The sequence below is a fragment of the Sphingobacterium sp. WOUb80 genome (assembly GCF_050058145.1).
GTDB lineage: Bacteria > Bacteroidota > Bacteroidia > Sphingobacteriales > Sphingobacteriaceae > Sphingobacterium.
Genome location: NZ_CP165617.1, coordinates 4,325,365 through 4,383,035, shown reverse-complemented (window position 1 = coordinate 4,383,035; position 57,671 = coordinate 4,325,365). Strand labels below are relative to the sequence as shown.

33 protein-coding genes (2 of these 33 only partly in view) are annotated in these 57,671 nt (G+C 40.8%); 30 read left to right on the top strand and 3 right to left on the bottom strand.

All coding sequences use genetic code 11. From position 1 onward, the window contains the following. Positions 1 to 728, top strand: partial view of a family 43 glycosylhydrolase gene (locus AB1Z56_RS18285; RefSeq protein ID WP_309365765.1) — the end only. It extends 1,192 nt beyond the left edge of the window; 728 of the gene's 1,920 nt are visible here — the last part of the coding sequence; its start codon lies off the left edge, out of view; its stop codon occupies positions 726 to 728. A gap of 9 nt (positions 729 to 737) precedes the next feature. Here the strand turns inward: AB1Z56_RS18285 and AB1Z56_RS18280 are convergent, their stop codons facing one another. Next, positions 738 to 2,651, bottom strand: a complete 1,914-nt coding sequence (locus AB1Z56_RS18280) for a DUF294 nucleotidyltransferase-like domain-containing protein (RefSeq protein ID WP_309365766.1) — start codon at positions 2,649 to 2,651, stop codon at positions 738 to 740. A 10-nt stretch (positions 2,652 to 2,661) separates the two neighbouring features. Then, a complete protein-coding gene (locus tag AB1Z56_RS18275) occupies positions 2,662 to 3,282 on the bottom strand; it encodes an exonuclease domain-containing protein (RefSeq protein ID WP_426789841.1) in 621 nt (206 codons plus the stop codon). 424 nt (positions 3,283 to 3,706) lie between these two features. Here AB1Z56_RS18275 and AB1Z56_RS18270 point away from each other — a divergent pair, with 424 nt between their 5' ends. The 19 genes from AB1Z56_RS18270 (at position 3,707) to AB1Z56_RS18180 (ending at position 40,520) form a co-directional block, all read left to right on the top strand. Continuing rightward, the gene (locus AB1Z56_RS18270; protein WP_309365768.1) at positions 3,707 to 4,744 is read left to right on the top strand and encodes a glycosyl hydrolase; all 1,038 of its coding nucleotides are present in this window, start codon (positions 3,707 to 3,709) and stop codon (positions 4,742 to 4,744) included. Positions 4,745 to 4,846: 102 nt separating this feature from the next. Beyond that, positions 4,847 to 5,848 carry a family 43 glycosylhydrolase gene (locus tag AB1Z56_RS18265; protein WP_309365769.1) on the top strand — a complete coding sequence of 334 codons (1,002 nt, stop codon included), beginning with the start codon at positions 4,847 to 4,849 and terminating at the stop codon, positions 5,846 to 5,848. 509 nt (positions 5,849 to 6,357) lie between these two features. Next, positions 6,358 to 7,434 (top strand): L-rhamnose/proton symporter RhaT, encoded by a 1,077-nt coding sequence (rhaT, locus tag AB1Z56_RS18260; protein ID WP_309365770.1) that lies wholly within the window; start codon positions 6,358 to 6,360, stop codon positions 7,432 to 7,434. A 22-nt stretch (positions 7,435 to 7,456) separates the two neighbouring features. Continuing rightward, positions 7,457 to 9,565, top strand: a complete 2,109-nt coding sequence (locus tag AB1Z56_RS18255; protein ID WP_426789840.1) for a bifunctional aldolase/short-chain dehydrogenase — start codon at positions 7,457 to 7,459, stop codon at positions 9,563 to 9,565. Positions 9,566 to 9,645: 80 nt separating this feature from the next. Further along, entirely contained in the window at positions 9,646 to 10,920 is a 1,275-nt protein-coding gene (locus tag AB1Z56_RS18250; protein WP_426789839.1) for a TIM barrel protein, read from the top strand. Between the two features lie 14 nt (positions 10,921 to 10,934). Next, a complete protein-coding gene (locus tag AB1Z56_RS18245; RefSeq protein WP_426789838.1) occupies positions 10,935 to 12,305 on the top strand; it encodes an FGGY-family carbohydrate kinase in 1,371 nt (456 codons plus the stop codon). Between the two features lie 357 nt (positions 12,306 to 12,662). After that, entirely contained in the window at positions 12,663 to 13,970 is a 1,308-nt protein-coding gene (locus AB1Z56_RS18240) for a rhamnogalacturonan acetylesterase (RefSeq protein WP_426789837.1), read from the top strand. Positions 13,971 to 14,211: 241 nt separating this feature from the next. Further along, on the top strand, positions 14,212 to 16,425 hold the full coding sequence (locus AB1Z56_RS18235; RefSeq protein ID WP_309365775.1) for a fasciclin domain-containing protein: 2,214 nt from the start codon (positions 14,212 to 14,214) through the stop codon (positions 16,423 to 16,425). A gap of 13 nt (positions 16,426 to 16,438) precedes the next feature. Next, on the top strand, positions 16,439 to 19,699 hold the full coding sequence (locus tag AB1Z56_RS18230; RefSeq protein WP_426789836.1) for a SusC/RagA family TonB-linked outer membrane protein: 3,261 nt from the start codon (positions 16,439 to 16,441) through the stop codon (positions 19,697 to 19,699). Between the two features lie 9 nt (positions 19,700 to 19,708). Next, positions 19,709 to 21,166: a RagB/SusD family nutrient uptake outer membrane protein gene (locus AB1Z56_RS18225; RefSeq protein WP_426789835.1), complete on the top strand. Its 1,458-nt coding sequence runs from the start codon at positions 19,709 to 19,711 to the stop codon at positions 21,164 to 21,166. Positions 21,167 to 21,172: 6 nt separating this feature from the next. After that, a complete protein-coding gene (locus AB1Z56_RS18220; RefSeq protein ID WP_426789834.1) occupies positions 21,173 to 22,978 on the top strand; it encodes a fasciclin domain-containing protein in 1,806 nt (601 codons plus the stop codon). A gap of 14 nt (positions 22,979 to 22,992) precedes the next feature. After that, the gene (locus AB1Z56_RS18215; protein ID WP_426789833.1) at positions 22,993 to 24,459 is read left to right on the top strand and encodes a fasciclin domain-containing protein; all 1,467 of its coding nucleotides are present in this window, start codon (positions 22,993 to 22,995) and stop codon (positions 24,457 to 24,459) included. A gap of 14 nt (positions 24,460 to 24,473) precedes the next feature. Continuing rightward, positions 24,474 to 27,653 carry a SusC/RagA family TonB-linked outer membrane protein gene (locus AB1Z56_RS18210; protein ID WP_426789832.1) on the top strand — a complete coding sequence of 1,060 codons (3,180 nt, stop codon included), beginning with the start codon at positions 24,474 to 24,476 and terminating at the stop codon, positions 27,651 to 27,653. 14 nt (positions 27,654 to 27,667) lie between these two features. After that, on the top strand, positions 27,668 to 29,503 hold the full coding sequence (locus AB1Z56_RS18205) for a RagB/SusD family nutrient uptake outer membrane protein (protein WP_426789831.1): 1,836 nt from the start codon (positions 27,668 to 27,670) through the stop codon (positions 29,501 to 29,503). A gap of 319 nt (positions 29,504 to 29,822) precedes the next feature. Then, positions 29,823 to 32,351 (top strand): alpha-L-arabinofuranosidase C-terminal domain-containing protein, encoded by a 2,529-nt coding sequence (locus tag AB1Z56_RS18200; protein WP_426789830.1) that lies wholly within the window; start codon positions 29,823 to 29,825, stop codon positions 32,349 to 32,351. Positions 32,352 to 32,366: 15 nt separating this feature from the next. Then, a complete protein-coding gene (locus AB1Z56_RS18195; protein WP_426789829.1) occupies positions 32,367 to 34,781 on the top strand; it encodes a glycosyl hydrolase 115 family protein in 2,415 nt (804 codons plus the stop codon). Positions 34,782 to 34,842: 61 nt separating this feature from the next. Then, positions 34,843 to 35,781, top strand: a complete 939-nt coding sequence (locus AB1Z56_RS18190; RefSeq protein WP_426789828.1) for a glycoside hydrolase family 43 protein — start codon at positions 34,843 to 34,845, stop codon at positions 35,779 to 35,781. 13 nt (positions 35,782 to 35,794) lie between these two features. Further along, a complete protein-coding gene (locus AB1Z56_RS18185) occupies positions 35,795 to 37,219 on the top strand; it encodes a sialate O-acetylesterase (protein ID WP_426789827.1) in 1,425 nt (474 codons plus the stop codon). A gap of 484 nt (positions 37,220 to 37,703) precedes the next feature. After that, positions 37,704 to 40,520 (top strand): glycoside hydrolase family 2 protein, encoded by a 2,817-nt coding sequence (locus tag AB1Z56_RS18180; protein ID WP_309365786.1) that lies wholly within the window; start codon positions 37,704 to 37,706, stop codon positions 40,518 to 40,520. 163 nt (positions 40,521 to 40,683) lie between these two features. Here the strand turns inward: AB1Z56_RS18180 and AB1Z56_RS18175 are convergent, their stop codons facing one another. Then, complete coding sequence (locus AB1Z56_RS18175) at positions 40,684 to 42,024, bottom strand: glycoside hydrolase family 28 protein (RefSeq protein WP_426789826.1); 1,341 nt, start codon at positions 42,022 to 42,024, stop codon at positions 40,684 to 40,686. 708 nt (positions 42,025 to 42,732) lie between these two features. Between AB1Z56_RS18175 and AB1Z56_RS18170 the strand changes: the two genes are divergently transcribed. The 10 genes from AB1Z56_RS18170 to AB1Z56_RS18125 all read left to right on the top strand — a co-directional run. After that, positions 42,733 to 44,055, top strand: a complete 1,323-nt coding sequence (locus AB1Z56_RS18170) for a rhamnogalacturonidase (protein WP_309365788.1) — start codon at positions 42,733 to 42,735, stop codon at positions 44,053 to 44,055. A gap of 41 nt (positions 44,056 to 44,096) precedes the next feature. Further along, positions 44,097 to 45,944, top strand: coding sequence for a rhamnogalacturonan lyase (locus AB1Z56_RS18165; protein ID WP_309365789.1), 1,848 nt, complete (start codon positions 44,097 to 44,099; stop codon positions 45,942 to 45,944). Between the two features lie 57 nt (positions 45,945 to 46,001). Beyond that, positions 46,002 to 46,772, top strand: a complete 771-nt coding sequence (locus AB1Z56_RS18160) for a rhamnogalacturonan acetylesterase (protein ID WP_309365790.1) — start codon at positions 46,002 to 46,004, stop codon at positions 46,770 to 46,772. 8 nt (positions 46,773 to 46,780) lie between these two features. Continuing rightward, positions 46,781 to 47,560, top strand: coding sequence for a rhamnogalacturonan acetylesterase (locus AB1Z56_RS18155; protein WP_309365791.1), 780 nt, complete (start codon positions 46,781 to 46,783; stop codon positions 47,558 to 47,560). Position 47,561: 1 nt separating this feature from the next. Further along, positions 47,562 to 49,172 carry an arylsulfatase gene (locus tag AB1Z56_RS18150; protein WP_309365792.1) on the top strand — a complete coding sequence of 537 codons (1,611 nt, stop codon included), beginning with the start codon at positions 47,562 to 47,564 and terminating at the stop codon, positions 49,170 to 49,172. Between the two features lie 16 nt (positions 49,173 to 49,188). Next, complete coding sequence (locus tag AB1Z56_RS18145) at positions 49,189 to 50,343, top strand: glycoside hydrolase family 88/105 protein (RefSeq protein WP_309365793.1); 1,155 nt, start codon at positions 49,189 to 49,191, stop codon at positions 50,341 to 50,343. A gap of 1 nt (position 50,344) precedes the next feature. Next, positions 50,345 to 53,302: a sugar-binding domain-containing protein gene (locus tag AB1Z56_RS18140; RefSeq protein ID WP_426789825.1), complete on the top strand. Its 2,958-nt coding sequence runs from the start codon at positions 50,345 to 50,347 to the stop codon at positions 53,300 to 53,302. A 41-nt stretch (positions 53,303 to 53,343) separates the two neighbouring features. After that, on the top strand, positions 53,344 to 53,655 hold the full coding sequence (rhaM, locus tag AB1Z56_RS18135) for an L-rhamnose mutarotase (RefSeq protein ID WP_209578238.1): 312 nt from the start codon (positions 53,344 to 53,346) through the stop codon (positions 53,653 to 53,655). A 12-nt stretch (positions 53,656 to 53,667) separates the two neighbouring features. Continuing rightward, entirely contained in the window at positions 53,668 to 56,409 is a 2,742-nt protein-coding gene (locus AB1Z56_RS18130) for a glycosyl hydrolase (RefSeq protein ID WP_426789824.1), read from the top strand. A 230-nt stretch (positions 56,410 to 56,639) separates the two neighbouring features. Next, positions 56,640 to 57,671, top strand: the beginning of a protein-coding gene (locus AB1Z56_RS18125) for a SusC/RagA family TonB-linked outer membrane protein (RefSeq protein ID WP_426789823.1). The gene runs 2,142 nt beyond the window's last position; the window shows 1,032 of its 3,174 coding nt (coding positions 1–1,032); it begins with the start codon at positions 56,640 to 56,642; its stop codon lies beyond the right edge, outside the window.

Sequence of the window (57,671 nt, the reverse complement as noted above, 5' to 3'; positions counted from 1 at the left end):
TATTAGATTTAAAAAGAGATGTATCGTGGGGCAACCACCATGCTTGGGCGCCTACCATTGCAGAAAAGAAAGTCAAGGGTGGGTATAAATATTATTATTATTTTACAGCAGCTCAGAAAATCGGTGTTGCGGTAGCGGACTCGCCAACGGGACCTTTTAAGGATTCCGGGAAACCGTTGATAGATTTCAAACCAAATGGTGTAAAGGGGGGGCAAGAGATCGATCCGGCTATTTTCACTGATCCCAAAACCGGTAAAAGTTATCTTTATTGGGGAAATGGTCATCTTGCTGTAGCCGAACTCAATAAGGATATGGTCACAATCAAGGAAAATACGATCAAATTATTGACACCTGATCGAACATTTCGTGAAGGAACCTATGTCTTCTTCCGGAAAGGGATTTATTATTTCCTATGGTCGGAAAATGATACGCGCAGCGAAAATTATCGAGTTCGTTATGGTACTTCAACCTCTCCTATGGGACCAATTCAAATCCCCGAAGATAACCTTATTTTGCAGAAAGATGTTGCTCTTGGAATTTATGGCACGGGACATAATTCGGTCTTACAGCTACCAGGAAAAGACGAATGGTACATTGTTTATCATCGATTTAGCTATCCTAAGGGAATTACGATGGGAGACGCTGCTGGGTATAACAGAGAAGTGTGTATGGACAAATTGCAGTTTGGCCTGGGTGGGAAGATTCTTCCAGTCGTACCGAGCCATTAAAATGGCCTATTACCCAAAGAGGTTACTGGTGAATTTTAATTTAATCCCCAGCTGGAAGTTATTGATCGTTTTAAATATTTCTTTAATGGTTGCCTTTTCAATATTTGTCAGACTGTCCATCGGTACATAATTGTTTGGGCTTAGTTTGGCTATCCGAATCTGATTCGCTTGATTTTTCAGGCGAATCGACATCAGGTAGTAGTAAGATTGATGCAATTCTTCATATTGTTCCTGCCTGAAAATCCCCAATTCGAGTAGCTGTTTGAGTCTTCCACCGGTATTTTCCTCATAAATTCGGTTTTTCAGGGCATATACACGAACCAAATCAACAATAGGTGTCATTGCTTTTTTTATGTTGAAGACTTCGGAAGATCCGATAGTTTGCGTTTTTATCGCCTTAAAAAATGTTAGCGGAGGTTCATACTGTAGGGCATTTTTTGCGATAAATGTAAAAAAGCGCTCGTTGGGTTTTTGTAATTCGATATTGAGAAACTCTTTAAGCTGGTCTATAATGTGTTGGTCACCATACAGTCGGCGACAGTCAAAGAATGTTGAAAACTTAATTGCATTCTCGGGAATACTTTCTTCGATCCATTTTTTGTAGTTGTTTTTCCAATGTGAAAGTGAATGTGTCCATTCAGGATTGCTAGCCATATATCCTCCTGTACAATAGCTGAAACCTATTGTATTTAAATGATCAGATACACGACTTGCAAAGTCCAGGAAATAATCGCGGACGAGCTCACGCTGTTCATTGGCTTTATCTTCATAAATAATCGCATTATCCTGATCTGTCATCAAAGTTTGTTCTTTTCTCCCTTCACTACCAGTCACCATGAAGACAAATTTTGCCGGCGGTTCGCCGATCTCTTCGATTACTTTTTCGATTACTTTTAATGCAATACTGTCCGCTACAGTTGTAATCACTTGATTGGCAATTTCAGCATTTACTCCCCTTCCGAGCAATTGATGGATAATTTCTGGAACGTTGTTCCACTTTTCACGCAATTCGTCTAAAGTTTCTGCTAGTTTGACCGATTGAATAAATACGAGTGGAGATTGTCCTTGCTCACTCAATAATCTATTTCGACTTAGGAATCCAACGTAATTCCCTCCTTTTTCAACGAGAAGGTATCTTGATTTTGTCCGGAACATTTTTAGCACAGCTTCATAGAGATAAGCTTGATCGGGAATACTGACAATGGGATTGTCCATTGCTTCGCTAATCGGACGGTCAGCAGCTATCTGTAGAGCAAGGACATTATCCCGCAAGGTCATATCTGTAGCATAGCCGATAATGCCATTTTCGTCTTTGATAAAGACACAACTTACCTTTTGCTTGGCCATCGTCTTCGCAACCTCAAAAATGGGGGTTTCAGCGGCACAGGCAACAATATCTTTGTAGGTGATATGTTCTATCTTTCGTGAATACAATTGATCCGCAGCAAAGTAGCTCTCCTCAAAAGACGCTGGGGATTTGACAAAGTGTGAAAACTCCTCATCTAACATCCTTTTTCCAAAAGAATTGGTGAAGAAATGAAAGAACTCTTCGTTAGCATTACAAAGCTCAATAAAATTTTTCCTTGGTAATCGATAGATGATTGTACCTTTCTTGGCGATGACAGATTTTAACGCTTTTGTCCGATTCAATAAGACCGAAATACCGCCAAAACAATAAGGCATATGATGGATTTCTACTAATCGTTTATTATCTGAAGCATCTAAGAAAAATGTTTCGTATTCTCCTTCGAAGATTAAGTCTACTCCATCCATATCGGTAATATTCTGTCGATAGACCAGGGTGTCTTTGGAGAAACGATGTTCATAAAGTATATCGACGATACTTTGCTGAAGGGTTTCGGGCAATGCCTGAAATGGTTGGGTTGATTTCAGCAAGGATAGGAGGGATTCGTTTTTTTTCATGAATACGGCATTAAAATAGATTATTGAACTCGGTTTGTTGGTTTAGGATCTCTTGATCGGACAGATCTTTTCGTTGGATCATTTCAAAATAGCATTTCGCTGTGATCTCAGCATCTTTCTCGGCATTGTGTATATTTTCGGGCAGAGCCAGGAAAAGTGATTCATGTAATAATGAAAGCGGAAGATGGACCATATGTGGGTTTCTAACATACCTTTTGCTATGCAGCAAAGTGCAAAAGTACTTTAAGTCGCCAAATGGTAGCGGGAGATTGGAACGATAGAATTCAGCCGATAATACTTGCATGTCAAACGAAAGAAAATGTCCGACGATTTGCGGTTTATATTTTTTGATGTCATGACTGAGTTTACGCAGTACCTCTTTTTTCTTTTCGCCGTGCTTCATTAAAAAAGGTGGAGTCAATCCGTGTATTTGCTCTGAGGCAGGACTGATCGGTATTAGCGGTTCATAAATATATTTACTCGTACGTTTAACTTCATTTTGTTCTTCGTCAAAAATAATCCAAGCTAATTGCAATACATGCGGCCAGTTGTCGCTGTCGGTGTACTTTTTATTCCATTTTTTCGGCAGTCCGGATGTTTCGGTATCTATGAATAACAAATATTTTTTCAAGGAAGTATTTATAATAAGTAGTTAAAAGTAATCAAAATTTACTGCAGGATAAGCAGCCATAGCGATGTTGTGGTTATAAGACGATTTAGAATGAAAAATTTACTAGCAAGTTACGGAAGAATATTGGAAGTTTTAAGAAAAATATCGATCGTGATAATGCCCTACTAGCATGCTGCCTCGTATGATATTTGCCGAAGCGATCACTGAGCATCTTACTCTTTTGAGAATACATTCGGTATTAATTTCTGTCGACCTGGAATAACAACTATCCCATTTGTGTGTGGGATAGTTAAGTAATCAAAGAAAAGAAAATAACGATAAAATGTTTTTGAGACAATATGAATAAAAATTGAAACGATTTTATGATTTTACATCTAATGGGAATCAGTAACTTGGAATTACGATTAACCAAAAATAAAGCATAATGAAAGACGACCAAAGCCAGAACCAAGTAAAGAGCAGTGTTATGCTATTGTTTTTTCTCGTTATGGTATTTTTTGCACAAGCTCAGGAGAAGGAAAAAATTCATAAAGCACCTGCCCCCTTATTTCGCGATCCTATTACCGATGGAGCGGCAGATCCAGCAATGTTTTATAATCCGATTGACAAAGAATGGTGGATGCTGTATACTCAACGTAGGGCGAATTTGGAACTTCCAGAAGTGGCATTCTGTTATGGAAATAGTATTGCTATAGCTTCGTCCAACGATCATGGTAAATCATGGATATATCGAGGTACCCTCGATCTTGAGTTTGAACATGGACAGAATACTTTTTGGGCACCTGATATTGTATTTGATCGCGGCGAATTTCATCTTTTCGTCTCCTATATCCAAGGGGTAAGAAGTCAATGGGGTGGGGAGGCAAAGTTAGCGCATTATACCAGTAAAGATTTATGGAATTGGAAATTTCATGATTTTTCGGACGTAGGAGTGCAGAATGTGATTGATGGTTCGCTCATTAAAATGCGAGATGGTAATTGGCGCATGTTCTTTAAAGGGCCGCAGAGCCTGACGATGATGACCGATAGTAAGGATTTGGTAACTTGGAAAGCACATCCTGAACCCGTAATTAAAGGAGAGGCGCATGAAGGCCCTAATGTATTTGAATTTGCCGGATTTTACTGGATGTTGACTGACGAATGGCATGGTATGCGCGTGTATAGATCGAAGGATCTAACCCATTGGGAGAAACAAGGGATGATTTTGGATGATATAGGTATACGTCCCGACGACAGTCCGACAGGTGCACATGGTGATGCGGTAGTTACGGGAGGTAAGGCTTATGTGTTTTATTTTACGCATCCGGGCCGGAAAACACACGTTGATGCCACATTGAATGCCGCGGGAGTATATCCTTATCAGGAAAGACGTTCATCCATCCAGGTTGCAGAATTGGTTTACAAAGATGGAACACTAAAATGTAAGCGTAACGAAGACTTTGATTTTCTTATGGCTGATTAGAATTCAGCAGAAGGCTAATGTGACCTTTTTATTGGTCAAAAGTCAGTTTGCTCGTGGTTTATCCGTTACAAGATGTTAAATATGAAGACAAAAAGCTATAAAATGTATCACTTAGTATCTCTAAGCAGTCTATGGATTGCATTGGTAATTATGGGAGCTTTGCAGGCTCTTCCTGCATACGCACAGGAAAAGCCTGCCATGTATTTTACTGACACCTCTTCGGGTAAGCCGATCGCCAAGGATCCTAAGATAATCCATTTTAAAGCCACATATTGGATGTATTACTCTATTCCTGGTAAAGATAGGGCCGGTTGGCACATTGGGATCGCGCAGAGCACAAACTTAAAAGACTGGCATAAGGTCGGTGAGCTGAATAGCGAAGCACCTTATGAGCGTCAGGGTTTATGTGCTCCAGGAGCACTGGTAAGAGGCGATACTGTACACCTTTTTTATCAGACTTATGGCAATGGGGCCAGAGATGCTATCTGCCACGCTTATTCTATAGACGGTATCCATTTTGTTCGTAATAGGAGCAATCCTATTTTCAGACCTCATGGGGATTGGACGAATGGACGGGCGATTGATGCTGAAGTGCAGCTCTATAAAGAGCATTATTTTCTCTATTTCGCTACTCGCGATCCTACAGGAGAAGTGCAGTTACAAGGAGTGGCTACAGCACCTATCGGCACCGATTTTAGTCGTAAAGATTGGAAGCAAGCTTCAGACAGTTCTATTCTCAAACCTATATTGCCTTGGGAGGGAAAATGTATTGAAGCGGCATCAGTAATTGAACATCAGGGCGTACTCTATATGTTTTATGCAGGTAGTTATAACAATGAGCCGCAGCAAATTGGATTGGCTAGTAGTCGGGATGGTATCCATTGGAATCGAGTGCAGCAAACACCTTTTTTAGCCAGTGGTAAGATAGGGGATTGGAATGTGAGCGAATCTGGACACCCAGATATTTTTCGGGCAGTAGATGGTCAATATTATCTTTTCTTTCAAGGAAATTGTACTGGTGATGGACAATCTTGGTATTTGTCTAACCGTCGGTTACGATGGAAAGAGACTTTGCCCAGTTTGATAAAGGAGGAACCAAAATGACAACTTATATTAAACCTTTTTTAATATATGATGTATCTGATTCTAAATCCAAACTCTTATAGATTCGACCGAACTAGACAATTACTTATCTGGAGTTAGCTTGATATTGGCTGTACCTGCAGGTTAACTGAAAGAAAATACCCAATGATTTGCGGTTTATATTTTTTGATGTCATGACTGAGTTTATGCAGCACCTCTTTTTTCTTTTCGCCGTGCTTCATTAAAAAAGGAGGGAGTCATGTGGGCAGTTGTCGCTGTCTGTGTACTTTTTATCCCATCTTTTCGGCAACCCGGACATTTCGGTATCTATGAATAACAAATATTTTTTCAAGGAAGTATTTATAATAAGTAACTAAAAGTAATCAAAATTTACTGCAGGCTGCGGATACGGTCAAAATAAATTATCTTGCTATAGGGTAACTGTTGTACTGATGTGGCATAACAGTGCATAACAGTTGCTCTCATTAAATCGATTAATTTAGTTTTTGTAATACCTAAAAAGATACATAATGAATGCTGTTTTCGGAGTTATATTTCATTTTATAGGCGGTTTTGCGTCTGGAAGTTTTTATGTGCCGTATAAGAAGGTGAAAGGCTGGTCCTGGGAATCCATGTGGATATTAGGAGGACTTTTTTCATGGATTATCGTTCCGCCGATAGCGGCAATGATGACGATTCCAAATTTTGTGGAAATTATCAAAGATACAAATAGCTCCATTTTAGGGTATACTTTTTTATTTGGATTACTCTGGGGTATTGGGGGACTGACCTATGGACTTGGCGTACGTTACCTCGGAGTATCTTTGGGAAGTAGTATCATTTTGGGGCTCAGTATGGTTTTTGGGTCGTTGATGCCAAGTATTTATTATTTTTTTAATAAGACTGCAGGTAAGCATGGTATAGACTATTTTTTTACGACACATTCCGGTATTTGTATTCTCATTGGACTTTTGGTGTGTGTACTTGGCGTGTTTTTATGTGGGAAGGCGGGTGTTTCAAAGGAGAAACATTTGTCGGCATTATCAGCTGAAAGCAAGTCCGATTACAATTTTGGATTGGGTATCGTTGTGGCTATTATATCGGGGATATTAAGTGCTTGTTTCAATTTTGGCATTGAGGCTGGAAAACCGATGGCCGATGTGGCCAACACGTTATGGAAAGCTGCTAATCCAGCTCAAGGGGAATTCCTTTATCAAAATAACGTCACTTATATTGTAATCCTTTGGGGTGGCTTTGTGACGAACTTTCTTTGGTGCCTTTACTTGCTGTTTAAGAATAGGACTTTTGGAGATTATACGAAGTCCGATGTGCCAAAGGGCAAAAACTTCCTTTTATGTGCGATAGCGGGAACAACTTGGTATCTGCAGTTTTTCTTTTATGGAATGGGCGAAAGCCGTTTAGGAAATGGGGCTAGTTCATGGATACTGCATATGGCATTTATCATTCTTATTTCAAATGCTTGGGGTGTTGCACTCAAGGAATGGAAAGGTGTGGATCGTGCAACTTATCGTTCTATAATCGGAGGGATTATAACCATTATTATCTCTATTTGCATTGTAGGGTTTGCGAAGACATTAGAAAATTAATATTTAAATAAATATAGAAGAAGTGAAAACGTACAAACATGTCAATTACTTATGGAACGATGAGAAAGCTCAGGCACTAAGCGGTGATGAAGTAGCTTTACTGTTATATCGTTCGAATATTTTAGGCGCAGATTTAAGGATCACAAATTATGGCGGGGGAAATACCTCGTGCAAAGTTTCTGAAAAAGATCCTTTGACAGGCGAAGAAGTGGAGGTGATGTGGATTAAAGGCTCCGGAGGTGATATCGGAACTTTGAAAAAGTCAGGTTTGGCAGCTTTGTATCTCCAACGTTTACGTAATTTGGAAAATGTCTATCGTGGATTAGAGCATGAAGATGAAATGGTTGAATTATTTAATCACTGTATCTATGATCTAGCGTCTAAAGCCCCATCTATTGATACACCATTGCATGGATTCTTGCCATTCAAACATATTGACCATTTACACCCTGATGCGGCGATTGCAATTGCCGCGGCTAAAGATGGAAAGACAATCACACAAGAGCTTTTCAATGGATCCATCGGTTGGGTGGACTGGCAACGTCCAGGCTTTGATTTAGGCTTGCAGTTGAGAGCTTGTTTGGAAGAAAATCCAGGAATTCGGGGAATTATGCTTGGTTCGCATGGTCTTTTTACATGGGGAGATACCGCTCACGAATGTTATGTTAATTCGTTGGATGTCATTGAAGCCTGTGCAGCATATCTTGAGCAGAATTATGGTAAGAAAGCACCTGTCTTTGGTGGACAAAAAGTGACTAGTTTGGATAAAAGTGGACGTATTGAACAAGCTGCCAAACTAGCGCCGATCTTACGAGGTTTTTGTTCGAGTGAGCGCCACATGATCGGACATTTTACAGATGATGATCGTGTATTGGAATTTATTAATTCGCATGACTTAGCGCGTTTGGCTCCATTGGGTACGAGTTGCCCCGACCACTTTTTGAGAACTAAAATCCAGCCATTGGTATTGAATCTTGACAAGTCTGATAATTTAGATAACGTTGAAGAGCTCAAAATAAAACTGACGCCTTTGTTTGAAGATTATCGCGACATGTATGCACAGTATTATGAAAACTGCAAACACGATAATAGTCCGGCTATCCGAGATAAAAACCCTGTTATCGTGCTCTATCCTGGAGTAGGGATGTTTTCATTTGCGAAGGATAAGCAAACGGCACGGGTGGCTGCGGAATTCTATATCAATGCAATTAATGTCATGAAAGGTGCTGAGGCTGTAAGCGAATATACCGCATTACCTCGTCAAGAGGCATTTGATATTGAATATTGGTTGCTGGAGGAAGCAAAATTGCAGCGTATGCCAAAACCCAAGGCACTTTCTGGAAAAATAGCATTAGTCACTGGTAGTGGTGGCGGTATTGGAAAAGCGATTGCAAAGAAAATGGCTCAAGAAGGGGCGGTTGTCGTCCTCAACGATATCAATACAGAGCGTTTAGAGTCGAGTAAGGCCGAATTTGTGACCGAATTTGGAAAAGATTCAGTTATCTCCACAACCCTTGATGTAACCAATGCGGATTCTATCAAAGGCGCTTTGAAAGATGCTGCGCTAGCATTCGGCGGCATTGATATCGTCGTGAATAATGCTGGACTATCGATTTCAAAAACAATCGAAGACCACACGGAGAAAGATTGGGATTTATTGTACGATGTATTGGTAAAGGGGCAGTTCTTGGTTACTCAGGGAGCGACTTCAATATTAAAAGGGCAGGCAATCGGTGGCGATATCATAAATATTGTCAGCAAAAATGCTTTGGTTAGCGGTCCCAACAATACAGGGTACGGAAGTGCAAAAGGTGCCCAGTTGCATTTGAGCCGTTTATGTGCAGCAGAATTAGGCCCTGCAGGAGTGCGTGTAAATGTTGTCAATCCAGATGCGGTTATTTCAGACAGTAATATCTGGGCCGGAGGATGGGCTGAAGGTCGAGCGAAAGCCTATGGCATCACTGTCGCTGAATTACCCGCTTACTATGCAAAACGCACGCTATTGAATCAGATTATTCTTCCAGAAGACATCGCAAATGCATGTTTTGCTTTTGTTGGTGGGCTACTGAGCAAATCTACAGGGAACGTGTTAAACGTTGACGGAGGTGTTGCAATGGCGTTTGTACGCTAATTTTTATATCTTAGGTGTCGCGTTCGGAAAGGGAAAAATGTACGCGACACCTAGCATTTTTACACGATAACCATTAAATCATGATTCTAGATAAGAAAATTATAGATCAGCACAATAACCAATTAAAAGATAAGCATAAACGGGCATTTGACTATGTGTCGGCAGATATTCCACAGGTAGATGAAATTCTGGATAAACTTCAAAAATTTCAAATCGCTATACCAAGTTGGGCATTAGGTACGGGCGGAACTCGCTTTGGACGTTTTTCAGGTGCTGGTGAACCCGGAACCTTAGAACAAAAGCTGGAGGACGTAGGTTTATTGCATGCACTCAACAAATCAAGTGGCGCCATTTCTTTGCATATACCTTGGGATATTCCTTCGGATGCAGAAAAAATCAAGTCATTGGCCTCTAAACTCGGTATTGCATTTGATGCCGTAAACTCCAACACTTTTCAAGATCAAGTAGGACAAGAACACAGCTATAAGTTTGGTTCATTGCATCATGTTGACCCAAAAGTTCGTCAGCAAGCTGTAGATCATAATATCGAAGTCATCAACTATGGCAAAGCCGTTGGTTCTAAAGCTTTGACCGTTTGGTTAGCTGATGGATCATCCTTTCCTGGACAATTAAATTTCAGAGAAGCGTTTCAAAATACCTTATCGAGTCTACAAGAAATCTATAAACATTTGCCGGAAGATTGGAAACTTTTTGTCGAGTACAAAGCATTTGAACCATACTTCTATTCTATGACAATTGGTGATTGGGGACAGTCCCTATTGTTGGCAAACAAATTAGGTCCAAAAGCCTATACATTGGTTGATTTGGGACACCATTTGCCCAATGCCAACATTGAACAAATTGTTTCATTATTGTTGATGGAGGGTAAGCTTGGTGGATTTCATTTTAACGATAGTAAGTACGCTGACGACGATCTTACGGCAGGAAGTATTAAGCCATATCAGTTATTTTTGATATTCAACGAATTGATCGATGGGATGGATGAAAAGGGTATCGACCACGCGAGCGGCTTGGGATGGATGATTGATGCTTCGCATAACCTGAAAGATCCCTTAGTCGATTTGTTGCAATCAGTTGAGGCTATTAAGATCGCCTATGCACAAGCCTTGTTGGTTGATCGGAAAGCGTTGAAACAGGCACAGCAATCAAACGATATCGTGAAAGCACAGGAAATCCTGCAAGGAGCATTTCGTACCGATGTCAGACCACTTGTTGCAGAATCAAGACTAAGACGTGGAGCGGCGTTGAATCCTGTTCAATTGTTTAATGAAGAAGATTTACGGGCTAAACTTATCGAAGAACGCGGAATTAATTCCGTCGCTACCGGTTTGTAACGAGGGGAAAAGGAATGAGGGGAAAACCAATACCAGTAGTCGCCATATTCGACGTTGGAAAGACTAACAAGAAGTTATTTCTCTTTAATGAGCAGTATCAGATCGTTTTTGAAAGGTCTGCCCGCTTTTTAGAAACTACGGACGAGGATGGCGATAGCTGTGAAAATTTGGAAAGTTTACGTTTGTCCGTTTTTGACTCATTACATGAAGTCTTTCGGAAAGGCGAGTTTGAAATTAAGGCAATTAATTTTACTTCATATGGTGCGAGTTTTGTCTACATTGATAAAGATGGTCGGCCTTTAACGCCATTGTATAACTATCTGAAGGAATACCCAAAGAAACTGCTGGAGTCATTCTATGCACAATATGGCGGAAAAGATAGATTCGCATTGGAAACGTCCTCTCCGAGTTTGGGAAGTCTTAATTCTGGGCTACAGATCTATCGTTTGTTTAAACTAAAACCGGCGTTGTTTAAGGAGGTCAAATGGGCGCTACATCTTCCGCAATATTTGAGTTATCTAATTTCAGGACAACCTTATGCCGATATGACAAGTATAGGCTGCCATACAGCATTGTGGGATTTTAAGAAAAATAACTACCATCAGTGGGTCTTTGATACAGGTATTTTACAAAAAATGGCACCTATCGTCCAAGGAGATCAACTTTTTAGGGCAACTTTTCCGGGAAGTGGTTATCTGGTAGGGAGCGGTTTGCATGATAGCTCTTCGGCTTTGATCCCCTATCTGTTGAACTTTCATGAACCTTTTGTGTTGATTTCAACAGGAACTTGGTGTATTTCCTTCAATCCATTCAATGATAAACCGTTGACCAAAGAAGAACTAAACGAAGATTGCTTGCAGTACATGACTTACACTGGAAAACCGATTAAAGCGTCACGCCTGTTTGCAGGCTATGAACATGAAGAACAAGTGAAGCGTATTGCAGATTTTTTCCAAGTTTCAACTGGTAAGTTCAAACAAATTGGACTGCAATGGAATATTATCGAAAAATATCAAGCGTTGGATATTTCGGATGAGCTGTCGGCTTTTTCATCGATAGATTTGAGTCATTTTAATGATTATACAGAAGCTTATCATGTTTTTATGATGCATTTGGTAAAAGCACAGATCAAAGCAACCTCCTTGGTCTTACAGAAAAAAGGTGTTCAACGCATATTTGTAGATGGTGGATTTAGCCGTAATGTCATCTACATGACATTATTGGCGCAAGCTTTTCCAAATAGCGAAGTTTTTGGAGCATCAATGGCGCAAGCAACGGCGCTTGGGGCTGCATTAGTCATTCATGATCATTGGAATACGCAAGCTATGCCAAATGACATTATTGAATTGCGCTATTTTAGGGCTAAACAACAACCGCATATATAAAAATAGTTTGCGAAAATAAGAATCTAGTTTTTTTATTAGTTATCGTGAGAGGTCAGGCAATTCATTGTCTGGCCTATTTTTTATTGCCTAGCGTATTAAGAACAAGTTGGCAGGAGTATCTTTATCGCATCAAGACGTTAAAAATTAAAGGTTTCCAAACAGGTGTAAGGAAACCTTTGATTAAAAACCTAAAATTATGAATAATTATACCAATTATTATATGATGATTAAAGATGCTAACAATTAATAAATTAGCTGTCCTGAGCTGTTGGCAAAAGATAAGCACAGGTAAGCACAGGGTGGTCTGATGAACAGGAAAAATTATATTTGAGGCTCCTAAATTAATAAAGCTTAAAGATGAAGAGAATAATCTTAACGATTGGTTTTTTTATACTGTCCTATCATGTTTTGATCGCTGAACAGATTGTTAGGGAATTTAGCTTTGGTGATGCTAAAAAAGATAAGGCTGTAATTTCTTTAATGGAATCCCAATCTTATACGGATGCCAAAGGGTATGGTTTTGATTTTTTAACAGAACAAAATGTCAGAATTGATCTAAAGAATAAAAGCCTTTTTAGCGATAAGCCATTCTACTTTTCAATAAAAGTCCCTGAAGGAAATTATAAAATTACGATCACTTATCATGGCTTAAGAGATAAACCCTATTATAGTACAGTACGGTCAGAATCAAGGAGGTTACAGGTAGAAAATCAGGAAGTTGTACCAAATAGATCCGTAAACAGAACTTTTGTTGTACATATTAAGGATCCAAAGATTGCTTCCGGGGGAAGGGTTGGGCTGAAGAAACCGCGGGAGCTGCAAAAGTTGGACTGGGATGATAAGCTGACTTTGGAGTTTCAACAAACAAATTGTATTTCGGCGATTCGTATTGAATCGATAAGCAATGTCCCTACTGTATTCTTAGCGGGAAATTCCACAGTAGTGAATCAAGAAGATGAGCCCTGGGCGTCCTGGGGACAAATGATTCCTCGTTTTTTTGATGCAGGTGTAGCCATTGCTAATCATGCTGAATCTGGCTTAGCATTAAGTTCGTTTTTGTCCTCAAAAAGATTGGAAAAAATTCTCTCTGTCACCAAACCAGGAGACTATTTATTTATCGAATTTGGGCACAATGATCAAAAAGAAAAGGGAGAAAATGCAGGTGCATATAAAGGATACAGTGAGCGATTGCGTTATTTTGTTCGTGAATTTCGAGCGAAAGGTGGTATTCCGGTAATTCTAACTTCGACAGCACGACGTTCATTTGATGAACAAGGACATTTGGTTCATACTTTAGGTGACTTTCCTGATGCAGCTCGTAAAGTTGCGGCAGAACTTCAAGTCCCTTTGATAGATCTCAATAAGAAAACAAGTCTATTTTATATGGCACTAGGAGTTGAGGGATCCAAACAGGCATTTGTCCACTATCCTGCGCATACTTTCCCAAATCAAGAAAATGCACTGGCTGATAATACCCATTTTAATCCTTACGGTGCTTATGAAATTGCAAAGATGGTACTAACTGGAATTAAAGAAAATCAATTGGCGATTGCGGGACATATCGTCGATTTTCAAGGCTTTGATCCACAGCAGCCAGACGATTTTAAATCTTGGTATTGGCCACCAAGTCTAATTAATAGCGTTGTAAAACCAGATGGCAATTAGTTTTGTATTGATATAACGTTAAGGTCGGGCAGTAGGTGTCCGACCTTTTTTTATGTCCTATTTGCTCATTTAGACAGGATAGTGCAGGTTGGTGCAAATGTCTTTTAGACATATATTTGTTACACCAATTATGAACCGCAAAAGCACAAACTTTCGCTTCATAAACGTATTATTTGAAGTATCTCGTAAAGAAATTGCCGTAATTCATTATTAATCAAATTATTGACCTAATACATTTACTATGTTATCATCCAAATTTAACCTATTTTGGATTGCACTATTGATTACGGTAGTGTCATGTAGGAAAGAAGCCTTTGACGCCTACTATGGTAGACCCGATTGGCTGGCAAGTCCAATTTACCAGCAGCTCGATTCAATGGGTGACTTTAAGAAGTACCTGAGCTGCATTGAATTGTCCGGCTATAAGAATACACTTGGAACTGCGGGTTCTTGGACTGTATTTGCCCCCACTGATCAGGCCTTTGATCAATTTATGAAGGAAAATGGTATTAGTGATGTATCAAAGATTGATGCAAAACTGGCCGAAAAAATTGTACGTTCTTCGATGATTTATGATGGTGAGCGGCTTGAAAAGTTGAACGATTATTTTTCAGCAAAAGGCTGGCAGCAGGGCTTTGCTTTCCGGCGTCGATCTGTATACTATGACTTTGTTGAAAAAGAGGATTTGGGGACTGGCAAAATTAGAAGATTTGTCTCGACAAACCGTGGTCCTAATGTGACTTATGCAGCTACGGATAACAATAATAAACACATTAGCTATTTTTTTGATGCTTACATGAGCCAGCGTGGTTTAGGGGCTATAGACTATCAGTCATTTTATCCTAACAGTAGCTATACGGGATTGAACGTTGGGCCAGCTGAAATTGATCCTGCACGAAGCAATATCTCCGCAGAGAATGGCTATATCCATGTTGTGAATAAAGTTTTGGTTGCAGAGAAGAGTATAGATCAATACCTTCGCGATAATACAAGTTATTCCGCATTTAAATCGATTCTGGATTTCTTTGCTTCTTATACATATAATGCAGAAATAACACGGAAGAATGAGGTGCTCACCGGAGAAAAGGACTCTGTATTTGTTAAGGGCTATGCGGGGATTGGTTTGGCGCTCAACAATGAAAATTATGCAAAGGAAGATCCCAACGATGCCCAAACCAATAATTTTTCGATCACGGTACCTACCAATGAGGCTGTAAGTAATTACGCTAAACGTGTATTGTTAAAATATTACCCCCAAGGTACCACGTTAAAAGATCTTTTTTATACAAATCCTACTGTCTTAACAGAATTTGTAAATTCTCATCTATACAATACACAGGTGTGGCCATCACAGTTCACTCAAGCGCAAAACTTTGTTGGTGAACTGCCCAAGGTGACAAAGGCTAATATCAAAGAGACAAAATTGTTGAGCAATGGCGCATTTTATGGTATAGATGCTTGTCAACAGGCCAATGTTTTCCATTCCGTCTATGGTAACGTTTTATTGGATCCTAAATATAGCTTCATGCGTCGCGCATTGGAACGCATGAGTATGAATTTGACATTAAAGATTCCAACCATTCGTTATATGCTGATCCTTGTATCGGATCAAAAGTTATATGAAATGGGCTTTGATTATGATGCTTATAATACCTCTGACCCGATCCGTTTTAATGGCGGAAACGGTACACCGGAAATGCGAGAGGTGCTTATGGCTCATATTATTCCATTAGGAAATGATCCCTTGCCTGATTTATCGGGAAAAGGAATATTGGAAAGCTATGCAGGTGAGTATGTAAAGTTTAGCCAGATGAAAATGTCTTCTAGTGGAACTTTGGATGGCCCAACAGAAACACAGCAAATCCGCATTGATTCGATCAGTATTGGAAATAACCTTTCAGGTCCGTTAAATGGAGTTGCTGTCTATCTGAATGGGGGGTTGACTTCATCGAATACCAATATTGGATTCTTCCTCAAAAATATTGGAGCGGATCAGGCCTCCTCTCCATTCAATTCATTTTATAAATATTTAATTGCAAGCACAGTCTATTCGGCTACAGATGGAGTCGTCAAAGGAATAGAACTCGGATTGAACTATACCCTACTTATTCCTAACAATGACGCTATAGCCAATGCGGTTGCAAACAACGATTTGCCTGCATCAACCGCTCCAGCAGATCAAGCGTCAATAGATAAAATAACCCGGTTTATTCAATATCATATTGCGCGCAATTCATTTGCAATCGATGGAAAGAAGACAGGGTTCTTTCAGTCGCTTTGTAAAAATGTAGACGGGGATGCCCAATCAATACAGGTTGCTGTCAACCAGGTTAATAAGTTGCAGGTAATGGATAACCTCAACCGAACCGTTGAAGCAGATGTGGTGCAGAGTAATCAACTTGGACAGCGCGTATTGATACATTCTCTCAAAGGATATTTAAAGCATGGCCTGTAATCTAACCGAAAACATGATGAAACAGATAAACTATTTGATTTTAATAGGGTGCATAGTATGGATGACTTTCTGGGGGGGAGGAGTTTACGCGCAAAATAATGCGGCTTTGCTCACCGGAAAGGTGACCGAAAAAGGAACAAAACAGCCTATCGTTGGTGCAACGGTTGTCTTAAAAGATAATGATAACCGCACAATTGTGGGAACGACCACAGACGTTGAGGGCAACTATAGTCTCAGAGCTAGGATGCAAGGCTTGAAACTAGCGGTCTCCTACACGGGGTATAAATCTTCGGGTGCGATTGCAGTAGGAGATCGGAAAACGATCAATGTGCAGATTGAATCAACAAATAATGTGATTGATGAGGTTGTTATCTCAAAGTCTAAACCTATCAATGACGGAACAGGCATGGGGATTTCGAAAGAACGTAATACAGCAGCGATTTCAACGATTAGCATGGATGAGCTTTCCGAAATGCAATCTGTATCTGTCGATCAAGCGTTGCAGGGAAGGCTGCCAGGAGTTGATATCACGACAGTATCAGGCGATCCCGGGGCTGGGATGCAGATCCGGATTCGCGGTACATCTTCTTTAAATGGAGCAACCGACCCATTAATTGTGGTTGATGGAATGCCTTATGATATTACTATTCCGGACGATTTCAACTTCGCGACTTCTGATGATAATGCCTATGGGCAATTGTTAAATATCGCACCATCTGATATACAGGATATCTCGGTATTGAAAGATGCTGCTGCGACTGCTGTTTGGGGATCTCGTGGAGCAAATGGGGTCTTAGTTATTACGACGAAGCGTGGAACCGTAAGCGCCCCTACATTGGGATATACCTTCAAAGGATCTATTTCAAGGCAACCTGAATCTATTCCATTATTGAATGGTGATCAGTACTCGACCTTATTGTCCGAAGAATTCTACAATGCAGGAAAGGTTTTTTCTACGACAGACAATGCTCAGCAGTTCCAGTACGATCCAAACAATACCTATATTTACCACAATTATAGTAATAATTCCAACTGGGTAGATGCCATTACGCAATTGGGCTATTTTCAAGATCATAATTTGCAGGTGCGTGGTGGCGGTGAAAAAGCACGTTATTTAGCTTCAATCGGTTACTTTAATCAAGAAGGAACAACTATTGGAACAGGTCTAAACCGTCTATCTGCCCGGATCAATTTGGATTATGTGGTTTCAGAGCGCATTGGTTTCCAATCTGACGTCTCTTATACCCACGTTGACAATGATAATCTTTATCATTCCAATGTACGGGATATTGCCTATCGCAAGATGCCAAATCAAGCCATTTGGGAATATGATGAATATGGTAACCTAACTGGAAATCTATTTAACCCTTCTTCTTCAGCGCAGGGATACTATCCGGGAACATACAATCCCTTATCCATGGTTAAAAATTCGATTGCGAAGCAATTGGGAGACATTCTACAGACTCGGTTTAATGTTGATTATAAATTGATACCTAATACCTTGCGATTTGTAAGTACGCTGGCGTTAAATATTAAAAACAACAAGACCAAACTCTTTCTGCCTCAGTTGGCAACAGGCCGGCCCTTTACCGAAAATACAGTGAATACGGCAGCAGACTCAGATTTGGACGAATTTTCACTGAGTACAAATACCCGACTTTTGTTTACACCTGCATTGGGAGACAACCACCTGCTGACTGCCAATTTATCTTTCTTGACTTCGGATTATCGTTATACGATCCAAGGACTTCTTTCAACTAATACCGCATCGTCTTATCTGCAGGATCCAAGTGTGCCGTCGCGGACCTTGACTGGATATGCACAATCAGTTGCATCGCAATCTCGTTCAATCGGAGCCTTAATCCAAGCGAATTATATGCTCAACAAGAAATATGTTTTTGCCGCAAGTCTGCGTGGTGATGGCAACTCAAAATTTGGTCCTGATAATCGATATGGACTATTTCCTGCTTTTTCTGCCGCTTGGCAGATCGGAAGGGAAAATTTCTTGAAAAATGTTAAAGCTATAAAAGATATCAAGCTAAGAGCAAGCTGGGGACGCAGCGGCAATGCTCCTCGACGTGATTATACCTATATCAATGTATATAGCACCAATGATTATGCTTATTTGGATGAGAACGGGGTCTATTCAAAAAATATAGAGTTGTCAGACTTAAAATGGGAAACGGTGACACAACAGAATTTGGGTATGGATGTCGAGATGTTCGACTACCGTTTGATGTTTGGTGGAGAGATTTATAAAAATAGAACAACAGATCTGATGATGGACAATATTCAGATTCCAACCTATACTGGATACAGTGGACTGGCTATGAATGTTGGTACAATGGATAATGATGGCTGGGAAGCAAATTTTACCGTGGTGCCCATTCGTAATAAAAAATGGGATGTTAGTTTTACTTTCAATATTGCGCACAATCAAAATGTGATCCGCGAGATATCACCACTTTATCCCCGCGAAAATGCCAGATCATCTTTAAAGAATAAAACATTTTTCACCTATTTCCAGGAGAATAATCCTTATGGATCTTTCTATGGATTTCGTTACTTGGGCGTTTACAAAGATCAGGAAGCCACAATTGCAAAAGACGCACAGGGGAATGCCATTGTGAGTCCCGATGGTGAGACAATCTATATGCGTTTTAATTATCCTACAGTCGATTATGTTTTCCAAGCGGGCGATGCGATGTACGAAGATATCAACCACGATGGTGTGATTGATCAAAAGGATATTGTGTATTTGGGCAATAGCAATCCGAAGCTTACGGGCGGGTTTGGATTTAATGTGGGATATAATAAACGTTTGAAATTAAGTGCCTTCTTTAACTATAGACAAGGGTCTCAAATTATTAATGGAACCAAAATGAATACGACTGATATGCTTGGGTATAACAATCAAAGCACGGCGGTATTGCGTAGATGGCGTAAAGATGGCGATGTGACAGATATTCCACGTGCCTTATATGGAACCGGGTATAATTCTTTGGGATCAAGCCGCTATGTCGAGGATGCATCCTTTTTACGTTTGCGTACAGTCACCCTAAAGTATGATTTTGCAAAAGAATTCTTGCAACGGTTTCATATAGATGGACTTGGCGCTTATCTGACCGTAGAAAATATTTTTACGCTGACAAAGTATACCGGTCAAGACCCTGATGTGGCCGTAAAGTTAAAGGATGCATTTACTGTGTTAATGGATAATTCAATGACACCGCCATTAAAAACAGTTACACTAGGTATTACAGCACGTTTTTAAAACAAGGTTATGAAAAGAACAATCTTATGGAGTTTAGTTGCTGCGGGAAGCATTTTACTCAATTCTTGTAATAAATGGCTGGATTTACAGCCGCAGGATGGAATAACCCGTGCAGAATTTTGGAAAACAAAGGAGGATGTCCATGCTGCCTTAATTGGTATCTATTCTTCCCTTAATTCGGGACCTGTAGAACAACAATTGTTTACTTGGGGCGAACTTAGGGCCGATCTAGTTGGGTTGACCAGTTATGCAAGTGACGACAACCGCTTGGTAAAGAATTATAATATCTTAAGCACAAATGTAATTGCGGACTGGAGTGCTATTTATACTGCGATAAATAATTGTAATCTGCTGATTGATTATGCAGGTCAGGCAAAACAGGCCGATCCTACTTTTACGGAGGCCGAATACAATACAGATTTGGGGGAAGCCTTAGCTGTCCGCAGCTTTTTGTATTTCTATTTAGTACGCACGTTTAGGGATATCCCTTTAAAATTAAAAGGGACCTCAAAAGACACCGATATTGTTTCCGTAGGGCAGTCCACTGGCGATGCAGTGCTCAAGCAAATCGAGAAAGATCTCTTGAAGGCTTTGGATTGGATACCCGAGTACCATGTCAATACCTCGGGTTACAATGCGACAAATGCCGGTCGGGTGACAAGACCCGCGGTACGGGCGATGTTGGCTGACGTATATCTATGGCTGGAACAATATGATAAAGTGGAAGAGCAGACCGCAAAAATTTTAGAAACTGGACGATATAGTCTAATTGGCGCAGCATTGCCTGAAATTTTTGATGGTGGCACGATGGAAACGATTTGGGAGTTGAGCCATAAAAACTCCAGTGAAAATCCGATGTATAATATTGGTGTGATTGCCCGTAGACCATTCACAGCCAATGTGGATATCTTGAATAATGAGATCTTTCCATCGAACGAAGGAACAGATATAGATTTATTCGATAGTCGTGGAGAAGGAAACCTGTATGGTATGTCGGGAGATCTGAGAAAATACGGTACCGAATCCCCCGACTACTACAATTTTCAGCTCTATCGCGTATCTGACGTCATGTTGATGCGTGCTGAAGCTTTGGCCGAGCTGGGGCGAGGGACGGAAGCATTGGCACTTCTTGAGGATTTGCGAACCAAGCGTAAAGCCATAAAAGCTACGGATCCGAATATTGAAGCGACTGATTTAGAGGGAATCATCTTATTCGTCTTCGCTGAGCGTGCACGTGAACTGACTTTCGAAGGTAAACGTTGGTTTGACCTTTTGCGCTTGGCAAAGAAAGATAATTATGCAAACATCAATGTCCTAGTAGATCTTGTAACGAAAGTTGTAGACGCTAATGTACGCCAATCGGCAATTAATAAAGTGCGCGATGTGGACAGCCATTATCTTCCCATTTTGGAAACTGAACTCTTCAAAGACAAACAGTTGAAGCAAAACCCATTTTACCTAAAATAGATCGTTATGAAAAGAAATTTTAGAAAACAATATTGGCTGATAGGGACATGGTTTGTCCTGTTAGTTGCGCTTATATTTTCCTGTCAAAAAGAGAAATATCGAATTTCAACCTCAGATGAAGTTAATATTACAGGTTATTTGGAAGCACATGAAACTGATTATTCCTTATTGACCGAAATCTTATATCGTTCGAAAACTGCAGGCTATCTTGGTGCGTATGGTACTTACACACTTTTTGCTCCCAATAATGAGAGCATTAATGCCTGGATCAAAGACAATGGAAAAACTGCATTGAGTGATTTTACAGATGCGCAGCTATTGGATTTTGTCAAGTACCATGTGGTTAGGGATACAGTAGGCAGCACGCGTTTTACAGATGGGAAAATCAAAACAGCGAGCTTATTAGGTGAATATTTATACACAGATGTGCAAAATGGGATTTACCGAATTAATAAGTCTGCAAAAATTATCAGATCGAATATTATCTGTGGTAACGGTATCATTCATTCCATAAATAAAGTATTAGTTCCACCAGCACAGAGTCTTGCTGAATTGATAGGGAATAATCCTCGTTATTCCATTTTTGCCGAGGCTTTAAAAGAGACTGGGTTTTATGATACTTTATATTATCAACGCGGTGTAGCGGTGGCGGATGCTAAACGTTTTCAGACCGCTATTGTTGAGTCCGACTCTGTTCTGCAGCTGCAGGGGATCAAAAGTTATGCGGATATGAAAGCAGCCTATTCACAGACGGGTGATGTGAAAAGCCATAAAGATAGCTTGTGGTTATATATGGCCTATCATTTAAGCAACGATATCAAATTTTTGGAAGACATCGTTGCTGCAAATACGATCTATACTTTGGCCCCAAAAGAGATTATTTCGACCAAATTATTAGGTGCACAGATCTTATTGAATGATGATGTGTTTAATGGGGTTCATGAAGTGGGTGCTGAAATAAACAGATCACAGAGCGATGTGTTGGCATCCAATGGCGTGCTGCATGAGACAAAACAAACCTTTAAGATCAAAGTTCGCCAGCAGGTACCGGTGTATTTTGATATAGCAACCTCGCCCGAATTAGTCAATGCACTGGGGAGCGCCTATTTTAATAGTTCCAAGGCATTGGTGGCAAATGGTGCAACCATTGCCAATTCTTTTGGCTTTAATAGTTTAACGGTTTCAACCATTGGCACGAACGGATATTATTATTATAAAGCCTTAGAAACGAAGCGCCCCTATGCAAATGGAGACCTCTTAAGCCTTTCGCTTTGTGCGAATAATAGTGCGCGGGCGAAATGGATTGAATTTAAGACTCCATATCTCGTAAAAGGACGGTATAAAGTCTGGATCTGTTATGCCCAGCATGGGGATGCCCCAGAGATTCAGGCAACATTTAATCCTGGAAAAGGGGATGAACAAATCTTGCCCAATACGATCATACTGAATCAAAGTCTGACCGCTTCGGGTGTTAGCGACCTCGCGAATGCAAACGCGGATAATCTGATGCTGGCACAGGGCTACAAACGTTACATGGCAACAGTAGGCGATTACAATGCAAATAATATTACCGGTGGACTCAAAGCAAAATCAGGTAGTGAAGCGCCATTGAATGTTGGCCGTTTGGCCGGTATTATCAATGTGGAGACAACTGATCGACATGTCATCCGTTTTGAAGCGATCAAAGATAAAAAGTGTGGTAACAATACCGTCTATCTGGATATGATCCAATTTATACCCGCAGATGATCTTGAGCAGAACTACCCTAGATTTCATCAAATTTCAGGTGAACTTTTCTATAGACCAAAATAACAGGATACACAACTATGAAAGCTATAATTTATAAAATTTACCTACTCGTATTGGGCATGTGTTTACTGTCTGCTTGTTCCAAAAATTGGGAGGATCATTTTGGAGGAGGTGATACCGATGCTCAAAAAAACTTATATACAATTATTTCCGAGCATGCTGAGTTTTCAACTTTTATGGACCTGCTCAATAAATCGGGCTATGGTGAATCGTTGAAAGCGTCGAAAAACTATACCTTGATAGTACCAACCAATGAAGCAATTGCCGCAGTGCAGGATCAATATAATTTTTCCGATACTGCGGTGATCAAGAGTTTCGTTGGCTACCATATTATCAATTCGGTCTATAATGTGAATTCAGGAGCTGATACCGTAAAGGCATTAAACTTTCGAAATAAATATGTGGAGTTTACGCATGGCACATTTGACGGTGTTGAACCTCTTCAGGGGAATCTGGTGGCGAGCAATGGACTTTATCATGTGGTAGGTCGTCCCTTAAAGCCTCTTCAGAATATATTTAATCTAGTACGCACCTTTTTTGCCGATACCAAACAAATTGAGGCTGTGAATTCCTTTGATACAGTGTCTACAGAGGGTGATATTATATATTACAGGTATAGCCCGGTATGGTATACGGAGGTACGTCGCAATATGACTACTGAAAATAAGAAACACACCTATTTCGTAGTAGACGACGAAAATTTTGAGACCGAGTATGCTAAGTTAAGACCTTTCTATGCGACAGCCTATGAGGAAGGGAATACACTTCGTCCTGACAGTACGACTACTTTTTTTACTAAAAAGGCTTTGTTGCGCGATTTTATTGTAGCGGGAGAATTGGCTACGGATCAACTTACAAATAATCTGATTTCGATAGCGGGAACCAAATTTAGTGTTGACCCCACAAATATTATCTCGCGGACAAAGGCCAGTAATGGAGTTGTTTATCGTGTGAAGCGACTTGAGTTTGCACTAGCGGATCAGATCAAGGAAATTAAGGTATTGGGGGCAAGACCCATCGGTTACAAACAAACGGATAAGCGATCAAATACCTTTTTCAGGGAAAAGCGAGATAATGAAGGAAATTTATACAATGACATTGAAGTATATGATCATAAGGTTACTTCCTTTTATGTGAAGTATCGCGCTACAGGTATGAACGTTGCTAAATATAAAGTATATGGACGAGCAATTATGGGACTGGCTGGTGATCCGCAAACAGCGGCATTTCTCCAATATGTCTACTTTTTTGACCCGAAACTTATATCGGTTACCGAGGCGGATTTATACAGACGTCCAGTCGTCAATAACCTGGGAGCAAACGATACCCGAATGACATTTGATGTACAGCCGCTTAATCATGGAGAAGTTTATTTAGGTGAGGTAACGCAAGACCAATATGGTAATCTGCCTTTGCTTGTTATGAGCAATGGTACTGGACCTATTATTTTAGAATACCTCCGATTCGTACCGATTATTCAATAATAAAGTAAAACGAAATGAGTTCGATCAAAATAAATTATAAATTAGGTGTTATCTTGTTTATTTCTACCTTGGGAGCGCACCGCAGTTGGGCGCAACAAGATACTACCGCCCGGACTATACAGCAACAAGTTACTTCTGCTTATTCCGTTAAAGGTACTGTCTATGACAGCCAAACCAATAACCCTATTGCAGGTGCTCGTATAACCTATGGCAGTAACGTAGCAAAATTGACCGATAGTAAAGGTAATTTCCGTTTAGAACTACCGGTTTCCAATGCAATTGTTGAAGTTTCTTTGGATGGATATATAGCTAAGCAGGTACCGGTGTTGCTAGATAAATCGATGAAGGTGGTCTTATACCCTGAGGGGTATCGTTCTTTCTATAAAAAGACGGAGACAGTATTTGGTGATAATGGAGTTTTAAATAATACAGGCGCAGTCGAAAAGTTGGAACTTAATGCTTGGGAACAGAATTCAGAAACAGTCAATAGCTACCTGCAAGGGAAGCTGGCTGGAGTACAAGTAACTCGACATTCAGGCACACCTTCTATTGGCGGAAATCTCAATATTCGAGGCCTGCAATCCTTGTATTCCAATAACCAGCCCTTATATATTGTAGACGGTATTGTGTATAATGCCGAGCATTTGAGTCCCTCTATAACCACAGGACATCTCAATAATGCATTGCAGCACATTGATGTGCGCGATATTCAAGATATTACGGTATTGAAAGACGCTGTCTCCGCTAATATTTATGGCGCCAAATCATCGAATGGAGTTGTGGTCATTAATACGAACCATTCAAAAGAGCTGGCTACGCAGATTGATCTGCAGGCGACAACAGGATATAATTTCCGTCCAAAACGTATTCCCGTCATGAAGTCTTATGCCTACCGAAGTTATTTGAATGATTTGTTGGCAACGAGCACCTACAGTGGTGAGGAAATAGCGAATATGCCTTTCAATAATGATAATACAAAATTCGAGGAATATGCGAAGTATCATAATGAAACGGATTGGCAGAAAGATGTGCTTAATAATACAGTCGACCAGAATTATTTTCTTCGGGTTACAGGGGGAGACAATATAGCACGGTATGCTTTGTCAGTAGGTTATAACAATGAACAGGGTGTTTTGGATAACACAAAGCAAAATCGCTATACGGCACGTTTTAATGGCGACATGAACTTGACCAAGAAATTAACTGCTCAGACCAATATCTCCATGGGTTATGGGCAGCAAAGCTTGAAGGATCAGGGCTTATCACCAAAGACCAACCCTTTGTTTCTTTCGTTGATTAAGTCTCCATTTTTAAATACGCATGATATTGCTCCAGACGGCAGCATTTCACCGAATTATGCCGAAGCTGATTATTTCGGCTATTCCAATCCGATGCAAATCACACAAAATGGGATTAATAATAAAAAGGCCTATCGGTTTTTAGGTTCTTTGGTGTTCAACTATGCGTTCAATACAAATTTTAAGTTAAGTAACCTGTCTACCGTGACCTATGATAAAGCGCAAGAGGATTTCTTTATTCCTAAAAAAGGAGTCGCAAAGGACACGGTAAATAATATGGAAGTTTATAGTCGTCTCGGTACGCAGGTGGCTCGTTATTATTCAATTTCAAATGATTTGCGTCTGCAATATAATCAGGATCTAGGAACTCAGGGCCGCTTGGAAGCTATTGGTGGAGTCCGATACCACAAGCATGATTCGGAACAAGATTATGCACTAGGCTATAATTCGGCGACCGACCAGCTGGTTAGTATTGGTAACTCAACACCTGCGTCCCGGGTTTATGGCGGGCATATCGGTAAATGGGCAAATATGACGGCCTATGCTATGGGTAATTTTAGCTGGAAGAATACTTATATCTTAAATGCATCCATATCGATGGATGGATCTTCTCGCTTTGGAGACAAAGCAAAGGGAGGCGTGAAGCTTGCAGATAAGGTGTATGCAGTATTTCCGGCTGTAGGTGCTGCATGGTTATTGTCCAATGAGGATTTTTTGAAAGGAAATAATACGATCTCATTATGGAAACTTCGGGCGAGTTATGGGGTTACAGGCAACGATGATATTGGAAATTATGATGCGCGGCAGAATTACATCTCCCAGAACTTCTTAGGTGTCCAAGGGCTTGTGCGCGATGGTGTTGCCAATCCTTATCTAAAATGGGAGAAAGTAGAAAAAATAAACGTTGGGACAGATCTTTCGTTGTTGAATGAACGCATCAATTTAGGCGTCGATATCTACCAAAATAGGACAAGTGATATGCTAGCCTATAATTCGGGGAATACTGTTTCTGGAATTAGTTATTACCTCTATAATAATGGTTCAATGCGTACACGTGGTATTGACTTCTCCTTGTTTGGACGTATTCTGACCGGCTCCGTCAAATGGGATGCCTCATTGACGCTAAGTCACTATAAAAGCAAGATCACAGATCTTCCCGAAACATCCTATACACAATATGCCGGTGGAACTTTTGTGAGCGAGAAAGGCGGCGCACCAAATGCCTTTTATGGGTACCAGTTCAACGGTGTTTACCGCACAAGTGCAGAAGCTGCCGAAGCTGGATTGTCTATTTTGGATGCAACAGGCAATAAAATACCTTTCCAGGCAGGAGATGCGAGATTCACCGACCGTAACGGTGATAAGATCATTGATGATCGTGATCGAATGATCATAGGTGATCCTAATCCAGATCTGGTGGGCGGATTTAATAACAGCCTGACCTATAAAAACTGGAAATTCGGTGCATTGGTGACGTTCAGCTTAGGCAATGATATTTATAACTATACACGGGCACAACTAGAGTCGGGAAGTACATTTTATAACCAGACAGAACTCTTACAAAATAGATGGCGGGCGGAAGGTCAGGAAACTGATGTGCCTCGCGTTGCACTCAACGATCCAATGGGAAATAGTAGATTTTCAAATCGATGGATAGAAGACGGTTCATATGTTCGGCTTCGTCAGCTTTCCGTTGAGTACGGTATTCCAGTAAATAAACGTATCATCAAATATGTCCGTCTATATGGTACTGCCAATAACTTGTTGACTTTTAGTAAGTATTTAGGTTATGATCCTGAATTTGCTCAGTCTGCTGATGTTTTTCATCAAGGGGTTGATGTGACGCTGGAACCCATCGTTCGCTCTGTGCAGCTGGGATTGAGGATCGGTCTATAAAAATTTAATATACTATGTTTATCACATACAGAAAATATTCGAAATATTCGCTTTGGGCCATATTGGCCTGTAGCCTTTCTTTTACATCTTGTAAGAAAGCATTGGATTTCTCTCCCGAAGATAAATTGGACAGTTCAAAAATGTACAATACGCTTGCCGATGCTGATGCGGTGGTGCTCGGGATTTATGGGCAAGTAGCAGGATTAGGTGAACGTTATATTGTCCTGAACGAATTAAGGGCCGATCTCATGGACGTCACACAAAATGCAAATCCCTATTTGCAGCAAGTTTCCAACCATGAAGTAGCAGAAGATAATCCTTATGCCGATCCATCTGCTTTTTATAAAATTATCTTCAATTGCAATGATGCCTTGAAGAACTTCAAGGTGATGGAGCGGCAGGGTAAGCTGAGCAATACCGAATTTAATCAGCGTTATTCTGACCTCGCTATGCTGCGTGCATGGTTGTATTTACAATTAGGGATCCACTTTGGAGATGTTCCCTATATCAAAAATACAATAGAAAGTGTTGATGAGATTAAAAGTTTGGAAAACTATCCGAAAACAACTTTTGATCATTTGGTCGATTCTCTGATCAATGACACAAAAGATTTGCCATATCAAGACCCTTATGCCTATCCGACAGGCAGCACATTGGTTTTTACGACAGATGGCGCGAGCACACAGAAGGTGTTCATCAGCAAGGCCCATGTCCTCGGCGAACTCTATCTTTGGAAAGGAAACTATTATGAAGCGGCAAAGACTTATAAAAGATTGCTGTCTGCCGAAGACAATAACAGTAATATTGATTATCTGTTCAATTTCAATCGTATTGGCTGGAGCTACTTTAATGTAAGTTTTGCAAGAGCACAGGAGGGGTCATCTTTGGTAAATTCTTTAACAGCAGGCTGGCGAAGTATGTTTGCGCTATCGAATACGGTACGGGAATGGAATTCCGAATGGAACTGGTCTATTCCATACCATAACTCTTTTGCTCCTGGAAATCCTTTTATAGATCTATTTTCTAAGTCAGGAAAATATGCACTTAAGCCCTCTCAAAAGGTGATTGATTTATGGAATTCACAGACCAATAATGCGGGTATTCCCTGGGATCCCAGGAGTAAGCTATCTTATGAAGTTGCTGCAAATGGTGATCCTGTGATTACAAAATTTACGGATAATTCAGGGGATTTATTGAGCTTGTTAAATAAAGGCGGTCGTTGGAATATCAATCGAGCCGCAGGGGCGCATCTTCGCTTTGCAGAAGCTGCTAATCGTGATGGTCAGGGCCGTTTGGCCTATGCATTGGCAAACTGGGGGCTAATCAGTACCTTCTATTATGGCGCTTTTACGAAAGACGGTGGTATTATACCTGGCAATTTTTTTGAATTGGAGTCGGAGATAACCCATGAAGGATTTGGGACGAATAGAACCACTTTTGCCGAATCCTCGCCCTATTATTTTGACGCACGCGACAATGCGAGTATCGTACGTGGGGTGTGGTATCGGAATTCGGGAATCCGTGGACGGGCTACTATGCCGCGTTGGCAATTCCCAGGCATTGAATATGGACCAGGTACAGTAAGTGGTTACGGAAGCATGATGACCGCTTTTAATGTGCCGCAAGCTGATCTGGAAGATAAGATCGTAGAAGAGTCTGCTCTTGAGCTAGCCTTCGAAGGCGAACGTTGGTCCGATCTGATGCGTATAGCAAAACGCCGTCATGATCCAGCTTTCCTAGCCGATAAAGTCTATGAGAAATTGCTGAAAGCAAATAACCCCAAAGCTGGAGCAGTACGTAGCAAGTTGATGGATATGAACAATTGGTATTTGCCTTTTAAATTACGGTAAACCTGAGATAAGTTTGGATTATTGATTTAATGGTTAAGGGTCTGCTTTGTGCAGGCCTTTTTCTTTTTCTTTGATGTTGAACATGAGACTGCAGGATAGTGAATTCGAAACTGTTTAATATCATTGTGTGGAGATAGCGGTTGTTGGCGATAATCGATAATTTATGAACTTCTATCAACACTTATGCAAAACTAGTGGTGGTCGGTAAAAGCGTGTATAATCGTAACATGTCAATGACAGTGCAATCTTTTAGTAATGCCATTTGTGTTTTATAAATGTAATTTTTACATTTATAAATATTTCTGATTAATTATAACCAATGGAACGAGCTATTTTCACATTAAGAGCCTGCTCTTTTTTTCTTGCAAAAGCAATTTGCTTTTTTTGTCTATTTTGGATTTTCAGTACGCCCGCATATGCCTATAGCAGCACGATTTCTGAACCAGATTCAGCCTATTTTTTTGCTTACGCAAAAGAAAAGAATGCTGGCAGAGAAGGGCTATTATATGCCTGGAGTTTGGACGGAAAACAATGGAATACCATCGGGACAGATATTGCCTTTGTAAAGTCAGATTATGGACGTTGGGGATCAGAAAAACGGATGATAAATCCTGTATTGTTTCCTCGAAATGGTGGTGGCTGGTTCTGTGCGTGGCAATTAAGTCCTGAAAGTAATGGTTCCTATGCATATACCTTTACCACTGATTTTTTTAATTGGGGCCGGCAAGATTATTATGTCTCATTAAAAGATTTGGATAAATCAACAGAGGCGCTTGTAAAAAACAGTTTGTTGCGACGTGAGAATATTTCCATTAATGGCGAAAGTTTACGTGGAACAAAGCTGAAAGTTTCATGGTCTGTTATTAAAGAATTAATCAAGCATTATGATCTCGCATTGCTTAAGCAAAAGCAATGGTCCGAACGAAGTGTTGACGATGAGGTCCGTTTCCCGGGTCTCAAACCATTGGATGTTAAACTGACACCGAATATAGGCCATAGTAAGTCTATCAGTGATATGTTGGTGGGCGTGTTTTTTGAAGATATTAATTATGCCGCAGACGGAGGTCTATATGCGGAATTGATTCAAAATAGAGATTTTGAATATAAATTGAGCGATAAACAAGGACATGACAAAAATTGGAACGAGAAAACAGCTTGGCGTATGGATGGCTCGGGACAATTTCATGTTGACAGTATAAATCCCATTCATCCAAATAATAAACATTATGCCAGACTGCAAGGTGAAGGTATTCTAAGAAATATAGGCTACGATGGGATTGCCTTGAATAAGAACGAACGCTATGATCTTTCATTTTTTGGACGGGGCGCTGCGGTTAAAGGGCGTCAACTAAAAATCCGGATAAGTACAAAAGACGGAAAGGTACTCGACGAGAAATCCTTAATTGTTGACAGTAAAAACTGGAAAAAATATCAATTGGTATTAACAGCCAATGCAACTAGTAAGGATGCCGTATTGGAATTTGTATTTACAGATCGACAACAATTGGATTTGGATCTGATTTCTTTATTTCCTCAGCATACATTTAAAGGACGTAAGAATGGATTACGGAAGGATCTGGCCGAGGCTATTGCGGCTTTGAATCCGCGTTTTGTCCGTTTTCCGGGGGGCTGTTTAGCACATGGCGATGGTATCGAAAATATCTATCATTGGTCCAATACTGTAGGACCTTTAGAAAGCCGTGTGCCACAACGAAATATGTGGGGATATCACCAAACTGTTGGCTTAGGATATTATGAGTATTTTCAATTTTGTGAAGATATAGGTGCCTATGCTGTCCCGGTAGTGGCGGCTGGGGTACCCTGTCAAAATTCGGGCGCTCATGGTCATCCATTGGGCGGACAACAATGTGGTATTCCAATGGAAGATATGGATGACTATATCCAGGAAGTACTTAATCTGATTGAATGGGCCAATGGGGATAAAAATAGTACCTGGGGAAAGGTACGTGCAGCAGCGGGGCACCCCGAACCATTTCATCTAAAATATATTGGTGTAGGTAACGAAGATTTAATATCGAATGTTTTCGAGGAACGTTTTACCATGATTTACAATGCTATCCGTGCAAAATATCCCGAAATACAAGTTATTGGAACTGCAGGGCCATTTTTTGAAGGAACCGACTATGTAGAGGGCTGGGAAATTGCTAATAAATTGAACGTACCTATTATGGACGAACACTACTATCAGACACCAGGCTGGTTTATTCATAATCAAGATTTCTATGATAAATATGATCGGAGTAAAGCACAGGTGTATTTGGGCGAATATGCTGCTCATATTCATGGACGTGCGAGTACCCTGGAAGTGGCATTGGCTGAAGCGGCATATCTCACAGCATTGGAAAGAAATGGTGATGTCGTTAAGATGGCCTCTTATGCGCCACTGTTAGCCAAAGATGGTTATACACAATGGCGTCCCGATCTTATTTATTTCTCCAATACCGATGTAAATTTAACACCATCCTATTATGTACAGCAATTATTTGGGCGTAATAACGGAACAGAATATATTCCGGTAGAAGCAGTTTATTCTAATGCTGCCGTTGAGGTACAGAAGCGTGTGGCATTTTCTATTGTTAAAGATCCGAAAGATCAATCGCTCATTATAAAACTGGTTAATATCTTACCTGTTGCCATCAACATCGAATTGGAATTAGATCAGCTTAATCTGAAAGCTGATACGGCCCTTGTTTCTCAGTTGACAGGAAAACTGGAAAGTAAAACGGCAAAACCCGAAGAAAAGACCATGGCCGTTGAAAAACTCAAAAAACAACAATTGCCGCCTTATTCGTTAACCATTATCCGAATTCAATCAGGTGCAAAATAGCCCAATTCAACTCATATGATACATCCAGCTTTGAAGAAAAAGTCTATTTTAGTTTTTATTAATCTCTGTTTGGCAATTGTGCCGTTGTTTGCCAATTCAGGATTCAATCTGATCAAAAATAATCGGGCTGCGAATATCTATTATGGAGGTAGTAACCCTGTGGTTGAAACCACATTGGAACTGTTGGCTGCAGACGCACAGCAGGTTGGCCAATCTGCTTTTAAACGAATCGACAATGCAGATGCCGGAGCGATTATAATTGGGGAATTAAATGATCCAATTATCGACAAATTGATAAAGGATCATCACATTTCTCTCTCAGATATCAAAGATAAATGGGAGGCTTTTTATCTGAAAGTGATTCAAATGGAAAAAGTACCAACTCTGTTGATTATCGGGTCTGATGCTAGAGGTACGGCATACGGTGTTATGGAAATTTCCAGAAAATTAGGTGTTTCTCCATGGAGTTGGTGGGCAGATGTGGTTCCCCGTAAAAAATCAACGATTTCTTTGCCTGCCGATTTTGAAGACAAGCAATTTCCTAAAGTGCAATTCCGGGGGATTTTTATAAATGACGAGGACTGGGGATTGACGCCTTGGAGCAGTAAAACCTATGAGCCCGAAGCAAAGTTGGATGCAGGAATTGATCCGACGAAAACAAAAAAAATGGCTACGGTCGGGCCTAAGACGTATGCCCGTATTTTTGAATTATTGTTACGCCTTCGAGCCAACTCGATCTGGCCAGCAATGCATGAAGTAACTGTTCCTTTCTATTTTGTCCAAGGAAATCGGGAAATGGCCGAAAAATATGGAATATATATCGGCTCATCGCATTGTGAGCCCCTCGCTCGAAATAGTGCGACGGAATGGGATATTGTAGGTCAGGGGCCCTATAACTATTTGACAAATAAAAATGAAATTATTAATTATTGGTCCAATCGGCTTAAAACACTCGGTCAATCTCATAATATATTTACACTTGGTATGCGTGGGAAACACGATGGAGCAATGGAGGGTGTCAAAACAATAGCCGCATATAAAGATGCGTTCAATGAGGTTCTCAAGGATCAGACGGATCTATTAAAACAATATGTCAATTTAGATCCAACGAAAATTCCCCAAGTCGTTATACCCTATAAGGAGGTATTAGACGTCTACCGCGCCGGTATAGCTATTCCTGACTATGCTACATTGATGTGGTGTGACGATAATTATGGCTATATTACTCATTTTCCAGATCAGAAAGAAAGAAAAAGAACAGGCGGTAACGGACTTTATTATCATGTTTCCTACTGGGGTAGGCCGCATGACTATCTTTGGTTGTCGACGATGAGTCCGGCGCTGATCTATCAGCAGCTTTATACAGCTTATCAACATGATGTTAAAAAAATGTGGATTGTCAATGTTGGGGATATTAAGCCTGCTGAATACCAAATTGAACTCCTGATGGATATGGCATGGAATATGGATCAGGTAGAGAAAATAGGCATCTATCAGCATATGAATCAATTTTTGCAACGGGAGTTTGGACATCGTTTGGCGAAGAAGATCGTGCCGATTATGCAGGAACATTATCGGTTGGCTCATATTCGAAAGCCTGAGTTTATGGGAAATACACGTACGGAAGAGAAAGATCCAGCCTATAAAATTGTTAAAGACCTACCTTGGTCCGAACAGCAGATTCGAAAGCGATTATTACAGTATAAACTAATTCAAGATGCAGCCACCGCAATTGAGGCATCAGTTCCGTTGGATCGAAAGGATGCATATTTTGAATTAGTCCTGTATCCGGTTGTTGTAGCAGCAAAGATGAATGAAAAACACCTTTATGCACAGTTGGCACGTTATGGCAAAGCTGAATGGCAAAAAAGCCACGATGCCTATGATAAAATCGCTTCCTTAACTGCGCAATACAATGCCTTGAATAAAGGTAAGTGGAAGGGTATGATGGATTATAAACCAAGAAACCTTGCTGTTTTCGATAAGATTGTAGAAGAAAACGCTGTTGTTCCTATGGTCAATGATGATCAGCCCGCCAAGAGGATTCCTGGTAAAGATTTAAAAGGCTCAATCGGATATGAAGGGTTGGGCTATCAAGGGCAGGCCGCAGCGATCCCATTGGGCGTAGAAGCTAGTTATAGACTCAAGGGATTAAAGGGTGATTCTGTTACCATTGTCGTCCACTTGCTGCCTACACACCCGGTCTCTTCAGATGATTTACGTTTTGAAGTTTCCTTGGGGCAACAGCATTCGCCTGCCATTTCCTATAAAACAATCGGACGAAGTGAAGAGTGGAAAGAGAATGTCTTGCGCAACCAGGCTATTCGAACGATTAAATTTAAGGTAGCTTCATTGCAACAGGACATATTGCGTATCAAAGCGCTTGATGAGGGCGTAGTGATTGATGAAGTAACACTATATTTGGATTAAAGTATTCGTTTCCTACTGTGTAATGGAAACTCGTTATAAACTTATTCATAAGATTGTATAAATGAAAAAACAATTTCTAGTCACGCTCTTGGTTATTTTGACCTGTCTCGTTAAGGCACAATCTCCGGTATACCTTTTCTCCTATTTTGTAGGCAATGGCGCCGACGGGTTACATCTTGCTTATAGTTTAGACGGTTTGAAATGGGAACCATTGAATCAGGGAAAAGCTTTCTTAGTACCAACGGTAGGAAAAGATAGACTGATGCGTGATCCTAGTATTTGCCAGGGCCCTGATGGTACCTTTCACCTTGTGTGGACAACAGGCTGGTGGGATAAAATTATCGGATATTCCTCTTCCAAAGACTTGATGCATTGGACCGATCAAAAAGCAATACCAGTCATGGTAGGTGAGCCTGATGCTAAAAATGCATGGGCTCCGGAGCTTTTTTACGACAAAGACACAAAAGAATATTATATCATTTGGGCCACGACAATTCCTGGTCGACATAAGGAGGTGCAGACAAGCGATAGTGAAAAAGGCTTAAACCACCGGATGTATAGTGTGACGACAAAGGATTTTAAACGTTTTTCAAAAACCAAGTTATTTTTTGACCCTGAATTTAGTGTCATCGATGCGGCCATTATACAACGGGTCAATAAGGAATATATGATGGTGCTGAAAAATGAAAATTCTAATCCGCCGGAGAAAAATATCCGAATCACGACAACAAAGAGTTTAGCCAAAGGATTTCCGACTACTGTCTCTAAACCAATCACAGGCAATTATTGGGCGGAGGGTCCTGCTCCGCTGCAAGTAGGGGAGTATATATATGTATATTTCGATAAATACCGCGACCATAAGTATGGAGCTGTAAGAAGTAAAGATGGTATCAACTGGGAAGATGTTTCTGATCTGGTGAGCTTTCCGAAGGGAGTACGTCATGGAACAGCTTTTACGGTCAATCAAACGGTTTTGTCAACTTTATTAAAAGTAAACTGATAGCTTTTTTAACATGAAGAAAATCCTCTTTTCCTTTATTTTGGCAGGCATTGCGTTCAGCACACAGGCTAAAGTCACATTACCACATGTTTTTGGATCGAATATGGTACTTCAGCAAGGAAAACCAGTGGTGGTATGGGGGCATGCGGATCCTCAGGAAAAGATTGAAGTCAGATTGAAAGGTTTGAAAAGAAAAACAGTGGCCGATCAAAAGGGAGCATGGAGCGTTACCTTTACAGCTCAAAAAGCAAGTTTCGACGCATTTAGTATGGAAGTAAAGGGAGACAATACAATTTTACTGAAAAATGTTGTTGTTGGTGAAGTTTGGCTATGCTCGGGGCAGTCTAATATGGAGTATACGATGCTGTTACATAAGGGCTATAAAAAGCCTGCTGTAGGCGTTGATCGGGCGGAGGAAGAATTGCGACAACCTGAAAATCCAAAAATTCGCTTATTCCTTGTTGCCAAAAAGAAAGGGCAGCAGGACGATGTGGAAACGAAGGGATGGGAAGTAGCCGATCCGAATTCACTCGCGCAATTTTCCGCTCCGGGTTATTTCTTTGGAAAGACCCTGCAACAACAGCTGAATGTTCCCGTGGGATTGATCAGTTCATCCTGGGGTGGCAGTAGGATAGAGCCATGGACACCTTTGGAGGCCTATCAAAACTCCAGCACTTTTAAACAGGAAACCCGAAATGGTGAAACGAAAATTGAAAATGCTGTCGCGGGGGAAATGTATGAAGCCATGATTCGTCCATTAGCGCCTTTTGCGATGAAAGGATTTATCTGGTATCAAGGTGAAAGCAATCTTATGTTTGAGGATGCACGTTACTATGCAAAACAAAAATTGCTGATTGATACCTGGCGTAAAAACTGGAAGGACAAAAATATGCCTTTTTACTATGTACAGATTGCCCCTTATTATTATAGTAAAAGAAAGGATAAAACACAGCATAATGTAGAGGCGTTGCCGTGGTTTTGGGAGATTCAGACAAAATGCATGGACATTAAAAATTCGGGAATGGCTGTCGTCACTGATTTGGTCGACGACCTTTCTGACATACATCCATCCTATAAATGGGAAGTAGGACGTCGTTTGGCATTATGGCCACTGGCATTTGATTATGGTCAAAAGAATATTGTTTTTTCAGGCCCACAATATAAAAGCAAAAAGATAGTCAATAATAGCATAGTACTGAATTTTAAACATGTTGGCAGCGGATTGCAATGTAAAGGCGATCAATTGACCTGGTTTGAGATTGCTGGGGCAGATGGCAGGTTTGTATCTGCTGAAGCGAAGATCGAGGGTGATCGTGTTATTGTATCTGCAGCATCGGTAAGGTCTCCAAAACAGGTTCGCTTTGGTTGGCACGAAACAGCGCGTCCCAATTTTTTTAATAAGGAAGGACTACCTGCATTACCTTTTAGAACGGAGTAGTATCTTTTTGAGCTTTCTCTTTTGAAATATTTTACGCTCTTATAATGATCAAATTGTAATGTTGTTGCCGTCTTAATCCTAGCGATTGTTATAAAAAAAGGTTTTCAAACGGGGAGAATGAAAACCTTTAAAATAACCAATTAATCCTAAATTTATGATAAAAAATATGATGCTATTTTATTGGTGTTCCTTTGATAAACCTCATCTGGTTTTATCTAAATTATAATTTACGTACTTACCAACTAAATTTGGGAATAGCCAATTTAGTAAGACAAGTTTAAGTATACCGAATTGATTTGTCATCCTGTGCTGTTCTGTACCAACGGGATGGTCTGCCTGGGTATAGGTGTTGAAGGCCAAAGCTATTCAGGTAAGTTCAGGATGCTTAAGTGTCCTGAACTTTTTATTTTAGAGGTTTGCTAATACAATGAATAAACCTATGCTTAAATTTCGAATTGTCTTCTTTGCTTTGATATACACTATCATGGTACATATTGCTTCGGCGCAAGTGGTGAAAGAAATACATTATCTCTCGGGAACGGACAATGTTCATACGGTCAATTGGGACTTCTGGGTAACTGGTGGGCGCAAGGCTGGAAAATGGGATAAGATCGCAGTTCCCAGTCATTGGGAACAACAGGGTTTTGGGGCTTACAATTATGGACGGGATTATGTGACCTACGGTAAGAATTTCATCTTTCACGATGAAAAAGGTTTGTATCGGCATCAATTTACTGTTCCCAAAAATTGGAAAGGTAAAAAAATAAACCTCGTTTTTGAAGGTTCAATGACCGATACTGAAGTCAAGATCAACGGGAAGCTAGCCGGAGATATCCATCAGGGTGCTTTTTATCAGTTTAAATACGATGTTACCGACAAGATCACCTTTGGCAAGGCCAATATATTGGAGGCTACTGTGTCAAAAATGTCCTCCGATAAATCCGTTAACAATGCGGAGCGCCTTGCGGATTATTGGATTTTAGGCGGTATTTATAGGCCCGTCTACCTTGAAGCGACAGCACAGGAACACATCAGCTGGACGGCTATCGATGCAAAGGCAGACGGAGCTTTTCGAAGCGATGTGCACTTAGAGGGGCTCTCTAAGGCCAATAAACTATCGGTAGAGATCAAAGATCTGAAGGGTAATGTAATCGCTATTCAACAGTTTCCAATTACTGCGAAAGACTCAGTGAAATTGGTCGAAATGAAAGTAGAAAACCCTTTATTATGGACCGCCGAGACACCAAACCTATATCAGGCCATCTATACCTTGTGGAATGGGAAGAATAAAGAATATCAATATCAAGATCGCTTTGGTTTCAGAACAATTGAAGTTCGCGAAGGAGACGGCATTTATGTCAATGGTGTAAAAGTGAAGATGAAAGGTGTTAATCGTCATGTATGGTGGCCCGAAACCGGACGGTCGGTAAACGCGCAATTGGATCTGAACGATGTTAAATTGATCAAAGAAATGAATATGAACGCGGTCCGCTGTTCGCATTATCCTCCAGATAGATCTTTTTTGGCATATTGCGATTCATTGGGCTTATATGTTTTGGATGAATTGGCTGGCTGGCAAAAAGCATACAGTACCGTTGTGGGTAAAAAGTTGGTGCGAGAAATGGTTATTCGAGATGCTAACCATCCTTCCATTATACTTTGGAGCAACGGCAATGAAGGTGGACATAATAAAGAACTTGTAGACGAGTACAAGAAATATGATCTTTCGGCGAGAACAGTAATTCATGCACATCATAGACCGGGAAATGCAATCAATGGAATCGACTGTAACCATTATGAAGATTTTTATTCGACAAAAAAAATTCTGGAAGGACCTAATATTTATATGCCAACCGAATTTCTCCACGCACAGGATGATGGCGGTGCTGCAGCAGGATTGGCGGATATATGGGAGCTGCACTGGAATGCCAAATTAGGTGCCGGCGGATTTATTTGGGATTTTGCAGATGAAGGTATCGTACGTACAGATTTCAATAATGTGATTGATGTCAACCGCGTAAATGCCCCTGATGGAATTCTTGGGCCACATCGCGAAAAAGAGGGCAGTTTCTATGCCATTCGGGAGATCTATGCACCTGTACATATTACGATGAAGAAATTACCTGTTGACTTCAAGGGAACTATTTCGGTGGAAAATCGTTATCATTTTACCGATCTGAAAAACTGTCGATTTGAGGGTAAACTGATTACGTATCAACAACCCTATGCGGATGAATCGGGTGTGGATTCAGAGCTACATCTACACGTCGATAGTCCCATATTGCCTCCAACACAAAAGGGAAACTTGCAGTTGAATTTACCGAGCGACTGGAAACAATATGATGCGTTGATATTGACTGCGATTGATCCACATGGGGAGGAAATTTATACTTGGACCTGGCGTGTAAAATCCAATCAAATGCTTACTGCGGAAATTCTGCCTTTGAAATCTTCTACCGATGTTGAAGTGAAAGAAGACAGTGCGAATTATATCCTTAAGGCAAACGGAATAACAGCTATGATTTCCAAAAAAACAGGATTATTGGTTGATCTGGCCAATGATTATAGCATGAAATTGGCTTTCAATAATGGTCCGGTGCTTATTGATGGACAGTCGGAGCTGAAAAGTGCTAAACGTTGGAAAGACGGAAAAAATGAAGCTGTTGAGTTTATGTTTGATGGTAACCTAAGTTTTATCCGTTGGACGATGCGCCCAGACGGGTGGTTAAAACTTGATTATGCTTATAATATGGCAAAAACGGTACCTTATGCCGGAGTAAGCTTCAACTTTCCTGAAAACTATATTATTGGGGCCAAATGGCTTGGTAATGGCCCTTATCGCGTATGGAAGAATAGGATGCAAGGTGTCACATTAAATACATGGGAAAAAATGTATAATGACGGAAAAGCAGGTATTGGGCCATGGACATTTCCTGAGTTTAAAGGCTACTTCTCGGATGTTAGTTGGATACAATTCAATACAGTGCAAGGGAAGTTTTTGGTTGCAACGGATCAGGAAGATTTATTTGTGCGATTATTCGAGTTCTACGGAATTTCCGGTCCCAAAGGTTATCCGCAGTTGCCGACGGGGGATATTTCCTTTTTGGATGCTATTCCTCCTATTGGAACAAAACTGGCGTTGGGAATCAATGGAAATGCTGCGGTGAATGGACCCGCAGGTGAGCTTAATCAAATGGATAAAAAGATTAATCGGACACTCTATTTTTACTTTGGTACACCGAAGGGCGAAAAAGAAAATACGCAATTTGTGATGCCTAAAGTAAACGTATTGACAGATTAATCGGATGCTTTATATATAAATTGGTTAAACGAAAAATAGGCTTTTCAATTCAATTGAAAAGCCTATTTTTTGAGTGAGACGCTGTTTTTTTGATGCTGTTCAAATGCTTGTAAGCCAAGTTTCTTTAACGGAAAGGAGCTTTTCTCAATTAAGCTGCGTATTATTATTTGATGATAAAGTCTTTGACATTTTGATTTTGGATTGCCGTTGAGGTAACTTTCTTAAGTTCTACATCCTGCAATTGAACTGTGCGAATGGGAAGTTCCGGATTACCGTTGATCTTGGATACAAACTGACCTACTTCCGCTTGAATGTGAGAAAGATAGACATTCGTTATTGGCGTTAGTTTTTTTACCTTGGTAGGTACCAGGTATCGCCATTGATAGAGCACGTCGGTATCAATTCCGAGTATACCTTCTTTTACGTTTTGGGCTTTGATATTTGAAAAATAAATGTTTTTTACGTAACCGCCCATACGTTCGTTGGTTTTGATGAAGAGTAGATGCATGAGTTTCTCATTGGGCAGTACAGTGCAATTGTCCACATAGATATTTTCGATTCCACCAGAGAGTTCGCTCCCAACAGCCAGGAGTTGGTGCCCGTCACGGATCTCGCAATTGCGGATCACAATATTTTTTGTTGGCGTTTTTAGTCGCCAGCCTTCGGGATTTCTGCCGGACTTCAGTGCGATGGCATCATCCCCTTGGTCAAACACGCAATTTTCAATCAATACATTCTGACTCATTTCAGGGTCGATTCCATCATTGTTATGGCCATGAGCGTAGATGTCGATTCCGCGTATAAGCGCATCTTTCGTTAAATAGAGATGTAAGGTCCAAAAAGGGCTGTTACGGATCTTAATGTCTTCGACCCTAACATGTTGGCAACGGTTAAATTGAATAAACTGCGGTCTAAGATTGGACGTGTCGTTGACCATGAGGCGTTGTTCGACAGGTAGTCCTTCTTGCGCCCAGTTATAGAGATTTTTGATGCTTTCCATATGCGGTTTTGGTCTTGGAAACCATTTTTCCCAAACAGTCAGATCTGCTTTTATGGTTCCTTTACCAGTAATGGCAACATTTGTTGCTTCATATGCGTAGATCAGTGGGGAGTAGTTATAGCATTCTAGTCCTTCCCAGCTACTGTGAACAGCAGGTAAATAGTCTTTCGGGTCGCCCGAAAATAACAAGGTCGCCCCTGCACTGACATGTAAGTTGACATTGCTCTTTAAATGTATTGCCTTTGTTGACCATTCACCTGGAGGAATGATGATATTGCCACCTGATGTTGTCGCTAGAGCAATTGCAGTCGCGATTGCTGTGGTAGTACTTTCTTTGTCGCCCTGACGTGCACCAAAATCGCGGATATCGTAATTTTTACAATGCTCGAAATTTGGGACTTTAAATACTGGAATTTTAAAAGGAGCTTTGATGTTAATATCGTCTTGGCTGATCTTGCTGATCTGCGCGAAGCTCAATCGAGTAAAAGCGATTGATAGTAACATAAAGGTGAAAATTAATTTATATTTCATGTTAATAATTATTTCATGAGCTCGCAAGCTCGGTTTGTTTTTTTGAGGCCATATGGAATATCCAGTTTATTTTTCATTGGTGTTTGTGTTATGCAATCGTGGACATTTCATAATTGATCAGTACAGTGTTTCGAAGGAAATCCTAAGCAATTGATTAAAACAATAAAGGCTAAAAATAAGGAACAATCAAGGTGGAACCTAATTTTACCAAGCAGGACAGTGCAAGGTGGTTTTGGATATGCTGTCTTAAGGATAAGTGATGACCAAATCCATACCAACTCCTGACTGCAAGCGGATTGTTAAAACGATGTCTGCATAGTGAATGCACTGTTAAAAGGTGGACTCAACGTGGACTCACTGTGGACTCACAGTGGTTACAGTTAGGAGTTGGTCATAAGTTGGTATGGAGTTGGTGTTGGGAATTCTATAACAAATATATTACGAATAGCTTTGAATCCTTGTTATTGGGTTTATTATCAATGAAAATGAAGATGTGTTGACTGTGTAATCGAGCTTGTTCAGGATACTACAGGACGGCTCTTGTTAAAAATGTTGATACTTTTAAAACTAGCTACTTATTTAGGCATCCTTAAATACGCTGATCAATTTGACGGTATTGTCTGCACGTTTTAATTAAGCTGTAGACAAGCGGGAAAACAAGACTTAATAAAACTTAATATTATGAAAAAATTCTTTCGATTTTTACATCTGCTTACATCAATTGCGATTTTGTCCAATGTACATGCGCAAGGAAAGTTTCCGGACGGAACGGCAATTTCAAAATGGTTCGAGACTGTAAAATCGACTGAGATCGAAACGCTCGGAAAGAAATTTCTCATCACAGATTTTGGTGTTGCTTCAGATAGCACCATCGTGCAAACGGCCAAAATTCAACAGGCTATTGATAAGGCCTATACCAGCGGTGGAGGTGTGGTCATAGTGCCTAAAGGAGTCTATCTGAGTGGATCATTATTTTTTAAACCGAAGACACATTTACACTTAGAAGAGGGGGCTGTACTGAAAGGAAGTGATGATATTGCAGATTTTGCGCTAGCGGAAACTCGTATGGAAGGTCAAACAGTGAAGTATTTTTTGGCGCTTGTCAATGCAGACCAGGTAGATGGATTTACAATTTCGGGCAAAGGGACACTTGATGGAAACGGGTTACGCTACTGGCGATCCTTCTGGCTTAGGAGACAGTTTAATCCACAATGCACAAATATGGACGAGATGCGTCCACGTTTACTTTATGTGTCCAATAGCAAGGATGTACAGGTTTCAGGCATTCGCTTGATCAATTCACCTTTTTGGACCTCGCATTATTATAAATGTGAAAATCTCAAATTGATCGGTTTACATATTTCAGCACCAAAGGAACCTGTGAAAGCACCTAGTTCCGATGCGATCGATTTGGATGTCTGCCGTAATGTATTGATTAAAGATTGTTACTTATCCGTTAACGATGATGCCATTGCACTAAAAGGCGGTAAAGGACCGAAGTCCGATAAGGATCCTAACAACGGCCCTAATTCAAATATTATTATTGAAAATTGTTTTTTTGGTTTTTGTCATAGCGCACTCACTTGCGGCAGTGAATCTATTCATAGCTACAATGTGATTTTTCGGAACAATACGTTAGATAAAGCACGCAAGCTATTGCAGTTAAAGATGCGCCCGGATACGCCACAGGAATATGAAAACATTTTGATCGAAAATGTAAAGGGGAATGTCAATAGTATGTTGTTTATTAAGCCTTGGACCCAGTTTTTTGATTTGAAGGGTGAGAAAGGTATTAAAATGTCGTATGCAAGAAATATTGTTTTGCGCAATATTGATCTAGATTGCGACATCGTATTTGATGTGCTCAATTCTGAACAATATGTACTGTCGGACTTTACATTTCAAAATATGAACGTCCGTGCAGCCAAAGATCCTGTGATTCACAAGGAATATATTAAAAACTTTGTCCTAAATAATGTAACTGTTAATAATAAAAAGCAATAGTAATATGTACCGGCATATTGCTGTGACTTAGACCTTGAATTATGAAGATGAAACTTATTCTTTTGACAGGGGCGCTGATCGGTTCCTTAGCTGCTTCAGGCCAACGTAAAATGGAGTTTTTAGATCGGGGGATGGTTGGTGTAAAAACGACGGACAACTCCGTTTTTTTAAGCTGGCGTTTGCTTGGTACCGACGATTTTGATACGGCCTTTGCAATTTATAGAAAGGAAGGGAATGGCAAACAGAAAAAACTGAATACTTCACCATTGATCAAAGGGACTAATTTTTTGGACGATCATGTCGATTTGAATCAAGATGTGACTTACATTTTGGATATAGTAGCCGGAGGTAAAGAAAAAGAAGTTGCTAAACTGACCTTATCGAAAGATCAAAAAGTACAGCAGTATTTAAATATTCCATTACGCACTCCTGCAGGATATATGCCTGGGGATGTTTCTGTGGGCGATCTGGATGGAGATGGAACCTATGAACTTATTGTTCACCAGACTGGTGTTGGACATGACAATGCACACAATGGGATTACTTCGGAACCTATTTTTCAAGCATATAAACTAGATGGTACTTTTCTCTGGGAAATCAATTTGGGTAAAAATATCCGAGAGGGAGCACATTATACCCAATTTATGGTTTATGACCTCGATAGTGATGGCCGTGCGGAGTTAGTCTGTAAAACGGCCGACGGTACTAAAGATGGACTGGGAAATGTTATTGGTGATGCACAGGCCGATTGGCGTGATACCGTATTAAATTCGCGGACAGTTGGTCGCATCTTGAAAGGTCCTGAATACTTAACGGTATTTGATGGATTGACGGGAAAAGCCCTGAGCACTGTGGATTATCTGCCACAACGTGGAGAGTTAAGTTCATGGGGAGATACGAATGCCAATCGCAGCGATCGATTTTTAGCTTGTGTAGCATATTTGGATGGCGTACACCCAAGTGTTGTCATGACTAGAGGATATTATGAGCGTACGGCACTGGCAGCATGGGATTTCAAGGATAAAAAATTAGTAAGCCGTTGGGTATTTGATAGCAAAGTTCGTAAAGATCCTTATTCTGGTCAGGGTTATCATAATCTTACGGTTGCTGACGTAGATCAAGATGGCAAAGATGAAATTGTCTTTGGTTCGATGGTTATTGACGATAATGGCAAAGGGCTGTACAGTACCGGACTGGGACATGGCGATGCATTACATGTTAGCGATTTGGATCCGGATAGGCCAGGCTTGGAGATCTTTGGAATCCATGAACTGAAAGGTGGGCGGAAAGGGACTGGTGTGGCTTTATTGGATGCCAAAACCGGGGCAATTTTGTTTAAAAGTGCAATAGACCAAGATATTCCTCGCGGTGTTGCCGGAAATATAGATCCAGATCATAAAGGGGCGTATCTGTGGTGGCTGGGATCTAGAGATATGTACGATACCAAAGGTAATCGTGTAGGACCGGCTCCGAGATCGACCAATTTTCTGATTTGGTGGGATGCTGATTTGAGCCGTGAACTTTTAAACAGCAACTATATTGAAAAATATAAAAATGGAAAAACAGAACGAATCTTTACGGCGGTGGGAGCATCATCGATTAATGGAACTAAAAGTACGCCCAACCTAAGTGCGGATATCTTGGGGGATTGGCGGGAAGAATTGATCCTACGTTCAGATGATAATCAATATCTGCGTATCTATACAACAACGATCCCGACGGAAAAGCGTGTATATACACTCATGCATGATCCACAATATCGCTTGAGTATAGCATGGCAGAATGTGGCCTATAATCAACCGCCGCATACGGGATATTACCTTGGTGTAGGTATGGATCGTCCGGTCACACCGAATATTCAGTTGGTGAAGCCTGCCCGCACAAAATAGAAATTTAGATATGTACGATAGGAATTGTTTGATTAAAAGAAATAGATAAGTTAGCAAATGAAGCATACAATAAAATGGATAGGGATGGCACTGACAGCCGTTCTTTTGATCTCCTTTGCAAAGCAGCAAAATAGACCTACGATTTATCTTATCGGTGATTCGACAGTTAAGAACAGCAATAAGGAATATTGGGGCTGGGGTACCTTGCTTCCTGAATTATTGGATACAACACGAGTCCGTGTGGACAATCATGCGATGGCGGGTCGGAGTACACGTACATTTGTTAAAGAGGGAAGATGGAGAAAAGTTGATTCTTTGTTCAAGCCTGGAGATTTTTTATTGATTCAGTTTGGTCATAACGAGGGAAGTAAACCTGATACCAGCAAACAAGGCTATCGAGGTGTGCTAAGGGGTATCGGTAAAGATTCTGTTGTTTTAGATTGGGGGAATGGGAAGAGGGAAACCGTGCACACTTATGGTGAAAACCTGCGTCGTTTTGTGATTGAAGCAAAGAATAAGGGGGTAACACCGATTTTGTTATCCATGATTCCGCGCAACCAATGGGATGATCAAGGTAAAGTGAAGCGGGCCGACAAAGACTTTGGCTTGTGGGCTAAACAGATTGCCGAAGAACAAGGCGTTCCTTTTCTGGATCTGAACAGTATTACTGCAGATAAATATGATCGCCTTGGACCAGAACTGGTAAAAACCAGTTTTTTTCCCGGTGACCATACCCATACGAATAAAGATGGAGCGCGAGAAAATGCATGGTCTGTTATCGAAGGATTCCGTAGGATTAAAAGTCAGTTAGTACAATATATTAAATAGTAACGAAGATGAAATTGAAATTGTTGCCTTGGGCTGCCGTCCTTTTCGCTGTAATTAGCATGTCTTTTTTGGAAAAGCAGCACAAACCGAACTTGTTTATTATTGGTGACTCTACGGTAAAAAACGGACAGGGAAATGGCTCGAACGGACAGTGGGGCTGGGGAAGTTTGATTGGTCAGTATTTTAAATTGGATAAGATCAATGTTAAGAATCGTGCTTTGGGAGGAACAAGTACCCGGACATTTTATAACAATCCAAAGCTTTGGCAGAAGGTTCTGGATAGCATACAGCCTGGAGATTTTGTCCTTATGCAATTTGGGCATAATGATTCAAGTCCCATTGTGGACACGTTACGCGCTCGCGGAACGATAAAGGGAAATGGTGATGATTACCAAGAAGTGTATAATCCATTGCTGAAGCAGCATGAAGTAGTCTATAGCTATGGTTTTTACTTGCGTAGGTTTGTAAAGAATATTCAGGATAAGGGAGCGATAGCAATTATCTGTTCACCTATTCCACGCAATGCTTGGGATGGAAATCAGGTTCGTAAATCGGATTATGCAATATGGGCGAGAGAGGCTGCTGAACAGACCAATGCATTTTTTATCCCATTACAGGATCAAGTGATTGCCCAGTATGAAAAATTGGGGAAAAAGAAAGTAGAAACGGAATTTTTTGATCCTAAAGATGCGACCCATACAATTAAAGCAGGTGCTTTGCTGAATGCTAAACTCGTCGCTGAGCAATTGAAAGCACAAACCAAAATCGGACTAAAGAAATTTATGTAGTATGAAGAAATCTACCTTTCCTCTGGCGATCTTTTTTCTGTTGACACTATTTAAAGTGCATGCACAACAACGACCCAATATTGTATTGATTCTGGCCGATGATATGGGCTATGCTGATTTGGGTTGCTTTGGTTCTGAAATTCAGACTCCAAATCTCGATAAAATGGCAAAGGAAGGGATTAAGATGACTAATTTTTACAATGCTTCGCGTTGTTGTCCATCGCGTGCTTCCCTATTGACCGGATTATATCCGCATCAGGCAGGAGTCGGTGATATGATGAATAAGCGTCCTTTTCCAGCCTATCAGGGTTATTTGAACAGAAATTCGGTCACATTGGCCGAACTATTGAAAAGCGCAGGTTATGGAACCTATATGGCTGGGAAATGGCATGTTGGACAGGAAAAGGAAAATTGGCCCCGGCAGCGTGGATTTCAGCGCTACTATGGGCTAATTGATGGAGCAAACAGCTACTTTGAAAACCGGCCTTATCGCCCCAATCAAACATTAACGATAGCCTTGGACAATGAGGCGATCGTTCCGCCAAAAGATTACTATAGCTCGGATGCCTATACAGATTATGCAATGACTTTCATTGGTGAGCATTTAGAAACTAAAAAAGAGAATCCTTTTTTTCTATACCTCGCTTTTCAGGCTCCCCACTGGCCTATACATGCCAAACCGCAGGATATTGCAAAGTATCAGGGTAAATATATGGAAGGCTGGGAGGCTATTCGTGAAAAGCGTTTTCAAAAACAGCAGCAGTTAGGGATATTGCCGTCAACGACCAAATTGTCACCAATTGATACGACATTGCGAAATTGGAATGATTGCAGTTGGGAAGAAAAAGTAAAATGGGATGAAAAGATGGCTGTCTACGCGGCGATGGTAGACGAATTGGATCAGAACGTTGGTAGACTGGTTGATTATCTCCAATCGAAAGGGCAATTGGACAACACTGTTTTCATCTTTCTCTCTGATAACGGAGCGAGCAATGAGACTATAACTAATGCGGGATTTACACCAGAAATTAGAGCTGCTAATGAATTTCCTGCCAGTCATCCGCGTTCTTTTACAGCTTATGGAATCGAAGGTGCTGCGGTGAGCAATACGCCTTTCAAAAAGTTCAAGCATTGGGAGTTTGAGGGTGGGAATGCCACCGGATTTATCGCTTATGGCCCCAAGTTCCTGCCTCAGGGAAAGCAGTTTGATAGGCCAGCCCATTTGATCGATATCATGCCAACTTTAGCACAATGGTCGGGAGCGAGCTATCCTAAGGACTATGCCGGCAATACGATTCAACCGATGGAAGGAATATCCTTGCTTCCGCTATGGACAGAGCAACAAAAGGATATTGATCGGGAAATTTGTTTTGAGCATGAAGGTAACAAAGCTGTGCGCAAAGGAAAATGGAAACTTGTCTCTTCCTATCCTGAAAATAAGTGGTATTTATATGATATAGAAGAAGATAGAAGTGAAACAGTAGACTTATCAGCCTCTTTCCCGAAAATATACAGTGAAATGGTTCAGCTCTATGAAAACTGGGCAAAAAGGGTTGGTGTGATACCTTACGAGCAGCTCGCTCAAAAAAAAGGGAATTCCCGTTATGAATAATTATATAAAGCAAAACATGAAAATATTTAATACTTATACGGCCACTTTGATGATTGCGTTTTTCCTTTCAGCATGTTCATCGACGAAGAAGGTTGTCGAACAGAAGCAGGAATTAACCGCTGTAGATGTACTTCAGTCGTTGCAGCTGACCAATCGTTATTTCATGAACAAATGGCCAGACACCGGTAAGCCGATCTATACCAACCGTTGGCGGCCGAGCAATATCTGGACCCGGGCCGTTTATTACGAAGGGCTCATGGCACTTTATCAGATTGATAAAAACAACGAATACTACAATTATGCTGTGGATTGGGGAAATAAACATGACTGGGGTATGCGCAACGGTTTGGAAACTCGAAATGCCGATGACCAAGCTTGTGGGCAGACCTACCTGGATCTCTATGAGATTGAAGCGAAGCCTGAGCGTATCCAAAAGATTAAAGCCAATATAGATTACATTATCAAATCTGGAAAAGTAGACGATTGGACCTGGATTGATGCCATACAAATGGCCATGCCAATTTATGCTAAACTGGGGGTAATGACGAAGGATCAAACTTACTTTGATTACATGTATAAAATGTATCATCATTCAAAAACGCAAGAAGGTGGCGGCCTGTATAACAAGGCCGATAAACTTTGGTGGCGCGATAAGGATTTTGTTCCTCCTTACAAGGAGCCGAATGGTGAGGATTGCTATTGGTCACGTGGCAATGGATGGGTTGTGGCAGCTTTGGTTAGGGTACTTGATTTAATTCCGGAGAACGAAGCACATCGTGCCGAGTACATGTCGGATTATAAAGCTATGATGGAAGCACTTGTTCCTATTCAAAGACCGGATGGATTCTGGAATGTCAGTCTACATGATCCGACTAATTTTGGTGGGCGTGAAACTTCAGGCACTGCACTGTTTGTTTATGGTATGGCCTGGGGCATCAATAATGGTTTCCTAGATGCTAAAATATATCGACCTGTTGTAGAAAAGGCGTGGAAAGCAATGACAGCAGAAGCGGTACACCCTTCTGGTTTTTTGGGCTATTTACAAGGAACGGGAAAGGAACCTAAGGATGGTCAGCCGGTCAGTTTTTCAAGTCAACCGGATTTTGAAGATTACGGTTTGGGTTGTTTCTTATTAGGAGGAACAGAAGTCTATAAAATGTTGTCAAGATAAGATGAAAAGGTTATTCTTTATTTTTTGTTGCCTGCTGCTTTCATTCGGTACCTATGCTCAAGTAGGGAGGACGACTTTTAGTTTTAACGCTGACTGGCGTTATCACATCGGCGATGTAAGCGATGCCTCTGCTGTAGGCTTCGATGATCGTACATGGAAACAGGTTGCCTTGCCTCAAGCCTGGAATGAAGATGAAGCTTTCGCAAAAGCGATACATGACCTTTCGGCAAATGTTGTTTGGTATCGAAAAAAGTTTACTATTCCCAAGGGAGTTACTTCTGATAAGGTCTTTTTGGAATTTGAGGGGATTCGCTTCGGTGGAGAATTTTATCTTAACGGGAAATTTATAGGGCGTCATGAAAATGGCGTCATGGCCGCCGGATTTGATCTATCGGATCTGATGAATAGAGATGGCGAAAATATTTTGGCCATACGTATAGACAATAGTTGGAGCTATCGTGAAAAGGCAACAAATAGCACTTATCAATGGAACGATAAAAACTTTAATGCAAACTATGGCGGAATTCCCAAAAATGTGTGGATCCACTTTGCTTCCAAAATTTATCAGACCCTACCATTATATTCCAATTTAAAGACCACGGGTGTTTACGTGTATGCGAAAAATATGAACATTCCTAAAAAGACATTGGATCTTTTTGTTTCTTCCGAGGTGAAAAATGAAACCGATAAATCGAGCTCGGTAGATTTTGTTGCAGAAGTACGTAATGCCGAAGGAAAATTGGTAAAAACGTTTTCAAAAACGTTCAATCTTCCTGCCAATCAAACGCAGCAATTGACCATGAACTCAGCCATGAATCAGGTTAATTTTTGGAGCTGGGGCTACGGCTATCTCTATACGGTTACGACAAAAATTGTACAGGACAACAAAACTATAGACGCTGTACAAACGAAAACAGGGTTTCGAAAAACGGCTTTTAAAGATGGGATGGTATATCTGAATGATCAGGTATTGATGATGAAGGGCTATGCACAGCGTACAAGTAATGAATGGCCTGCTGTTGGTTTGTCTGTAGCGCCTTGGTTAAGTGATTTTAGCAATGGGCTGATGGTCAGGAGCAATGCCAATTTGGTTCGTTGGATGCACGTAACACCTTGGAAACAGGATGTTGAATCCTGTGATCGTGTGGGATTGATGCAAATGCTACCTGCAGGAGATGCCGAAAAAGATACACAAGGTAGACGTTGGGAGCAGCGAACGGAGCTGATGCGTGATGCAATTATTTATTATAGGAACAATCCCAGTGTTCTGTTTTATGAATGTGGAAACGAGTCTATTTCGGAAGAGCATATGGCTGAGATGAAAGCTATCCGCAATCAATACGATCCAGCTGGTGGGCGCGCCATTGGCTCTCGCGAAATGTTGGATAGTAAGATTGCTGAATATGGCGGTGAAATGCTATATATCAATAAAAGTGCACGCCACCCCATGATTGCAACCGAATATATGCGGGACGAAGCCTTACGTAAATATTGGGATGAATTGAGTTATCCATTTCACAAGGATGGTGAAGGGCCACTTTATAAAGGCGTAGATGCCACTGATTATAATAGGAATCAAGATAGTTATGTCATTGAAGCTGTACATCGTTGGTGGGAATATTGGAAAATGCGTCCCGGTACTGGTGATCGCGTAAATTCAGGCGGCGTCAATATTATCTTTTCGGATTCCAATACCCATTTTAGGGGAAAGGAGAACTACAGAAGAAGTGGCGAAGTAGATGCCATGCGTATTCCCAAAGACGCTTACTATGCTCATCAGGTTATGTGGGATGGCTGGATTGCTCCAGATCCAAAAGGATTGTATCTGGTAGGGCACTGGAACTATGCTTCCGGGACAAAAAAAGATGTATTGGTCGTTTCTGCAGCTGATCGGGTCGAATTAGCTGTGAACGGTAAGGTACAGGGAAAAGCCGAAAAGCTATATAATTTCCTATACCGTTTTCCAGCTGTTGATTTTGAGGCTGGGGTCTTGTCTGCGAAATCATTCACCAAAGAAGGGAAATTATTGAATACAAAGGAGCTTAGAACCGCAGGTGAACCTTATAAAATCCGTTTAACGGCACAACATGGTAAAAATGGCCTATTTGCGGATGGAAATGATATGGTATTAGCAGAAGTTGAAGTGCTCGACAAGAATGGGGTACGCTGCCCATTGGCATCAAACAGAATAGATTTCAACTTAGATGGACCGATGGATTGGCGCGGTGGTATTGCTCAGGGACCTGATAACTATATTTTAGCTCGATCGCTGCCGGTAGAGGCGGGGATAAATCGCGTATTACTTCGTACGCAGTACGATAAATCTGGGCGGGTGGTGTTGAAGGCGATATCTAATGGACTTTTATCAGATTCAGCCGTGTGGACGGTGCAACCTATCAAAACGTTGGGGAATTATTTTGTAAAAGAATCTAATGAAAATTTACCATCATTCTTAGAACGGGGGCCGAGTCCAGCGAAAGCTACTTTGGTCCAGCTGAAAAAAAGCCTCAAAATCCGCACAGCGACAGCTGGAGCTAACCTAGAGAAAGTGGGACAATCCTACGATGATAATGAGCTGTCGGATTGGGTCAATGATGGCCAGCTAGGTACCGCATGGATTACATATACTTTACAGGAAAAATCTGATATTGATGAGATTGATTTGAAATTGAACAATTTCAGGTCGAGATCCTATCCGCTACAGGTTTTCGTAGACGACAAACTTGTTTTTGATGGAAATACAGATATTACGCTAGGTTACTGCACACTTTCTTTCCCATGTACAAAGGGTGAAAGGGTAACTATAAAGCTTAAAAATGCACCTTTTACTGCGAAAGAAAATAATCAGTTAGAAGTGGGCGGTAAGAAACTTGATGATGGCATCGCACGCAATGACGCTAATGCGAAAGGTACCTTGAGCATTATCGAAGCTGACATACATCAGGTATTGGCTAACTAAGAATATTTGGCGATCATAAAATAGTTCAGTACATAAACGAAATGGAGAAAATAGCATTTAAAATGAAATTGAAACCGGGCATGTCTGCGGAATACAAGCGGAGACATGATGCGATCTGGCCAGAATTAATAACCTTATTGCGCGAAAACGGGGTGTCTGATTATAGCATTTTTTTGGATGAGGAGACGGATACTTTATTTGCGGTTCAGTATTTAGCAGGACATTCGTCACAAGAGCTGGGTAAGGAAGTTATTGTTCAGCAATGGTGGGATTATATGCATGATATCATGGACGTAAATCCCGACCACTCCCCAGTGTCGATAAATTTGAAAAAGGTGTTTCACATGGATTAGGTTAATTTTAACATGAAGAAAATCTATATATCATTAGTGCTTGCCTGTAATCTTTTAGCTGTCGGTCGAACGATAGCGCAGGATCTATGGCCAGCAGTTACCAAAGAAATGAGACCTTGGACACGTTGGTGGTGGCTGGGTTCAGCTGTGGACCGGCCTAATCTCGAACGTGAATTAACCTTATTTGACAAAAGTGGATTTGGTGGCGTCGAGGTAACACCGATTTATGGTGCTAAAGGATTTGAATCCAACTACCTGAACTTTCTTTCACCACAATGGATGAATATGTTGGGTGTAACAACGGATAAGGCCAATGCCTTGGGAATGGGGGTAGACATTAATTTAGGTACGGGGTGGCCATTCGGGGGACCTCAAATCAAAGAAAAGGATGCCGCTACCAAATTAATCCTGGATGAATTTGAACTGAAAAAAGGTGAAAGGATCACGTTTCCCCTAAAACCTAAGGATCCTAAACAGCATTATTTCTTTCTGCAGGCTTTACGGGCATTTAGATCCGACAATAGTGAGATTAAACTGGATGATTATATTTCAAAGACCACTGGAACATGGGAAGCGCCTGCCGATATTCGTCTATTAGCAGTATTTTCTGGGAGAACGGGGCAGAAAGTCAAACGTGCCGCACCAGGGGGAGCGGGGTATACGCTCGATCACCTTGGACAGCAATCTGTCGTATCTTATTTCAATAGATTTACCGAAGCTTTTAAGGATAAACCATTGCATGTGCGTGCTTTTTTTAACGATAGCTACGAAGTATATGGGGCAAATTGGACGGATGAGTTTTTGCAATCATTCGAACGGATAAAAGGATACAAACTACAAGATAACCTTCTAGATTTTGTGGGTAAAGGTAAGGATGAAGCTAAAACAGCAGGCCTTAAATCGGATTATCGTGAAGTTGTGAATGCACTACTTGCCCAGAATTTCCTGATCCCATTTACAGATTTTGCCCATCGCTATAGTGCGATTTCAAAAAATCAAGCCCATGGATCTCCAGGAAATCTGATTGACTTGTATGCGGATACAGATATTGCGGAGTGTGAAACCTTTGGATCCAGCAGTTTCGATATTCCCGGATTAAGACGGGATACTGCTGATATCCGTAATGTGGACCCGGATCCCATGATGGCAAAATTTGCGACATCGGCGACAAATGTATACGGTAAAAAATATACTTCTTCGGAAACATTCACGTGGCTTACGGAACATTTTAAAACCTCCTTGTCACAAACGAAACCTGAAGTCGAACAATTATTCCTCGCTGGAGTGAATCATGTATTCTATCACGGGACAACCTATTCGCCGAAAAATGTACCTTTTCCGGGATGGTTGTTCTATGCTTCCGTTAATTTTGTTCCGCAAAACTCGTTCTGGGACCACCTTACTGGTTTGAATCAATATATTACGCGTGTGCAATCCATCCTTCAATCCAGCCGGGCCGACAATGAACTGCTGGTATATTGGCCCATTTATGATATTTGGAATAATGCCAAAGGAATGGATAAGGCACTAAAGGTTCATGATGTTGACGAGTGGTTACATCCAACGCAATTTTATAAACAAAGTGTTCAGCTGCAGAAACGGGGGTATAGCTTTGATTTTGCAACTGATAAAATTTTGGCGGGAACTACAGTAAACGACGGGAAATTACAAACTTCAAAGGATGCGATCCCGTATCGAGCAATTTATATACCTGCCTGTCATTATTTTTCTGAAGTGACATTGCAGAAAATACTGGAAATGGCCAACCAAGGAGCAACTGTCATCTTCCAGCAATTACCGAAAGAGGTTCCTGGATATAGCCAATTAGAGAAACGGCGTACACTGTTCAATAAATTAATTGCATCGCTAGGTTTCGAAAAAGATAAAGCGAATCAGTATACAGCTTTTGGAAGAGGCAAAATCTATCTTACAGCCGATGTCAATTCGGCCCTCGAAACAGAAGAGATCACACCAGAACGGATAAACCAAACGGGGCTGAAGTTTTCGCGAAGAGCCGCTGGTAAGGATAGGTATTATTATTTGGTCAATCATAGTGGACAGACTATTGATCGTAGCATTACACTAAATGCACAGACAGCACATTATTCTTTATTGGATCCCCAGACCGGGCGGACCTATCAGTTGCCATTATCTGACGGCAAAATACGGGTGCAGATTCCATCGGGTTATTCCTGGATAATCTTAGCATCAGCGCAACAAGCCAGCGAACCTTTCCGCTATCAGGAGGAGTTACACCAAGTGGCCCAATTGGACCGCGATTGGAAAGTGAGTTTTATTGCTGGAGGACCTGTTTTACCAAAGGCTAAAAAGCTTGATCAACTTTCCTCCTGGACAGAATGGGGTGACAAAGATGCGATCAATTTTTCCGGCACAGGGGCTTATGAAACAACAATTTCTATCCATAAAGATCAATCAAAATCCTACCTACTGAAGTTAGGGCGTGTTGCTGAAAGTGCAAAGGTCTACATCAATGGAAAAGAGGCGGGTTTGTTATGGTCTATCCCGTTTCAACTGGATATTACCAATATGTTGGTAAACGGAGAAAACAAGATTCGTATAGAGGTCGCCAATTTAATGGCAAACCGGATCAGTTATTTGGACCGCAAAAAAGTTGCCTGGCGTAATTATCACGAAATCAATTTCGTCAATATTAATTATAAGGATTTTGATGCCAGTGACTGGAAGCCCATGGAAAGTGGGTTGATTGGACCCGTGACCATTTGGAGTTATTAAAAGCAAAAATCATTAAACACTATTGAAAGCCTCGTTTTATACGAGGCTTTTTTTGGGGGTTTATTTTTTACAATTTAGATAGTTGAAATATGCAAAATAAAGATCGTTTCGAGTCTTTTTTTTATCTGCAATTGCCTGGTTATCATGTAAGTTCAGGATAGTTAATCAAATGAGTTCTTTTAAATTGATTTACCAATATAAATCAGATTAATAATTAAAAAACTCAATCCATGAAAAACATAATGCAATATGGAGCCATATTTGTGGCTCAAATGGCTTTTACGCATGTATTGTACGCGCAGGGGATGTTGAAGGGAAAAGTTGTTGATGATAAAAATCAGCCGATCAGTGGAGTTACAATTCAGGTAAATGGCAAAAATGAAGGGACAAGCAGTCAAAATGGTGAATTCAGTATTCATGCAAAGTCTGGTGACAATATTGTGTTTCGCTCTGTGGAATACGAGCAGAAAGAAGTTCGTGTATCAGCATTAACCTTTCTACGTGTTGATTTGGTGCCGAAACAAGAAGCATTGGATGAGGTTGTTGTCATTGGTTATGGATCCCAAAAACGAACTAATCTTATAGCACCGGTTTCAAAGTTTAATGCCGAAAACCTCGATGAGCGCCCTATTGCACGTGTTGATCAAGCCTTGATCGGACAGATGTCTGGCGTACGGGTCAAGCAATCTACGGGTGTTCCCGGAAAGGGGTTAAGTGTACAGGTCAGGGGGTCGGGGTCTATTACTGCTGGTAGTGAGCCCTTGTATGTCATTGATGGTTTCCCATTGTCAACGGCCTCGCAAAATGGCTCCGGAAACTATGCCTCGGGAAATCCCTTGGATAATATGAACCCCAATGATATTGAATCTGTGGAGGTCCTAAAAGACGCATCTGCAGCTGCAATCTATGGATCCCGTGCCGCAAACGGTGTTGTTCTGATCACCACAAAACGAGGTAAGAGCGGCCAGGCTAAAGTAAGCCTCAATTCATATGTCGGTATTTCCGAGGCTTATAAGAAATTGGATATGTTAAATGGTGAGGAGTGGATAGATAGAGCGGTGGAGATGATCAATGCGCAATGGGAAGCCTCGGGTACAGGAAGATTGGCAAGTCAAAGTAATGCGGAACGACGCAAGATACTGGGGCTCGCCGACGGGACATATAATACATCTTACATGTATGATGACCGCTGGCTGGAGCCTGGACATCCCGGACTTTATCTCGTTAACTGGCAGGACGAAGCGTATCGAAAAGGAGTGATT

What these genes read in the sequence shown, in the direction of transcription:
- AB1Z56_RS18150 (WP_309365792.1), top strand. Translation starts at nt 47,562, where the DNA reads ATGAAGAAATCTACCTTTCCTCTGGCGATCTTTTTTCTGTTGACACTA.
- rhaT (WP_309365770.1), top strand. Translation starts at nt 6,358, where the DNA reads ATGAATGCTGTTTTCGGAGTTATATTTCATTTTATAGGCGGTTTTGCG.
- AB1Z56_RS18165 (WP_309365789.1), top strand. Translation starts at nt 44,097, where the DNA reads ATGAAGATGAAACTTATTCTTTTGACAGGGGCGCTGATCGGTTCCTTA.
- AB1Z56_RS18270 (WP_309365768.1), top strand. Translation starts at nt 3,707, where the DNA reads ATGAAAGACGACCAAAGCCAGAACCAAGTAAAGAGCAGTGTTATGCTA.
- AB1Z56_RS18175 (WP_426789826.1), bottom strand. Translation starts at nt 42,024, where the DNA reads ATGTTACTATCAATCGCTTTTACTCGATTGAGCTTCGCGCAGATCAGC.
- AB1Z56_RS18225 (WP_426789835.1), top strand. Translation starts at nt 19,709, where the DNA reads ATGAAAAGAACAATCTTATGGAGTTTAGTTGCTGCGGGAAGCATTTTA.
- AB1Z56_RS18215 (WP_426789833.1), top strand. Translation starts at nt 22,993, where the DNA reads ATGAAAGCTATAATTTATAAAATTTACCTACTCGTATTGGGCATGTGT.
- AB1Z56_RS18240 (WP_426789837.1), top strand. Translation starts at nt 12,663, where the DNA reads ATGAAGAGAATAATCTTAACGATTGGTTTTTTTATACTGTCCTATCAT.
- AB1Z56_RS18180 (WP_309365786.1), top strand. Translation starts at nt 37,704, where the DNA reads ATGGTACATATTGCTTCGGCGCAAGTGGTGAAAGAAATACATTATCTC.
- AB1Z56_RS18205 (WP_426789831.1), top strand. Translation starts at nt 27,668, where the DNA reads ATGTTTATCACATACAGAAAATATTCGAAATATTCGCTTTGGGCCATA.
- AB1Z56_RS18155 (WP_309365791.1), top strand. Translation starts at nt 46,781, where the DNA reads ATGAAATTGAAATTGTTGCCTTGGGCTGCCGTCCTTTTCGCTGTAATT.
- AB1Z56_RS18195 (WP_426789829.1), top strand. Translation starts at nt 32,367, where the DNA reads ATGATACATCCAGCTTTGAAGAAAAAGTCTATTTTAGTTTTTATTAAT.
- AB1Z56_RS18170 (WP_309365788.1), top strand. Translation starts at nt 42,733, where the DNA reads ATGAAAAAATTCTTTCGATTTTTACATCTGCTTACATCAATTGCGATT.
- AB1Z56_RS18235 (WP_309365775.1), top strand. Translation starts at nt 14,212, where the DNA reads ATGTTATCATCCAAATTTAACCTATTTTGGATTGCACTATTGATTACG.
- AB1Z56_RS18185 (WP_426789827.1), top strand. Translation starts at nt 35,795, where the DNA reads ATGAAGAAAATCCTCTTTTCCTTTATTTTGGCAGGCATTGCGTTCAGC.
- rhaM (WP_209578238.1), top strand. Translation starts at nt 53,344, where the DNA reads ATGGAGAAAATAGCATTTAAAATGAAATTGAAACCGGGCATGTCTGCG.
- AB1Z56_RS18280 (WP_309365766.1), bottom strand. Translation starts at nt 2,651, where the DNA reads ATGAAAAAAAACGAATCCCTCCTATCCTTGCTGAAATCAACCCAACCA.
- AB1Z56_RS18190 (WP_426789828.1), top strand. Translation starts at nt 34,843, where the DNA reads ATGAAAAAACAATTTCTAGTCACGCTCTTGGTTATTTTGACCTGTCTC.
- AB1Z56_RS18140 (WP_426789825.1), top strand. Translation starts at nt 50,345, where the DNA reads ATGAAAAGGTTATTCTTTATTTTTTGTTGCCTGCTGCTTTCATTCGGT.
- AB1Z56_RS18220 (WP_426789834.1), top strand. Translation starts at nt 21,173, where the DNA reads ATGAAAAGAAATTTTAGAAAACAATATTGGCTGATAGGGACATGGTTT.
- AB1Z56_RS18160 (WP_309365790.1), top strand. Translation starts at nt 46,002, where the DNA reads ATGAAGCATACAATAAAATGGATAGGGATGGCACTGACAGCCGTTCTT.
- AB1Z56_RS18210 (WP_426789832.1), top strand. Translation starts at nt 24,474, where the DNA reads ATGAGTTCGATCAAAATAAATTATAAATTAGGTGTTATCTTGTTTATT.
- AB1Z56_RS18250 (WP_426789839.1), top strand. Translation starts at nt 9,646, where the DNA reads ATGATTCTAGATAAGAAAATTATAGATCAGCACAATAACCAATTAAAA.
- AB1Z56_RS18145 (WP_309365793.1), top strand. Translation starts at nt 49,189, where the DNA reads ATGAAAATATTTAATACTTATACGGCCACTTTGATGATTGCGTTTTTC.
- AB1Z56_RS18230 (WP_426789836.1), top strand. Translation starts at nt 16,439, where the DNA reads ATGATGAAACAGATAAACTATTTGATTTTAATAGGGTGCATAGTATGG.
- AB1Z56_RS18130 (WP_426789824.1), top strand. Translation starts at nt 53,668, where the DNA reads ATGAAGAAAATCTATATATCATTAGTGCTTGCCTGTAATCTTTTAGCT.
- AB1Z56_RS18265 (WP_309365769.1), top strand. Translation starts at nt 4,847, where the DNA reads ATGTATCACTTAGTATCTCTAAGCAGTCTATGGATTGCATTGGTAATT.
- AB1Z56_RS18200 (WP_426789830.1), top strand. Translation starts at nt 29,823, where the DNA reads ATGGAACGAGCTATTTTCACATTAAGAGCCTGCTCTTTTTTTCTTGCA.
- AB1Z56_RS18245 (WP_426789838.1), top strand. Translation starts at nt 10,935, where the DNA reads ATGAGGGGAAAACCAATACCAGTAGTCGCCATATTCGACGTTGGAAAG.